Source organism: Hymenobacter rigui (genome assembly GCF_003944715.1).
In the GTDB taxonomy this organism is placed as follows: Bacteria; Bacteroidota; Bacteroidia; order Cytophagales; family Hymenobacteraceae; genus Hymenobacter; species Hymenobacter rigui.
This window is the reverse complement of record NZ_RWIT01000003.1, coordinates 344524-401058: the sequence shown is the minus strand read 5'-3', so window position 1 is coordinate 401058 and position 56535 is coordinate 344524. Positions and strand designations below refer to the sequence as shown.

At 60.7% G+C, this 56535-nt stretch carries 53 protein-coding genes and 1 pseudogene (2 of these 54 cut by a window edge); 17 read left to right on the top strand and 37 right to left on the bottom strand.

Annotated elements, in window-relative coordinates:
- The 3 genes from EI291_RS08745 to EI291_RS08735 all read right to left on the bottom strand — a co-directional run.
- A protein-coding gene (locus EI291_RS08745) for a PAS domain-containing protein (RefSeq protein WP_125419422.1) crosses the window boundary here: on the bottom strand, window positions 1–511 show its start. It extends 1862 nt beyond the left edge of the window; only the first 511 of its 2373 coding nucleotides appear in the window; it begins with the start codon at window positions 509–511; its stop codon lies off the left edge, out of view.
- 230 nt (window positions 512–741) lie between these two features.
- A complete protein-coding gene (locus EI291_RS08740; RefSeq protein ID WP_125419421.1) occupies window positions 742–1191 on the bottom strand; it encodes a hypothetical protein in 450 nt (149 codons plus the stop codon).
- A 207-nt stretch (window positions 1192–1398) separates the two neighbouring features.
- Window positions 1399–2094, bottom strand: a complete 696-nt coding sequence (locus EI291_RS08735) for a hypothetical protein (RefSeq protein ID WP_125419420.1) — start codon at window positions 2092–2094, stop codon at window positions 1399–1401.
- Window positions 2095–2358: 264 nt separating this feature from the next.
- Here EI291_RS08735 and uvrA point away from each other — a divergent pair, with 264 nt between their 5' ends.
- On the top strand, window positions 2359–5508 hold the full coding sequence (uvrA, locus tag EI291_RS08730; RefSeq protein ID WP_240635444.1) for an excinuclease ABC subunit UvrA: 3150 nt from the start codon (window positions 2359–2361) through the stop codon (window positions 5506–5508).
- Between the two features lie 58 nt (window positions 5509–5566).
- Here uvrA and EI291_RS08725 read toward each other — a convergent pair whose 3' ends face one another.
- The gene (locus tag EI291_RS08725; RefSeq protein WP_125419419.1) at window positions 5567–6253 is read right to left on the bottom strand and encodes a TMEM175 family protein; all 687 of its coding nucleotides are present in this window, start codon (window positions 6251–6253) and stop codon (window positions 5567–5569) included.
- A 190-nt stretch (window positions 6254–6443) separates the two neighbouring features.
- On the opposite strand from EI291_RS08725, the gene EI291_RS08720 reads away from it, so the two are divergent.
- A complete protein-coding gene (locus EI291_RS08720; protein WP_125419418.1) occupies window positions 6444–6662 on the top strand; it encodes a hypothetical protein in 219 nt (72 codons plus the stop codon).
- An 83-nt stretch (window positions 6663–6745) separates the two neighbouring features.
- On the opposite strand, the gene EI291_RS08715 is transcribed toward EI291_RS08720, so the two are convergent.
- From EI291_RS08715 to EI291_RS08705, 3 genes are all read right to left on the bottom strand, one after another.
- The gene (locus EI291_RS08715) at window positions 6746–7348 is read right to left on the bottom strand and encodes a DUF4142 domain-containing protein (protein WP_125419417.1); all 603 of its coding nucleotides are present in this window, start codon (window positions 7346–7348) and stop codon (window positions 6746–6748) included.
- A gap of 114 nt (window positions 7349–7462) precedes the next feature.
- A complete protein-coding gene (locus EI291_RS08710) occupies window positions 7463–7705 on the bottom strand; it encodes a hypothetical protein (protein WP_125419416.1) in 243 nt (80 codons plus the stop codon).
- Window positions 7706–7747: 42 nt separating this feature from the next.
- On the bottom strand, window positions 7748–8323 hold the full coding sequence (locus EI291_RS08705) for a DUF4142 domain-containing protein (protein WP_125419415.1): 576 nt from the start codon (window positions 8321–8323) through the stop codon (window positions 7748–7750).
- A 193-nt stretch (window positions 8324–8516) separates the two neighbouring features.
- On the opposite strand from EI291_RS08705, the gene EI291_RS08700 reads away from it, so the two are divergent.
- The gene (locus tag EI291_RS08700) at window positions 8517–9374 is read left to right on the top strand and encodes a hypothetical protein (RefSeq protein ID WP_125419414.1); all 858 of its coding nucleotides are present in this window, start codon (window positions 8517–8519) and stop codon (window positions 9372–9374) included.
- 59 nt (window positions 9375–9433) lie between these two features.
- On the opposite strand, the gene EI291_RS08695 is transcribed toward EI291_RS08700, so the two are convergent.
- Both EI291_RS08695 and queA read right to left on the bottom strand, forming a co-directional pair.
- Window positions 9434–10111 carry a 2-C-methyl-D-erythritol 4-phosphate cytidylyltransferase gene (locus tag EI291_RS08695; RefSeq protein ID WP_125419413.1) on the bottom strand — a complete coding sequence of 226 codons (678 nt, stop codon included), beginning with the start codon at window positions 10109–10111 and terminating at the stop codon, window positions 9434–9436.
- Window positions 10112–10251: 140 nt separating this feature from the next.
- Window positions 10252–11301 carry a tRNA preQ1(34) S-adenosylmethionine ribosyltransferase-isomerase QueA gene (gene queA, locus EI291_RS08690; RefSeq protein ID WP_125419412.1) on the bottom strand — a complete coding sequence of 350 codons (1050 nt, stop codon included), beginning with the start codon at window positions 11299–11301 and terminating at the stop codon, window positions 10252–10254.
- A gap of 142 nt (window positions 11302–11443) precedes the next feature.
- Here queA and EI291_RS08685 point away from each other — a divergent pair, with 142 nt between their 5' ends.
- From EI291_RS08685 to EI291_RS08675, 3 genes are all read left to right on the top strand, one after another.
- The gene (locus EI291_RS08685) at window positions 11444–12706 is read left to right on the top strand and encodes an ABC transporter permease (RefSeq protein WP_125419411.1); all 1263 of its coding nucleotides are present in this window, start codon (window positions 11444–11446) and stop codon (window positions 12704–12706) included.
- Between the two features lie 243 nt (window positions 12707–12949).
- Window positions 12950–13813 carry an LOG family protein gene (locus tag EI291_RS08680; RefSeq protein ID WP_125419410.1) on the top strand — a complete coding sequence of 288 codons (864 nt, stop codon included), beginning with the start codon at window positions 12950–12952 and terminating at the stop codon, window positions 13811–13813.
- 174 nt (window positions 13814–13987) lie between these two features.
- Window positions 13988–15181 (top strand): lycopene cyclase family protein, encoded by a 1194-nt coding sequence (locus EI291_RS08675; RefSeq protein WP_170172571.1) that lies wholly within the window; start codon window positions 13988–13990, stop codon window positions 15179–15181.
- Between the two features lie 19 nt (window positions 15182–15200).
- On the opposite strand, the gene EI291_RS08670 is transcribed toward EI291_RS08675, so the two are convergent.
- The 3 genes from EI291_RS08670 to EI291_RS08660 all read right to left on the bottom strand — a co-directional run bounded on the left by EI291_RS08670 (window position 15201) and on the right by EI291_RS08660 (window position 17692).
- Entirely contained in the window at window positions 15201–15938 is a 738-nt protein-coding gene (locus EI291_RS08670; RefSeq protein ID WP_262697271.1) for an ABC transporter ATP-binding protein, read from the bottom strand.
- A 75-nt stretch (window positions 15939–16013) separates the two neighbouring features.
- Window positions 16014–16235: a DUF2795 domain-containing protein gene (locus EI291_RS08665; protein WP_019948259.1), complete on the bottom strand. Its 222-nt coding sequence runs from the start codon at window positions 16233–16235 to the stop codon at window positions 16014–16016.
- A 143-nt stretch (window positions 16236–16378) separates the two neighbouring features.
- Window positions 16379–17692, bottom strand: coding sequence for a DUF349 domain-containing protein (locus EI291_RS08660; RefSeq protein ID WP_125419408.1), 1314 nt, complete (start codon window positions 17690–17692; stop codon window positions 16379–16381).
- A gap of 341 nt (window positions 17693–18033) precedes the next feature.
- Here EI291_RS08660 and ettA point away from each other — a divergent pair, with 341 nt between their 5' ends.
- Window positions 18034–19701 carry an energy-dependent translational throttle protein EttA gene (gene ettA, locus EI291_RS08655; RefSeq protein ID WP_125419407.1) on the top strand — a complete coding sequence of 556 codons (1668 nt, stop codon included), beginning with the start codon at window positions 18034–18036 and terminating at the stop codon, window positions 19699–19701.
- A 146-nt stretch (window positions 19702–19847) separates the two neighbouring features.
- On the opposite strand, the gene EI291_RS08650 is transcribed toward ettA, so the two are convergent.
- On the bottom strand, window positions 19848–21470 hold the full coding sequence (locus tag EI291_RS08650; RefSeq protein WP_125419406.1) for a Na+/H+ antiporter: 1623 nt from the start codon (window positions 21468–21470) through the stop codon (window positions 19848–19850).
- A 218-nt stretch (window positions 21471–21688) separates the two neighbouring features.
- Here EI291_RS08650 and EI291_RS08645 point away from each other — a divergent pair, with 218 nt between their 5' ends.
- From EI291_RS08645 to EI291_RS08635, 3 genes are read left to right on the top strand one after another with little or no spacing between them, the layout of a single operon-like run.
- Window positions 21689–22168, top strand: a complete 480-nt coding sequence (locus EI291_RS08645) for an RNA polymerase sigma factor (RefSeq protein WP_125419405.1) — start codon at window positions 21689–21691, stop codon at window positions 22166–22168.
- 1 nt (window position 22169) lies between these two features.
- Window positions 22170–22790, top strand: coding sequence for a hypothetical protein (locus EI291_RS08640; RefSeq protein ID WP_125419404.1), 621 nt, complete (start codon window positions 22170–22172; stop codon window positions 22788–22790).
- A 57-nt stretch (window positions 22791–22847) separates the two neighbouring features.
- Window positions 22848–23474, top strand: a complete 627-nt coding sequence (locus EI291_RS08635) for a hypothetical protein (RefSeq protein WP_125419403.1) — start codon at window positions 22848–22850, stop codon at window positions 23472–23474.
- Window positions 23475–23527: 53 nt separating this feature from the next.
- On the opposite strand, the gene EI291_RS22830 is transcribed toward EI291_RS08635, so the two are convergent.
- Together EI291_RS22830 and EI291_RS08630 are read right to left on the bottom strand one after the other, a co-directional pair.
- Complete coding sequence (locus EI291_RS22830; RefSeq protein WP_170172570.1) at window positions 23528–23692, bottom strand: hypothetical protein; 165 nt, start codon at window positions 23690–23692, stop codon at window positions 23528–23530.
- A 333-nt stretch (window positions 23693–24025) separates the two neighbouring features.
- Window positions 24026–24565: a hypothetical protein gene (locus tag EI291_RS08630; protein ID WP_125419402.1), complete on the bottom strand. Its 540-nt coding sequence runs from the start codon at window positions 24563–24565 to the stop codon at window positions 24026–24028.
- A 68-nt stretch (window positions 24566–24633) separates the two neighbouring features.
- On the opposite strand from EI291_RS08630, the gene EI291_RS08625 reads away from it, so the two are divergent.
- On the top strand, window positions 24634–25581 hold the full coding sequence (locus tag EI291_RS08625; RefSeq protein ID WP_125419401.1) for an HNH endonuclease: 948 nt from the start codon (window positions 24634–24636) through the stop codon (window positions 25579–25581).
- Between the two features lie 5 nt (window positions 25582–25586).
- On the opposite strand, the pseudogene EI291_RS08620 reads toward EI291_RS08625, so the two are convergent.
- Window positions 25587–26525, bottom strand: a pseudogene (locus EI291_RS08620) (SMP-30/gluconolactonase/LRE family protein).
- A 127-nt stretch (window positions 26526–26652) separates the two neighbouring features.
- On the opposite strand from EI291_RS08620, the gene EI291_RS08615 reads away from it, so the two are divergent.
- On the top strand, window positions 26653–27612 hold the full coding sequence (locus EI291_RS08615; protein ID WP_125419400.1) for a cation diffusion facilitator family transporter: 960 nt from the start codon (window positions 26653–26655) through the stop codon (window positions 27610–27612).
- A gap of 54 nt (window positions 27613–27666) precedes the next feature.
- Window positions 27667–29247, top strand: coding sequence for an alpha,alpha-trehalase TreF (gene treF, locus EI291_RS08610; RefSeq protein ID WP_125419399.1), 1581 nt, complete (start codon window positions 27667–27669; stop codon window positions 29245–29247).
- Window positions 29248–29252: 5 nt separating this feature from the next.
- Here the strand turns inward: treF and EI291_RS08605 are convergent, their stop codons facing one another.
- The 7 genes from EI291_RS08605 to EI291_RS08575 form a co-directional block, all read right to left on the bottom strand.
- Entirely contained in the window at window positions 29253–29444 is a 192-nt protein-coding gene (locus EI291_RS08605; protein ID WP_125419398.1) for a hypothetical protein, read from the bottom strand.
- A gap of 29 nt (window positions 29445–29473) precedes the next feature.
- Window positions 29474–29671, bottom strand: coding sequence for a hypothetical protein (locus tag EI291_RS08600; protein ID WP_125419397.1), 198 nt, complete (start codon window positions 29669–29671; stop codon window positions 29474–29476).
- Between the two features lie 134 nt (window positions 29672–29805).
- Complete coding sequence (locus EI291_RS08595) at window positions 29806–30060, bottom strand: hypothetical protein (protein ID WP_125419396.1); 255 nt, start codon at window positions 30058–30060, stop codon at window positions 29806–29808.
- Window positions 30061–30197: 137 nt separating this feature from the next.
- A complete protein-coding gene (locus EI291_RS08590; RefSeq protein WP_125419395.1) occupies window positions 30198–31787 on the bottom strand; it encodes a DUF1501 domain-containing protein in 1590 nt (529 codons plus the stop codon).
- A gap of 103 nt (window positions 31788–31890) precedes the next feature.
- Complete coding sequence (locus tag EI291_RS08585) at window positions 31891–33606, bottom strand: DUF1800 domain-containing protein (protein WP_125419394.1); 1716 nt, start codon at window positions 33604–33606, stop codon at window positions 31891–31893.
- A 268-nt stretch (window positions 33607–33874) separates the two neighbouring features.
- A complete protein-coding gene (locus tag EI291_RS08580) occupies window positions 33875–35068 on the bottom strand; it encodes a trypsin-like peptidase domain-containing protein (protein ID WP_125419393.1) in 1194 nt (397 codons plus the stop codon).
- A gap of 96 nt (window positions 35069–35164) precedes the next feature.
- Window positions 35165–35746, bottom strand: coding sequence for an RNA polymerase sigma factor (locus EI291_RS08575; RefSeq protein ID WP_125419392.1), 582 nt, complete (start codon window positions 35744–35746; stop codon window positions 35165–35167).
- Between the two features lie 134 nt (window positions 35747–35880).
- Here EI291_RS08575 and EI291_RS08570 point away from each other — a divergent pair, with 134 nt between their 5' ends.
- Window positions 35881–36120, top strand: a complete 240-nt coding sequence (locus tag EI291_RS08570) for a hypothetical protein (protein WP_125419391.1) — start codon at window positions 35881–35883, stop codon at window positions 36118–36120.
- A 108-nt stretch (window positions 36121–36228) separates the two neighbouring features.
- On the opposite strand, the gene EI291_RS08565 is transcribed toward EI291_RS08570, so the two are convergent.
- The 6 genes from EI291_RS08565 to EI291_RS08540 all read right to left on the bottom strand — a co-directional run bounded on the left by EI291_RS08565 (window position 36229) and on the right by EI291_RS08540 (window position 44613).
- A complete protein-coding gene (locus EI291_RS08565) occupies window positions 36229–38025 on the bottom strand; it encodes a hypothetical protein (protein WP_148103396.1) in 1797 nt (598 codons plus the stop codon).
- Window positions 38026–38029: 4 nt separating this feature from the next.
- On the bottom strand, window positions 38030–40312 hold the full coding sequence (locus EI291_RS08560; RefSeq protein WP_125419389.1) for a hypothetical protein: 2283 nt from the start codon (window positions 40310–40312) through the stop codon (window positions 38030–38032).
- Entirely contained in the window at window positions 40309–41820 is a 1512-nt protein-coding gene (locus EI291_RS08555; RefSeq protein WP_170172569.1) for a BatA domain-containing protein, read from the bottom strand. The genes EI291_RS08560 and EI291_RS08555 overlap by 4 nt, the downstream gene beginning before the upstream one ends.
- A 126-nt stretch (window positions 41821–41946) precedes the next feature.
- A complete protein-coding gene (locus tag EI291_RS08550; protein ID WP_125419387.1) occupies window positions 41947–42627 on the bottom strand; it encodes a DUF4468 domain-containing protein in 681 nt (226 codons plus the stop codon).
- A gap of 57 nt (window positions 42628–42684) precedes the next feature.
- Window positions 42685–43557, bottom strand: a complete 873-nt coding sequence (locus EI291_RS08545; RefSeq protein ID WP_125419386.1) for a DUF58 domain-containing protein — start codon at window positions 43555–43557, stop codon at window positions 42685–42687.
- Between the two features lie 78 nt (window positions 43558–43635).
- Window positions 43636–44613, bottom strand: coding sequence for an AAA family ATPase (locus EI291_RS08540; RefSeq protein WP_125419385.1), 978 nt, complete (start codon window positions 44611–44613; stop codon window positions 43636–43638).
- A gap of 112 nt (window positions 44614–44725) precedes the next feature.
- Here EI291_RS08540 and EI291_RS08535 point away from each other — a divergent pair, with 112 nt between their 5' ends.
- Complete coding sequence (locus EI291_RS08535) at window positions 44726–45445, top strand: hypothetical protein (RefSeq protein WP_148103395.1); 720 nt, start codon at window positions 44726–44728, stop codon at window positions 45443–45445.
- 261 nt (window positions 45446–45706) lie between these two features.
- On the top strand, window positions 45707–46225 hold the full coding sequence (locus EI291_RS08530) for a hypothetical protein (protein WP_125419383.1): 519 nt from the start codon (window positions 45707–45709) through the stop codon (window positions 46223–46225).
- On the opposite strand, the gene EI291_RS08525 is transcribed toward EI291_RS08530, so the two are convergent.
- On the bottom strand, window positions 46222–46929 hold the full coding sequence (locus EI291_RS08525; protein WP_170172568.1) for an outer membrane beta-barrel protein: 708 nt from the start codon (window positions 46927–46929) through the stop codon (window positions 46222–46224). The two genes, EI291_RS08530 and EI291_RS08525, sit on opposite strands and share 4 nt — an antisense overlap.
- Before the next feature lie 147 nt (window positions 46930–47076).
- Window positions 47077–47700 carry a DUF4159 domain-containing protein gene (locus EI291_RS08520; RefSeq protein WP_125419381.1) on the bottom strand — a complete coding sequence of 208 codons (624 nt, stop codon included), beginning with the start codon at window positions 47698–47700 and terminating at the stop codon, window positions 47077–47079.
- Between the two features lie 205 nt (window positions 47701–47905).
- On the opposite strand from EI291_RS08520, the gene EI291_RS08515 reads away from it, so the two are divergent.
- Window positions 47906–48487 carry a porin family protein gene (locus EI291_RS08515; protein ID WP_125419380.1) on the top strand — a complete coding sequence of 194 codons (582 nt, stop codon included), beginning with the start codon at window positions 47906–47908 and terminating at the stop codon, window positions 48485–48487.
- A gap of 84 nt (window positions 48488–48571) precedes the next feature.
- Here EI291_RS08515 and EI291_RS08510 read toward each other — a convergent pair whose 3' ends face one another.
- The 6 genes from EI291_RS08510 to EI291_RS08485 form a co-directional block, all read right to left on the bottom strand.
- Window positions 48572–49897 carry a TldD/PmbA family protein gene (locus tag EI291_RS08510; RefSeq protein WP_125419379.1) on the bottom strand — a complete coding sequence of 442 codons (1326 nt, stop codon included), beginning with the start codon at window positions 49895–49897 and terminating at the stop codon, window positions 48572–48574.
- A 104-nt stretch (window positions 49898–50001) separates the two neighbouring features.
- Window positions 50002–51654, bottom strand: coding sequence for a TldD/PmbA family protein (locus EI291_RS08505; RefSeq protein ID WP_125419378.1), 1653 nt, complete (start codon window positions 51652–51654; stop codon window positions 50002–50004).
- 82 nt (window positions 51655–51736) lie between these two features.
- The gene (locus EI291_RS08500; protein WP_125419377.1) at window positions 51737–53071 is read right to left on the bottom strand and encodes a TldD/PmbA family protein; all 1335 of its coding nucleotides are present in this window, start codon (window positions 53069–53071) and stop codon (window positions 51737–51739) included.
- Window positions 53072–53205: 134 nt separating this feature from the next.
- Window positions 53206–54858: a TldD/PmbA family protein gene (locus tag EI291_RS08495; RefSeq protein ID WP_125419376.1), complete on the bottom strand. Its 1653-nt coding sequence runs from the start codon at window positions 54856–54858 to the stop codon at window positions 53206–53208.
- A gap of 173 nt (window positions 54859–55031) precedes the next feature.
- The gene (locus EI291_RS08490; RefSeq protein WP_125419375.1) at window positions 55032–56063 is read right to left on the bottom strand and encodes a 5-methylcytosine restriction system specificity protein McrC; all 1032 of its coding nucleotides are present in this window, start codon (window positions 56061–56063) and stop codon (window positions 55032–55034) included.
- A gap of 11 nt (window positions 56064–56074) precedes the next feature.
- On the bottom strand, window positions 56075–56535 hold the end of the coding sequence (locus EI291_RS08485) for an AAA family ATPase (RefSeq protein ID WP_125419374.1). 856 nt of this gene lie beyond the right edge of the window; the window shows 461 of its 1317 coding nt (coding positions 857–1317); the start codon falls outside the window, past its right edge; its stop codon occupies window positions 56075–56077.

Genomic DNA, 56535 nt, shown 5'->3' with positions numbered 1-56535 from the left:
GCTCGAATACCTGATAGAAGGTCTCACGAACCTCCGGCTGGTGCTGCGTCCCCACCACTACTTCTGCCGGCAGGGTTTCGGTTTGCTGCCGGGGCCGACTCTCGCGCCGCACCTGCTTCACCTCGTTACGGTCCTGTTCCTCACTGAATGTGAAGCTCACCAGTAGCAGCTCCCCCAGACGGCGGCCATTTACCTGGCAGTAGGTACCACATTTTCCGTTCCGGTAGTGTAGCTCGAAGTGTTGGGGCTGCTCAGAAGCGTAGGCCGCGCAGTGAAACGTGAAAGCCTCGAAGGGCTCCGCTTCCGGAAATACCTGCCGGTACGTAAGCGCAGGTCGGGCCGGCAGGCTAAGCAGGCGCTGGGCGGCGGGGTTCAGATACGCAAAGGCAAAATCCACTACGCTACCTGCTGCATCGAGAATGGGTGCGTAGCACACTACCCCGCTCACCGACAGGTCGAGAAGTGCCGGTAGGAATTCATCGGGGGAAGTGCCGGGTACGGAAAAATTCACGCCTCCAAAATAGCCAGAATTACGCTAGCAGAAGCATCCGGGCAATGGCGTTTCGGGTGCCGGCCAGGTTTTCTTAAGACGCTGCAACCGGACACGTTGTGGTTGCAGGTGCCCGGGTGTACCTCCCCCGAAATAGCCACAGCCCCCGCAGTGTCCGGCTCACTCCTAAAAATACTGGAGGAACCCGACGCTGCGGGGGCTGCGGTTACGTGAGCTACGTGCGGTATCAGCTAGTGCTTGCCTTTGCCGTGGCCCCGGCCATTGCCACCATAGCCGAGCTTCTTGGCTTGGCCGGGGGGCAGCCCCTTACCACTTTCCAGGCGTTTTACCTGGCCAGGGGGCAGGCTGGCCGGATACAGCTGACGGTGGCGGCCAATGAGTACCCAGGGCTGGGCACCTACGTAGTCAATAACCACCGGGTGAAAGTTGGCCGCGTTGTAGCCGCTGATGGAGCCTACGCGCGTCCAGCGGCCGTCGCGCTGCACAATGTACTGCTGGTCGCGCACGTCATAGTAGCCACCGTACTCGGGCACGTAGTAGTATTGCTTACCGGCTGGTACGGCCGGGCCCCAGGAGGGCGGATTCACGTTGATGGTTACCTGCGCCTGGGCCGTTTCGGCCGCGCCGGCCAACGCCAGAGTCAGCAGGCCGGTCAGGGCTATTTTCGGGAGGAGTTGCATAAAGAAGGGAGCGGTTTTGAGTGAAGGGTGGGAGAGGTGCTGAACTGATTGCAAGAACGGGGCCAGGTGCCCACAGGCTTATCGTACAGCTCAGCTACAGAGCCCTTAACGCAGCCGTTAAAAATTTGGTTAAAAGCTTCCCCAGCACCAAAAAAGCGCCCGACTCGAAGCCGTACGCTTTTTGATTCCTGACAGGAAAACGGGCCGCTATTCCTGCACCCGGCCCCGGCGTCCACCGCCGTTGCCCCAGCCTCCTTGGGCCGGCTGGGTCCCATTGCCGGGCGAAACCTGGCCCGGCCGGGGCGAATAGCCGCCACCCTGGCTGTTGCCGCCCTGGTTATCGTAGCGGCCGTTGCGGTTGTCTCGGTCATTGCGCCCGTCCCGGTCGTTGCGGTAGTCCCGGTAGCCGTCCCGGTCCCGGTAGCCGTTTTGCGCGTAGCCGTTCTGGCCGTAGGGACGGTTGCCGTAGTAACCGGGGCCGTAGCCACCGCGTGGGGCCACCACGTAGCCGCGGCCGGGCCAGCTGCTGCCGTAGTAGCGGCCGGGCCGCACGCCCCACTGGTCGCAGTAGCGGCGGTGGTCACGCAGGTAGCCCCAGGGCTGCCGACCTACATATTGAATGGCTACCGGGTGAAAAAAGCGCGGGTCGTAGCCGGCGTACATACGGGGCAGCACCGGCGAGCTGACCCAGGCCCCGTAAGCGGGGTCGAAGAACAGGTACGACTGATTGTAGATATCGTAGTACCCATCAATTTCCGGCACGTAGTAGTACTGCACGTTGGGCGGTACGGCGGGGCCCCAGTACGGGGTATTGATATTCACTTGCACCTGGGCCTGGGCTTTGCCGCTGGTAAGCAGCAACCCGAGGGCCAGTACGAAGCCGGTTTTCAGCAGAGTTTTCATGGAGGCAAAAAGGCAAAAGGCGTTCGGAAGCTACTTGTGCAAAAGCCGCACCATAATTTTGTAAGTACCCGCCGGCTCAGGAAAGAACTTCTGCTTCGGGTGGGACATTTCAGCGGCCGGCGTTGTTACAGGCTATCTGCCCTTATCCTGGTCCAGGAGCATCCCCAGGCCCGTCACGCTAAAATGGCTGGCAATTAAACTAGTAGGGGTAGCCTACCGGGCCCGTTTTACGTACTTTTGCAGACTTATCCGCTCCGCTGCCGCATGGCCAAAAAAACAACTGCTGCCACCTCTTCCTCCACTGCCCAGCCCACGGCTCCGAAAGCTGCCCGTTCGGCCAAGGCACCCAAAGCGGCCACCCCGGTAGTTCCCGAGGCTCCGGTTGCCGCCGCAACTCCCCGCAAACCCGCCAAAGCTCCGAAAGAGGTTAAAGCGCCCAAGTCGGCCGCCGCCGCCGTTGCCGACAATGCCACTGAGCACAGCACCGCCGCCGTGCAGGCCGTGCCGCGCCAGGAGCAGGTGAGCGAGGCCGTGCTGGAAAACCAGGCCCGCATCCAGGGCCAGCTCCTTGGCCCCGCCGACCTGGAAGCGCCCTACATTGAGGTGTACGGGGCCCGGGAGCACAACCTCAAGAACGTGTCCGTGAAGATTCCACGCGGGCGGCTGGTGGTGTTCACCGGTATTTCGGGTTCGGGCAAGTCGTCGTTGGCGTTTGATACCATCTACGCCGAGGGCCAGCGCCGCTACATGGAAACGTTTTCGGCCTACGCCCGCAGCTTCATGGGTGGGCTGGAGCGGCCCGATGTGGACAAGATTGAGGGCCTGTCGCCGGTTATCAGCATCGAGCAGAAAACCACCTCGCGCAACCCCCGCTCCACTGTCGGCACCATCACCGAAATCTACGACTTCCTGCGCCTGCTCTACGCCCGCACCGCCGAGGCGTTCAGCTACGCCACGGGCCAGAAGATGATCCGGCAGAGCGACGACCAGATCATCAACTACATCCTGAAAGAGTACGACGGCCGCAAGCTAGTGGTGCTGGCGCCGGTGGTGAAGGGCCGCAAAGGCCACTACCGCGAGTTGTTTCAGCAGATTGCCAAGCTGGGCTTCACCAAGGTGCGCGTGGATGGCGAGTTGCTCGACCTCACGCCCAAGATGCAGGTGGACCGCTACAAAATCCACGACATCGAAATCGTCATCGACCGGCTGGTGGTGAAGGAGGAAGACCGGTTCCGCCTGTCGGGTTCGGTGCAGAATGCCCTCACCCAGGGCAAAGGCACCATGCTGGTGCTGGATGCCGACAAGAAGAAGGACAACACCCAGTTCTTCTCCCGCTTCCTGATGGACCCGGCCACCGGCATTGCCTACGACGACCCGGCACCTAACACGTTCAGCTTCAACTCGCCATACGGTGCCTGCCCCACCTGCAACGGCCTGGGCGAGGTGCAGGAAATCACCGAAGAAACGGTGATGCCCGACAAGAAGCTCAGCATCAGCCGCGGCGGCATTGCGCCCCTGGGTGAGTACCGGGACATCTGGATTTTCCAGCAGCTGGGCCTCATCCTGAAAAAGCACAAAGCCAGCCTCAGCACGCCCATCGAAAAGCTGCCCGCCGACCTGGTGGAACGGCTGCTGCACGGCGTGCCCGAGGACGAGGACGCCGACCCCAAAAAGGCCAACTACACCGAGCCCTTCGAGGGTATTATCCCGTTCTTGCGCCGCCAGATGGAGTCGGAGTCCGACAACATCCGGGAGTGGATTCAGCAGTACACCCAGGCCAAGGAGTGCCCCGAGTGCCACGGCTACCGCTTGAAAAAGGAGAGCCTGCACTTTAAGATTGCCGACCACCACATCGGGCAGCTTTCGGTTATGGACCTGAGCGAGCTGGCCGCGTGGTTTGAGGGCCTGGAAGACCGCCTCTCGGAGCGTCAGAACCTGATTGCGCGCGAGTTGCTGAAGGAAATCCGCAAGCGCATTGGCTTCCTGCTGGAAGTGGGCCTCGACTACCTAAACCTGCACCGCTCGGTGCGCACGCTCTCGGGCGGCGAGAGCCAGCGCATCCGTCTGGCCACCCAGATTGGTACCCAGCTGGTGGGCGTGCTCTACATCATGGACGAACCCAGCATCGGCCTGCACCAGCGCGACAACGAGCGGCTCATCAAGGCCCTGCAGCACCTGCGCGACCTGGGCAACTCGGTGATTGTGGTGGAGCACGACAAGGACATGATCCTGCACGCCGACCACGTGCTCGACATCGGCCCCGGCGCCGGCATCCACGGCGGCCAGATTGTGGCCTCCGGCACGCCTTCCGAAATCTTTACCAGCGGCTCGCTCACCTCGCAGTACCTCAGCGGGCAGAAACACATTGAGCTGCGCAAGAAAAAGCGGGCCGGCGAAGGCAACGAGCTGGTGCTGCGCGGGGCTAAAGGCCACAACCTCAAAAACGTCACGGCCAAGTTTCCATTGGGCAAGCTCATTGCCGTCACGGGCGTGTCGGGCTCGGGCAAGTCCTCGCTCATCCACGATACGCTGTACCCCATCCTCAACCAGCACTTCTTCAACGCCAAGCGCGAGCCGCTGGCCTATGATAAGATTGAGGGTCTGGAGTTTATCGATAAGGTAATTGAGGTGGACCAGTCGCCGATTGGGCGCACGCCGCGCTCCAACCCAGCCACCTACACCGGCGTGTTCACCGAAATCCGCCAGTTGTTCGCCAACCTGCCCGAGGCCAAAATCCGCGGGTACGGACCGGGGCGCTTCTCCTTCAACGTGAAAGGCGGGCGCTGCGAAACCTGCGAAGGAGCCGGCATGCGCACCATCGAAATGAACTTCCTGCCCGACGTGCACGTGCCCTGCGAAACCTGCAAGGGCCGCCGCTACAACCGCGAAACGCTGGAAGTGCGCTTCAAAGGCAAGAGCATCACCGACGTGCTGGACATGACCGTGGAAAAGGCCGTGGAGTTCTTCGAGTTTCAGCCCCGCATCCTGCGCAAAATCCAGACGCTGAACGAAGTGGGCCTGGGCTACCTCACCCTGGGCCAGCAGGCTACCACGCTGTCGGGTGGCGAAGCCCAGCGCGTGAAACTGGCCACCGAGCTCAGCAAGAAGGACACTGGCAAGACGTTCTACATTCTCGACGAGCCTACCACCGGCCTGCACTTCGAGGACATCAACCACCTCTCCGTCGTCCTGCACAAGCTGGCTGATAAGGGCAACACTGTCCTCATCATCGAGCACAACCTCGACCTGATTAAGGTAGCTGACCACCTCATCGACATCGGGCCGGAAGGTGGTGGAGCCGGCGGCACCATTGTAGCTCAGGGCACGCCCGAGCAGGTGGCCAAAGCCGGCAAGGGCCACACCGGCCGCTTCCTGGCCGAGGAACTGAAGCTCAGTAAGTACGCCGAGGCGTAGCTACTGCCTACCAAAGAAAACGGCCGGCTCCCGCGTGGGAGCCGGCCGTTTGGCGTTTTCAGGCGTGGTGTGGCCGTGGCGAGTGCGCCGCCTCGTAGGCCTGCATCAGCCGCCGGTAGCGACGCTGGTACAGCATAAACACCGGAAACAGCAGCAGCGGCATCAGGCGTAGTAGCGACGGGTGCACCGCCGGCACTAGCGCCAATAGCGCCGAAAACAGAAACACCGCCGGCGACAACAGCGGCCGTACGGGGTCGAGGTCGGGGTGCTGCTGCTCGTGGGGCGCTACCAGGTGGCTGGCCGGGTTGCGCAGGTAGCGCTGCAGCTGGGTTTGCATAATACCTGTGAAGATGATGTTGAGGGCATACGTCACCCACGGCGTGCTGAGCATGCCATATTCGCTCTGGAAAGCCGTGGTGAAGGGCATGAGTACGATGCTGAGTAGGAATAACATGTTCAGCCACAGCAGCTTGGGGGTGGTATGCCGCACAAACCGGAAAATGCGGTGGTGAGCCAGCCAATATACCGCAATGATGAAAAAGCTCAGAAAAAAGCCAATAAACTTGGCTGTCAACTGCGCAAGCCCACTTAGAGCCGCGTGCTCGGTGCGGTGGTGCAGCTCCGGTACCTTTATTTCGATGGCCAGCAGTGTAATGGCAATGGCAAACACGGCATCCGTAAACAGAATTACGCGCTCTAACTGAAACGCGTCGCGGTTGTGTTGGGCCTTTTCGTTGCCGTCCATACAAAGAACAGGGAAGTGGTTAAGGAATAGAAGACGTGGAAAGATAGTGGATTGCTCTGCCGGTTTTGTGACCAGCTCCTGTTGAATTAATGGAATTTCAGGCTTTCATATTTCCTGAATGGTGGTCAGTAGTTGGGAGGAATCCGGATATTTTCTAGTTTAGGCTTTTCCCTCCCACGTTCTCCCGCGCATGAAAGTCCTGGTATTTCCCGCCCTGCTGGCCGTTGCTATAATTACCACGCCTCCCAAACCCTTTGTGCAGGCGCAGGCCGGCAAACCGCTGATGGCCACCAATACCCCCACGGCCAGCACCGCTTCGTTTGCTCCTGCCCATGCGCCGGCCCAGCCAGCCCCAATAAAAGCCGATAAGCCTGCCTTGGTTACTGAAGCCAGCACAGCCCGCCGGTAAGCGCCTTACCTATCAGTAATAAAGCCCGTTCAACAATGCGTTGAACGGGCTTGACCGTTTATACGGAAAGAAGAATCCGGTACTTATTTCCGATTCTCTACGGCGGCACTCATCTTCTGGGCCATTTCCAGGTGGTGCTGTAGCACGGGCACCTGCTTGGTGGCAAAGGCCTTAATGTCGGGGTCAGAGGCTTTCACGGACGCCTCCGTGAATTCCTTCACGTCTTCCTCGTGGTCCTTTACCATTTCCTTCAGGTACTCCTGGTCCATCTTCACCCCCGTTTTGCCCGTCACATCGTCGTACACCTTTTTGTGGTCGTCGCCGAGGGCAGTGGGTAGGGTGATATTCTTTTTGGCGGCCAACTCCTTCAGCTCAGCATTAGCTTTGGTGTGGTCTGCTACCATCGAGCTGGCAAACTGCTTGCCTTCGGGCGTCATGCCTTTCGCGGCTACCGCGGTGCCCAACTCTACTTCCAGCATACCGCCACTAGCGGCTTTGGTCATGAATTCCGTATCAAAATCCATGGCCTCCTTCTTTACCTCGCCTACTTCTGTATCGGAGGTTGAGGCATCGTTTTTGGCTTCATTCTGCTCCTGGGCCTGTTTTACTGAATCGTTGGAATTACAGGCCGTGGCGGTAGTAAAAAGAGCAGCGGCCGTAGCCAACTGCAATAGTGTGCGTTTCATATAAGCGTGTAAGTGGTGGAGGGGAAGTTAGACAGAGGTGAGAGGAGCAGGAACTCAAGGGCCTGAACAGACCTCGCGGCACTGCTCAGGCTCCTGATAGTTTGGTAGGATGCTTTATTTGGCTGGTGCGGCCGCCGAATCAGCAGCAGCTGCCGAATCAGCACTGGCGGTTACCGTGGGCCCGGCATTGTTGTCAATTACAACTGCATCGGCTTTTACGCCGCCCTCATCAGCAGCTTTGTCCATGTCGCTCACGGCTTCGCCAGCAGTGCCATCAGTGCGTTTGTCAGCACCATTGCAGCTCGCCAGCAGCAGGCCGGCACTCAGGGTCAGGAAAGGAAGAAAGCGGAATTTCATACTCAGGGAAATGGAAAAGATGGAAAGAATAGGAGGGGAGAATCAGGGCTTGATCTTGTCACGGAGCGCATCGGCGGCACGGGAGAGGTCCTGGAGCACGGGTAGCTGCTGGCTGGCCAGGGTCCGGATATTGCTGTCGTACGCTTCCTCCTTCATGTCGTCGGAGGCGTCTTCGTCGGTATCCAATACGGCGCTCAGCTGCTCGCTGTATTTCTGGTCGAAAGCTGCTCCATTTAGCGCCGTCAGCTCACCGGCCTGCGTTGCCTGGGGTTTGCCCAAGCCGGTAGGTAGCATGATTTTTTGCTGCTGGGCCAGCGTTTTGAGGCTGCTCAACAGCCCATTGGTCTGAGCAATTACATTCTGGGCGGTGTAGCGGGTATCGGGTGAAGCGGCTTTGCGCACCGCCAGCTGACTGATTTCAACCAGCAGCATTTTGCGGCTTGCGGATTCCACTATAAATTCTGCATCCCGGATCTGATGCTTCGTCACGGCCTCCTCCCCAATACGCTTCTCGTTCTGAAATTTGGCCTCCGAAACCGGATCCTTATTGCTCTCAGCCTGCGAGCATGCCGCCAGCGCCAACAGCAGAACAGCGTACGTACGCACAGGAATCAGCATAAAATCAGGAGTTTGAGAAAGCAGTAAGACTATTGCGGGCTATACGCGTCTGTCCGAGGCAGGTTCGGGAATAGATTTTTAAAAAAAGTTCCCAACCGCATTAAACTCCACGGTAGCTTTTCTCTCCAACCCAGCGAAAGAGCTCTTCACTACTTCCGTTTCACCACGTCTCCACACTTTTTTCTCGCCCCTCATGAAACGCTCCGCATTCCGTTTGCTTGGCTTCGCCGCCCTGGCTTCTTCTTCGCTGCTGCTGGCCGCCTGTGATAAATCCAATGACCCTCAATCCACCGCCGATGCCGCCGTATCTGCCGAAGATCAGAGCCTGGCCGAGGACGAAAACGCCACCGTGGCGGATCTGGTTGACGCGGGTTCCCCCTCCGACGCAGCCGTGAATGGTAGTCCCGCTGCTGAGCCTGCCGACCTGGGCCGCGTGGGTGGCTCCTGCGTAACCCGCACCTACGATGCCGCCACCCGCACCCTCACGCTTGATTTTGGCACTACCAATTGCGTAGGTCCTAACGGCGTAGCCCGGCGCGGGAAAATTGTAGCGGTGTTCAGTGGCCCCTACCGCCAGGCTGGCTCCACCGTCACCATCACGCTGGTCAACTATTTCCGCAACGATAACCAGCACACCGGTACCCGCACGATTACCAACCTGGGTCAGGGCTCCTGGAGTCTGGATGTGCAGAATGCCAGCATCACCACCTCGGCCGGCACGCACTCCTGGGCTTCGCAACGGGTGTACACCCGCACAGCGGGCTTTGGTACCCGTACCATTGCCGATGATGAGTACAGCGTAACGGGCCAGACGTCGGGCACCAACCGCAAAGGCGTCAGCTACACGGCCACGGTGCAGCAGCCTCTCATTAAGAAATTTCAGGCCGGCTGCGCCCGTACGTTTGTAGCCGGCACGGTGAAAGTGCTGACTTCCCGCGAGAAAGAGCTGCTCCTGAACTATGACCCCACCGGCACCCAGGCCTGTGATAATATTGCCACCATCACGGTAAATGGCACCACGCGCACTATCCGGGTTGGCGGGCGGCTGTAAGCTGCTCCGGTTCCCGTACCTAACAAAACAGGCGGCCCCACACGGGGCCGCCTGTTTTGTTAGCGGTGTAACAATGCCTCTGCCAGCAGCAGATCCTCCGGCGTGGTGATTTTGAGGTTCCGATAGTCACCTTCCACCAGATGAATCGGGTGGAGGTCTTCCACTACGCTGGCATCGTCGGTGAAGGTGGTAAGTTCCGGCAGCTTATAAGCCCGTTGCAGCAAATTCAGCTCAAAGCACTGGGGCGTTTGTACCAGGCGCAGGCGGCTTCGGTTCAAGGCGTATGAGCCCTGCTGATTGAGCCCGCGCACCGAATCCTTTGGTACCACGGCGGCCACAGCGGCACCGTGGTTGTACCCGGCCTGGTACGTCGCCTCAATTACGGACTGGGGTGTAAGCGGCCGTACGCCGTCGTGCACCGCCACCGTGCCGCCTTCGTGGGAGGCCAGTTGCGCCAGCCCGTTGCGCACGGAGGCCCAGCGGGTAGCGCCGCCCGCTACTACCGTATGCGGAATAGTCACCTGGTAGTCGGCGCAGATGCGCTGCCAGGTGGTAAACTGCTCGGCCGGTAACACTACTACCAGTTCCTGTACCCGCAGCTCGGGCGCGGCAAACCGCCGGAGCGTGTGCAGCAATACCGGTTCGCCGGCTAACTCCAGAAATTGCTTGGGCCGGTCGGCACCCATGCGGGTGCCGCTGCCGCCGGCAACAAGAATGGCGTATCGGTTCTTCGACATAGGAAGTGGCGCTATGAAGTGTGTAGTAACCACGTGGGCAGAGTGGTCAACAAAAAGCCCGGTCACCAAAGGTAACCGGGCCAGACTTGCGAAACAGAGTGAAACGTCAGACGCTGCTCTCCGAATACGGATTTTCTGCGCTAGAGAATCAGCATGGCGTCGCCGTAGCTGAAGAACTTATACTTCTCCTTAATGGCCGTCTGATATGCTTCGATGAGCAGCTCGTGCCCGGCAAAGGCGGAGGCCATCATCATCAGCGTGCTTTCTGGCGTATGGAAGTTGGTAAGCAGCGAGTTGGCAATTTTGAAGTCGTAAGGCGGGAAGATGAACTTGTCCGTCCAGCCTTCCGTGGGCTTCAGGCGGGAGTTAGCCGAAACCGACGACTCCATGGCCCGCATTGAGGTGGTGCCAATGGCACATACCCGCTTTTTGGTATCCAGCGCCTTATTTACTACCACCGCCGATTCTGCCGGAACGATGAAGTTCTCGGAGTCCATCTTGTGCTTGGTCAGGTCTTCCACGTCAACCGTCCGGAAGGTGCCCAAACCTACGTGCAGCGTTACAGGTACTACTTCTACGCCTTTGATTTCCAGGCGCTTCATTACCTCGCGGGTAAAGTGCAGGCCCGCCGAAGGGGCGGCTACGGCACCCGTGTGCTTGGCGTAAATCGTCTGGTACCGCTCTTTATCGGCCGCTTCGGTTTCCCGGGTAATGAAGTCTTTCGGAATGGGCGTCTCGCCCAAATCGTGCAGCGCCTTATAAAACTCCTCGTCGGAGCCATCAAACAGGAACTTGATGGTACGGCCGCGCGAGGTGGTATTGTCAATTACCTCTGCCACCATGTCCGACTCGCCGAAGTACAGCTTGTTGCCCACCCGGATTTTACGAGCCGGATCCACCAGCACGTCCCACAGATGAATTTCCTTGTTCAGCTCGCGCAGCAGGAACACTTCAATCTGAGCACCGGTCTTTTCCTTGTTGCCATAGAGGCGTGCCGGAAAAACCTTCGTGTCGTTTACTACAAATACGTCGCCCTCGCCAAAATACTCCAGTATATCCTTGAAGGTGCGGTGCTCGATTTTGCCACTGTCGCGGTGCAGCACCATTAAGCGCGACTCGTCGCGGTTTTTGGCGGGATGCTGTGCCAACAGGTTTTCAGGCAGGTCAAACTTGAACTCAGAAAGCTTCATGGGCCAGACAGGGCAATAGGTGGGGAACCTAAGGGAAAAAATTGAGCCGCGAAATTACACAGAATAGTCGGAATAATCGTTACTTTTCGCCCGAAATCTGCTTATTGCCCTTTCCACGCCCTTTGCTGACCCCACTCACCGCATGAAAGCACTGCGCTTAACCCTGGAAAGTTTTCGCTTCGCGTGGGAAGCTCTGAAATCAAACCTGCTCCGTACCATCCTCTCACTGCTGGGGGTTACGGTAGGTATTTTTGCCATTATTGCCGTTTTCACCATCGTCGACTCGCTGGAGAAGAACATCCGCGACAGTATGAGCTTTGTGGGCGACAAGGTGATTTACGTGCAAAAGTGGCCCTGGGCCTTCGGCGGCGACTATCCGTGGTGGAAATACTTCAACCGGCCGGTGCCTACGGTACGGGAGTTCCGAGAGATTCAGCGCACTCTCAATCCGGCCAGTCACAATGGTATAGCCATTTTCGCAGCTACGGGCGGCAATACGCTCAAAGCCGGCTCCAACTCCGTCAGCGACTGTGCCATCCAGGGTATCAGCTTCGATTACCGTCGGGTATCGGATGTGCCGGTTGCGGAGGGTCGCTACTTTACCCAGCAGGAGATGAATGCGGCCCGCAACGTGGCCATTGTGGGCTATGATATTGCGCATAACCTATTTCCCAATGGCTCGGCTCTGGGCCAGGAGTTTAAAGCCAAAGGGCAGCGCTACACCATCATCGGGGTGATGCAGAAGGAAGGAAAGAAGCTGCTGGATACCCCCAGCAACGACACCAACTGCTATATTCCTTTCACCTCCTTCACCAAGATATTCCAGCTGAGTACCAACGGCATGGGAGGTGCGCAGCCAACCATTGCCGTAAAAGGCCGCGACGACGACCCCGGCCTGTTGAATCTGGAGGCCGAAATTCAGGGCAATATGCGCGTTATCCGGGGCCTGAAACCCCGTGAGGACGATTCGTTTGCCCTGAACCGCCCCGAACTGCTGGCCAATGCCATTACGCAGCTGTTTTCCGTGATTGGTATTGCAGGCTGGGTAATTGGGGGCTTTGCTATGCTGGTGGGGGGCTTCGGCATTGCTAACATCATGTTTGTGTCGGTGAAGGAGCGCACCAATATCATCGGGATTCAGAAGTCATTGGGGGCCAAGAACTACTTTGTGCTGTTCCAGTTTCTGTTTGAGGCCGTATTTCTGTGCCTGCTGGGTGGCGGGGCCGGCATTCTGCTGGTGTTCCTGATTACGCTGCTGCCCCAAGATGCCCTGCCGCTGTTTCTGTCGGCCGGCAACATCTCCCTGGGGCTTACCGTTTCGGTGGTGATTGGGGTGCTGGCCGGTATTATTCCGGCTGTGCTGGCTTCCAACCTCGATCCTGTTATTGCTATTCGGGCGCAGTAAGCAATTGTATTCTCAGAGTAGTGGATAGGTAACAGCGTACCCCTCTATTGACACATTTAATTAGCGCAATGTTAACAAATTGTTAACTTGCCGGTCGCTACCTTGGGTCGCCCTCTTCTTCCGTGGGGGCGGCTTTCTTTTTGCCTTTTTTTCATCGTTTACCCCGGTGCGGAGAAATTCCCACAGTAACCGCCTGCGCCCGTGTGCAGGTGTCCTCTGCACCCTATTCCTCCTGTAGCTCCTATGGCGAAGCTCAAAAAAACCAGCCGCACGAAAGTGGCGGATGAAGTACTGAACGCTGGCAGCGGCCAGACGATTGTTCAGCCCAACGTCAACGACAATAAGGTTAAGACCATCAGTGATATCCGTGAGCAGACGCACGGGGAGCGTACCGTGCAGCTTGATGATGAGCAGCGCATCCGCCGCGCGTTCGTGGATAAGGACTGGAACGAAATCAAGATTGCCGACAGCTGGCAGATCTTCAAGGTGATGGCCGAGTTTGTGGAGGGCTTCGAGAAGATGTCCAAGATTGGCCCTTGCGTGTCCATTTTCGGCTCGGCCCGCACCAAGCCCGACAACCCGTACTACAAAATGGCCGAGGAAATTGCAGCCAAGCTGGTGCGTCATGGTTACGGCGTAATCACGGGGGGCGGCCCCGGCATCATGGAAGCCGGTAACAAAGGTGCCCACTCGGAGGGCGGCAAATCGGTGGGTCTGAACATTGAGCTGCCGTTTGAGCAGTTCAACAACATCTACATCGACCCGGACAAAATCATCAACTTCGACTACTTCTTTGTGCGGAAGGTGATGTTTGTGAAGTACGCGCAGGGCTTCATTGGCATGCCCGGCGGCTTCGGCACGCTGGATGAGCTGTTTGAGGCTATTACCCTGATTCAGACCAAGAAAATCGGCCGCTTCCCCATTGTGCTGGTAGGTACCAAGTACTGGCAGGGCATGTTCGACTGGATTCAGAAGGTGATGCTGGAGGACGAGCACAACATCTCGCCCGAAGATATGCACCTGGTGCAGCTGGTGGACGACTCGGAGTCGGCGGTGAAAATCATCGACGATTTCTACAGCAAATACCTGCTGTCGCCGAACTTCTAATCACGAATTTCCGCGGACTCCTGTCGGGTTTCGCGGATTTTGTGGACGGGCCGCGGGTGAATTTCTCGTAGTGCTTTTAAAAGCCGCTTCCAACGAAGCGGCTTTTTCGTTGTTCTTTAGTGCCCTGGTGCCCATCGTGTACTCTAATTGCCTGCTCCTTCCGTGTCTGCATCCGTGAAATCCGACGAATCCGCTTCTGCCCATGAGTTTGATTACCTGATTGTGGGTGGCGGAGCGGCGGGGCTGAGCCTGGCCTACCACATCAGTCAGGAGCCACGGCTGGCAGGCAAGCGGGTACTGCTGCTGGAGCCCGAGGTGAAAAACCAGAATGACCGGACCTGGTCGTTCTGGGCTGATGCGCCGACGCTATTCGACGGTATTGTGGCCAAGGAGTGGACGCAGATAGCTTTCCGCAGCCCCACATTCGAGCGGGTAATTCCGCTGACGCGCCACCGCTACAAGATGATTCGGGGGCTGGATTTCTACCGGTTTGTGCAGCGGGCCTTGGCCGATAAACCGCAGTTTACATGCGTAACCACCACTGTAACTGCCATAAGTAATACTGCCGACGGAGCCGTAGCGCACACCCCGCAAGGTGAGTTTCATGCGCAATACGCCTTCGACAGCCGCCCACCGGAGCTGGCCAGGCTGCAGCGGCCGGAGCGGTACCGCTACCTGCTGCAGCACTTTGTGGGCTGGGAAGTGGAAACGGAGCAGGATGCCTTCGACCCGGAAACGGCAGAATTCATGGACTTTCGGGGCGAGCAGCAGCGGGAGGCGCGGTTCATGTACGTGCTGCCTTTTGATAAGCGCCGGGCGCTGGTGGAGTACACGCTGTTTTCGGCCGAAGTGCTGCCCAAAGAACAATACGAAGAGGAGCTACAGAACTACCTGAGCCGCTTGCTGAACGGGCAGGCCTACCGCATCACGGCCGAGGAAGTAGGTGCTATTCCGATGACTGACCACCCGCTGCCGGCCAACACCGGGGCGCACATCATCAACCTGGGCACCCGGGCCGGGCGGGCCAAAGCCAGCACTGGGTACGCCTTTAAGCGCATTCAGCAGCACTCAGCACGGCTCACGGCAGCCCTGGCGGCTACCGGCCACCCGCCCCAGAACCTCACCGGCGACCAGTGGCAGTTCCGGCTATTCGATACGCTGCTGCTGGATATTATGCAGCGCCAGGGCGAGCAAACCCGGGAAATCTTCACCGACCTGTTCCGGCGCAACCCCATCGAGCGGATTTTTGATTTTCTGGATGAGCGCACCTCCCCGTGGCAAAATTTCCAGATCATGAATTCCGTAGCTCCCTGGCCCTTCCTGCGCTCCATCGGGCACGTACTGCGCGGTCGGCCGGGGCAGCGGTGAGATGGTAGATGACAATAAGTTATGACTTCTCTGCCAGGCTTTCCTCACTTTCCAGAAATGCCCGCTCGGCTTGCACGGTGGCGGCCGAAAGGGGGAGCAGGATGGGAGTGGGGCGGGAAAGATTGAGCAGGTAGCCGGGCAGCTCCGCCAGATTTTCCAGGTCGTGGGTGATGCAGAGAATGGTTTTGCCGTGCTGCTGCACCCAGCTTTCCAGCAGAGCAAACACCCGGCGGCGGTAATATACATCCAGCTGCTGCGTGGGCTCATCCAGCAGATACAGGCTGGCATCCTGCAAGCTCAGCTGGGCCAGCCACACCAGCTGCTGCTCTCCGCCGGAAAGCAGGGTAAAATCCTGTTGGGCCAAGTGAGCGGCACCTACGTTGGCAAGCGCGGCATCGGCCAAGTGGTAATCGTGACTGGTGTAGGCTCCCAGGAAGCGGTGGTGCCGGAAGCGGCCCATCACCACCAGCTCCCGTACAGGTATGGAAAACTCCACGCTGGCGCGCTGGGGTAGGTGAGCCAGCACTCCCGTAGCTGCCGGCCGCGGAATGGCGCGTAGCTCCCGGCCCGCTACCTGCACGCTGCCCTGGTATGGAATGCGGCCGGTAAGCGCCCGGAACAGCGTGGTTTTGCCGCAGCCGTTGTGACCGATAATTGCCACAAACGCTGGCTCTGGTACCATAAAACACAAATTGCGGAGCAGGACGCGCTGTCCATACCCCGCAATCAGGTTGTGTATTGCTAGTGCTTGGTGCATAGTGCTGAGTGCTTAGGCAAAAAAATGCATCGTGATAATGCTATGCGCTAATAACCAGGCACTAGGCACTAACTACTAATACTCGTCTTCGTTGAACATGAAGTCCTCTTTGGTCGGGTAGTCCGGCCATACTTCTTCGATGTTCTCGTAGGGCTGACCGTCGTCTTCCAGAGCCTGCAGGTTTTCTACCACCTCCATGGGTGCGCCCGAGCGGATGGAGTAATCAATGAGTTCATCCTTGGTGGCAGGCCAGGGAGCATCTTCCAGGTACGAAGCAAGTTCCAGAGTCCAGTACATAGTCGTGTGTGCTACTAAAAAAAGTGGTCAAAAGGTGAATCGTCGTTAGCAAAAATCCGGCCGTTATATATGCCTGACACGATTACCGACTTGCGGTTGCTTTTGCATGCTGACGCCAACGTAAAATACGGTGCAGGGTTGGGCTAGCCAACTGTCTGCTGCCGGAACATGGCAATCAGGTCGTTTTTTGTGCGGATTTTTCGGTCGAAGGCCCGGATTTTCCCTTGCAGCATGGTCCGGAAAGCCTCATTGCTGGGAGAGTCGCTGAGCTTACCCAGGTTTTCCTGCAGCACATCCTGTTCCTGCTGGTCGTACTTGATGAATTCCTGCAGTGCCTGAATGCGCAGGGCGGCCTGATTTTGCGGGGTGCTGGCTTCCGTAGCAACCGGACGTTTGCGCATGTAGTGCTCCAGGGCGCTCATCTCAAACACCTTGTCGCAGGCCAGAATAAACTGCTCCCACACCCGGTCCGATTCTTCACCGCGCACCGGACCCACCTTTTTCCAGGCGGCCTGCAACTCTTTGGCGCGGGTTACGGCTTCCTGCATAGGGCGCTGCAGCAGGGCCTGCGCCTCGGCTACCAGGGCCCGCTTGCGGCTGAGGTTGTCCTCGCCGGAATTGCCGCCGGGGGTAAATTGCTGCTCCTGGCGCTTGCTCTCAATGTGCACCTTCAGGCGCTCGAAGAAGTGGTTGTGAGCCGCCCGGAACCGCGTCCAGAGGTCGTTGGCCTGCTTGCGGGGCAGAGTTCCGTCAATTTCCTTCCACTGCTGCTGCAGCACTTTGAGCTTGCGGGTAGTCTCCTCAAACTCATTGGAGCTCTGCAATGCTTCCGATTTATGAATCAGGTCTTTGTACTGGTCGTACACCCGGTTCGTCATCGATTTCTTTTCGGCCAGGAACTCCTTCTTACGAGCGAAGAAAGCATCCACGGCCGCCTGAAAACGAGCTTCCAGCTCATCGACCAGGTGCTTCTCGACGGGGCCGGTTTTAATCCAGCCCTGGCGCAGGTCCTTGAGCTTATCGCTGCCCGCCTGCCAGTCGATGGTATCATGCAGGGCTTCGGCCTCCTGAATCAACCCGATTTTAGTGGCCAGGTTCTTCTCCCGGTTGCGATTGATGGTGACTTTGATAGACTCCTCGGCCTCGGTGAGGCGGTGGTACAGGCTCTCGAAATCACCCAGGGCGTCGTAGCTGCCCACCTGCTCCTTCAGGTGCAGGGCCTTCATCAGATAGGAGCCTTTATTATCAGACTCTTCGATCTTCTGGAGCAGTTCTTCTACCTTGGAGCGGAAGAGCGTGAAGCGCTGGGCAAAATATACCAGCGAGGCGTCGGCGGATTCTTTTACCTGGCCCACCTGACGGGCTGGAAAAGTGAGGAGCGGGCGAAGCCACACCTGGTCGCCCTCGATGTAGCCATAACGGCGGGCTTCGGCCAGCAAGTGGTCTTGTGATTCCATAATCAGATAGCGGGGGAGCGAATAGGTGGAAAGGTCGGAGTGTGGGCCGGAAAGATGTACAAGTTTACGGGTTGTTGGGTAATTCCTTCGCTTAGCCCAAGCTTCGGAATGTTAGCGTAGGCTGCCTACCTTTGGCCCAACGGCCTGTGGCTAACCGCCGCAGAAAGCTACGCGGTAGCCGCCATGGTGGTTATACCCGGCGGCCAGCCCTGCTGCGAAATAGCCCGTAGTGGGCCGCTTGCCCGCACACCGGGCCGGTGCTGCCACCGCAAAATAGAAACCCCCGGCCAACCGGCAAGCCCGGCCCGGTAATATCTGAACTTCTGATACCCGACTGAACCATGTCCGACCAGCCCACCATTATTTTCTCCATGGCGGGGGTAACCAAGGTGTACCCGCCCCAGAAACAGGTTCTCAAAAACATCTACCTCTCGTTTTTCTACGGCGCTAAAATCGGCGTGCTCGGTCTCAACGGCTCGGGTAAGTCCTCGCTGCTGAAAATTATTGCCGGCCAGGACAAGCAGATTCAGGGCGACGTAGTATGGTCACCGGGCTACTCGGTGGGCTACCTGGAGCAGGAGCCCCAGCTGGACGCCACCAAAACCGTGCGTCAGGTAATTGAGGAAGGCGTGGCCGAAACCGTGGCCTTGCTCAAGGAATTCGACGAAATCAACGAAGCCTTCGGGGCCGAGGATGCTGACTTCGATAAGCTGCTGGAGCGCCAGGGCACCGTGCAGGAGCGCCTCGACCAACTCGACGCCTGGAACCTCGACAACAAGCTGGAGCGCGCCATGGATGCCCTGCGCACGCCCCCCGAGGAAGCCATCATCGGCAACCTCTCGGGCGGGGAAAAGCGCCGTGTGGCCCTGTGCCGCCTGCTGCTCCAGGAACCCGACGTACTGCTGCTGGACGAACCCACCAACCACCTGGATGCCGAGAGCGTGCTGTGGCTGGAGCAGCACCTGCAGCAGTACAAAGGCACCGTTATAGCCGTAACCCACGACCGGTATTTCCTCGATAACGTGGCCGGCTGGATTCTGGAGCTGGACCGGGGCGAAGGTATTCCGTGGAAAGGCAACTACTCGTCGTGGCTGGAGCAGAAGTCGAACCGCCTGGCGCAGGAAGAGAAAACCGAGAGCAAGCGCCAGAAAACCCTGCAGCGCGAGCTGGAGTGGGTACGTATGGCCCCGAAAGCGCGCCAGGCCAAGAGCAAGGCCCGCCTGGCCGGCTACGACAAGATGGTGAACGAAGACTCCAAGGAGAAGGAGCAGAAGCTGGAGCTGTTCATCCCCGACGGGCCGCGCCTGGGTTCCCAGGTGATTGAGGCCGAAGGGCTGCGCAAGGCTTTCGGCGACAAGCTGCTGTTCGATAACCTGAGCTTCTCGCTGCCCCAGGGCGGTATTGTGGGCATCATTGGGCCGAACGGCGCCGGTAAAACCACGTTGTTCCGCCTCATCACCGACCAGCTGCAGCCCGATGCGGGCACCTTCGTGGTGGGCCCCACGGTGCAGACGGCCTACGTGGACCAGCAGCACGACACGTTGGACCCCAACAAATCGGTGTTCGAAACCATTTCGGGCGGTACCGAAACCATGCTGCTGGCTGGCCGGCAGGTAAACTCGCGCGCCTTCGTGAGCAACTTCAACTTCCGCGGCGGCGACCAGGAAAAGAAAGTAGGCAGCCTCTCGGGCGGGGAGCGGAACCGGGTGCACCTGGCTACCACCCTCAAGCAGGGTGCCAACCTACTGCTGCTCGACGAACCCACCAACGACCTGGACGTGAATGCCATCCGGGCCCTGGAAGACGCGCTGGAGAACTTTGCCGGCTGCGCCGTTATCATCAGCCACGACCGGTGGTTCCTCGACCGCCTCGCTACCCACATTCTGGCCTTCGAAGGCGACTCGCAGGTGGTGTGGTTTGAGGGTAACTTCTCCGACTACGAGGAAGCCAAGCGCAAGCGCCTCGGCGACGTGGAGCCCAAGCGGGTGCGCTACCGCAGCCTGAACTAAGCTGCTCGATTAACTGATTGCAAACGTCCTCTCCTGGCTTTGGCCGGGAGAGGACGTTTGCGTTTTGGGGGAGGATATTTAAGAAGAAAAGAACGTCATGCTTCGGCTGCGCTCAGCATGACGTTCTGCTTCTCGACCATCCAGCCTCAGTGCGGCATGTGGCTGATTTTGGCTTCGTCGAGGTCGAGCTGGGCTTCCTGATGGCGGAGCATTTCTTCCTCGAACACGTCTTCGCGGCGCAGTACAAACAGCTCCTCCCGCTGCACCTGCAGCACGTCCAGCAGCACCTGGTGGTAGCGTTGCAGGGCCAGGCGCTTAGATTCGTCGTAGTCGAGGGCTTCCAGCAGGTTGCCGGTACGCTGGGCCTCGGCCTGCATGCGGTGCTGCAGGGCATTAATCATCTCGTTGGTCCGGATGTCCTCGGGGTAGTGCCGGGCCAGGTGGGCCAGGGCCACATGACGCAGCCGCAGCCGGATGCCAGCTTCCTGGGCATCGGTGGGCATGCGCTCCTCTTGATCAGCCACGCCGGTGAGGCGAATAACGGCTGGCAGCGTGAGGCCCTGAAACACCAGCGTAACCAGGATTACCACGAAGGTGATGAACAGAATCAGGTTGCGCTGGGGGAAAGACTGGCCGGTGTCGAGCAGCAACGGTACCGATAGGGCCGAAGCCAACGACACCACGCCCCGCATACCGGCCCAGCCAATGATAAGCGGCCCCTGCCAGCCGGGACTGGTTTCCTGGGTGCGGATGCTGCGAAACAGCCAGCGCGGCACAAACGCCGCCGGATACATCCAGAGCAGCCGAATCAGAATAACGATGGCGCTGATAATGAGCCCGTAGGTAATGGCCTGCTGCAAAGAGTAGTTGCCCAGACCCTGCACCGCCACCGGCAGCTCCAGCCCAATCAGGATAAACACCAGGCCGTTGAGGGCAAACCCCACGCTGCTCCACACGCTGGTAGCCTGCAGGCGGGTATCGGCATCGAACACCCGGTGGGAGTGGTAGGACAGCATCAGCCCGCCGCTGACCACGGCCAGCACGCCCGAATAGTGAAATTCCTCGGCCAGCAGGTACATCACGTAGGGAGCCAGGAAGGTGAGTACCGTGTTGATACTGGGCGTGGTAGGTAGGTATTTATGAATCAGATAGAAGCCGTAGCCCACTGCCAGCCCAATGGCCAGCCCCATGCCGCTCACTATCAGAAAGCTGGTAATGGCCTGGTGCCAGGAAAACGTGCCCGATACCACTGCCGCCAGTGCAAACCGGAACACAATCAGGCTGCTGGCGTCATTAATCAGGCTTTCTCCTTCCAGAATGCTGACGACCCGGCGCGGCACCTTAATGCCCTTGAGCACGGAAGTAGCGGCCACGGCATCGGGCGGGGAAATAATGCCGCCCAGCAGAAACCCCAGCGCCAGCGTGAAGCCCGGAATCATGGCCTGGCTGACGTAGGCTACGATAGTGGCAGTAAAGAACACCAGCCCGAAGGCCAGCAGCGTAATGGGCCGCTTCCAGCGCCAGAAATCCTGCCACGACGTATCCCAGGCGGCCTGGTACAGCAGCGGGGGCAGGAAAATCAGGAAAATCAGGTTCGGGTCGATGACGATGGTGGGCAGCCCCGGCACCAGGCTGAGCGCCAGCCCCGCCAGCACCAGAAAAATGGGGTAGGAGATGCGCAGCTTCTGGCTCAGCATCACCAGCAGCAACATGGCAAATAACAGCCCCAGCACCAGCAGAATGGTTCCGTGTAAGTCAGTGTGGGGCATAGGCGGGAGTGCAAGCAGAAGGGACGAGCTTGCCGGCGGAAGGTAGCGGCTGCCGGGCAAAAACGCTACCCGCAGCGGGGAGGGCGAGTGCGCGGCCCCGGCAGATAGGAAAAACAAGTAATTTTTTCCTTCTGTGCATCAGGTAGTTATTACTATAAATTCAGGTCGGACCTAAGGATTCTCCACTTTCCCCGACTAATGGGCAAACACCGAGCATCTTGAAAGAGCAGTTTCTTCTTCTTATTGAAAGCCACCCGGGCCTGATCCAGAAGGTCTGTAATATGTACTGCTACTCCAGGGAGGATCAGGAAGACCTCTTTCAGGACATCGTGCTGCAACTCTGGCGGGCCTACCCCTCGTTCCGGAGCGGCTCCAAGGCCACCACCTGGCTGTACCGCGTCGCCCTCAACACCGCCATTACCCGGCTCCGGCAGCAGCCCAAGGCCGGGCGGTTTGCCGAGCTGGGGCCCGAAGCCTTGCAGGTACCGGCCGCCGAGGAAAGCCCCAGCGAGGAAATGGCGGCCATGTACCGGGCAATCCGGCAGCTCTCCCAGGTAGACCAGGCCCTGACTTTGCTTTACCTGGAGGATTGCAGCTACCGGGAAATGGCCGAGGTATTGGGCATCTCGGAAACCAACGTGGGCTACAAGCTCAACCGCATTAAGGCCCAACTACGCACACTCATCAGCCTAGCCTAGCATGGAACTGGACGAATTCAAAAAAAACTGGGGCGCCGCCCGCCGCGAAGGGCCTGACCAGGGCAGCCTCACCCGGGAGGCCGTCGGGCGGATCATCGAGCGCAACGCCCGCTCTCTGGGGGAGCTGCGGGCGAAGAGTGCGTTCTGGAACCGGATTGGCGGGTGGAATGCCGCTTTGCTGGTGGTGCTGGCAGTCGGCTACCTGGGGTGGCAGTACCACCGGGGCCTGGCTGGGGCTGCGCTGGCCGTCAAGCTGCCGCTGGTGGCCGTACTGGTGGGGTTTGCGCTGTTCTCCGGGTGGAGCTACCGCCGCCAGGAGGAAATCTTCTCGCAGAATACCGACGCCAGCTCCCGGGAAGCACTCCGCCTGACCCTGGCGGCGTTCAGACACTACTACCGGTTCACCAACGCCGTGTTTTTGGTGGTCTCCCCGGTGGCGTTCTACGCGGTGTTTGAGGTGCCGGGCCTCGGCCTGTCGTTTGCCGCCGGCAGCCTGGCGGCCGTGGTCCTCACGGGGTTCTCCTTGCTGCTCCGGTATGGGTACTACCGGGTGGTTTTTTTCCCCCGCATCCGGGAAATGGAAGCCAACCTGCGCGAGCTGGAAGATACCCCCGGCCGCTGAGCTGCCTGTTGCCGTCTTTTCACCAATCACTCCTTTTTAACCCCTTTCCCTTTTTACATGAAACAGCTGTTACTCACCCTGGCCCTGCTTGTTAGCGGCCTGGCCGCCGCCCAGAACTTCGAGGGCAAAATCGTGTACCACAACACCTACACGAGCAAAACCCCGGGTCTTTCCGACGGGCAACTCAGTGACCTGATGGGCGACGTGCAAACCTGGTACCTGAAAGGCGGGGACTACCGCTCAGAGCTCAACGGGACGCAGATGGTCTGGCAGCTGTACCGCCACAGCGACAACAAACTGTACAGTAAGTTTGCCGGCTCCGAAACGCTCCTCTGGCAGGCGGGCACCTCGAACCCCGACAGCGTACTGAGCACCACGCTCCGCAAAGGCGCCACCGAGATTCTGGGCTACCAATGCGACGAGCTGACCCTGGTTTGCAGAAGCGGCATTCAGAAATACTACTTCAGCTCGCGCCTGCCCGTGCAGCCGGAGCTGTACAAAGGCCACCGGTATGCCAACTGGTACACCTACCTTTCGAAAGCCGGGGCGGTACCACTGAAAATTATAATCGAAACCGCGCAGTTTAGCATGCAGAGCGTGGCTACCGGCGTGCATCCATTCCCGCTCAGCGCCACGTCCTTCGCGCTTCCCGCAAATGCGCAGACCGCAAAGAGTCCTTACTAAAACTACCAGCGCTTCCCGCAGTCAATCGGGCTGGCAAGCATAAAACCTGCCGGCTAGTCCGGTTGACGGGAGGGAAATGAACTTTGGTACTGGTGGTACGACATAGTCCAGGCGGCCTGGTACAACAGTGAGGGCAGGAAAATCAGGAAGATGAGGTCGGGGCTGATGACGATGCGCGGCAGCCCCGATACCAAGCTAAGCGCCAGCCCCGCCAACACCAGAAAAATGGGGGTAGAAGATGCGCAGCTTCTGGCTCAGCATCACCGCAGCATGGCAAACAGCAGCCCCCAGCCCCAGCAGAATCGTTCAGTATAAGTCAGTGTGGGGGATGGGCAGGAGGTGGGGTTGGTGGTGACAATAGGTCGGAAGGTAGCCGGGTGGGGCCAGAAACACCACCGCAGGTGCGGTATGGTGGCAGATTATGGTTCAGGGGCGTAGTCGGTCAGGCGGCGCAGGGACACGGGCGTCCGGCGGCCTTTGCGGTGTAGCAGTACCTGACAGGTTTCGGAAATTTTGTGGATTTCGTACTCGCCCGTCACAAAGTTGGTATCCTAGTAGTCGCCGCCTGGGGAGCCATCAAGGCTTTCACAATCACCGGTGGCACGAGTTAGGGACAGGGATTCACCAATCAGAAAAAAGTTACCCTGCTGATACCGGAATTTGCTGATGACGCTCCAGCGCCAACTGCTCCCGCCGTAGTGGTTCACTGTCAACACTCCTCTTCTAATATTGAGGCCGGCAAATGGGTCACCGTATTGGCCCCCACCGTTTCTGGCAATCATGGCTCGGTTGGCTTGAGCGGCCAATTTATAGCCTTGTGCAGTGCTAAACAGAACGATCAGCACCCGGCCGGGCATTGTTTCGTCATCATAATCAGGCCGACTTTCGCTTTTTGGGTACAATACCAGCGCCACATCAGGTCGGCCATCCTGATTTAAGTCGCCGATGGCGCAGCCTCCGGATAGGGTATCGTAGCGAGCAGGTATAAAAGCAGAAAGTGTATGACCTTGAACCGGAATTTTGGGCGTTGGACCCGGCTGAATTGTGGTAACGAAGGACGCCAGAAGTAAGGCAATAAAAACAGCTTGCATATAGGGCTGAAAGTACGGTTTAGAACGACAGTGCGCTACTGTATCAGGTTATCTACCTTGCACCCCGCATGACCTCCCCCCTAGCGCAGTACCTCACCCGTTTCCGTAAGCTCCGGACCAGCCGCCTGGCGGGGGAGGAGGCCCCCTACAAGCCGGCGCTGCTGCTGGCCGTGCTGGAAGGCATCGAGCAGGGCAGCATCCGGGACAACGAAATCAACATCACCCCCGAACTGCTGGCCGCTTTCCAGAGCAACTGCCGCGACCTGAGCGTATCGGGCAGGTTTCGGGCCAACAACTTTGCCCTGCCATTCTACCACCTCACTGGGGAAGGGTTCTGGCACCTGCACACGTATTCGGGCCAGCCGCTGCTGCTCACCTCCTCCGGCTCGCCGCGCAGCCTGGGGCACCTGCAGGCCGCCGTGGCCTATGCCGCCCTCGATGCGCCGCTGTGGGAGATGCTGCAGGATGCGGCTACCCGCCAACTGTTCCGGGAGGCACTGCTGGACCGATATTTTCCGCAGACGCGCTTCCGTTACCGGCCCTGCGCCGGCCCCGAAACCCTGCAAACCCTGGGCCGGCAAATGCTGGAGGAACCCGCCGCCGTGTATCAAACTCACCTTGACTTGGCTGATGAGGTAGAAACGATGGTGCGTAGCGCCGTTTTCAAGCGGGAGGTGCTACAAGCCTATAACTACACCTGCGCCATTTCGGGTCTGCAGCTTATCAGCACGGGGACCAGCGCCGTGGCGCCGCTGCTCGATGCCTGTCACATCATTCCCTGGGCCCTCACGCACGACGATACCATCGGCAATGGCCTGGCTCTCACGCCCACCCTGCATCGGGCCTTCGACCGACACCTGCTCCGCATCGACCAGGAGTACCGGGTGCGGGTGGCTAGCAGTTTTCGGGAACTGCGCGGTCCGGAGCACGGCTTATTACAGTTTGAGGGCGAAAAGCTGCGGTTACCTGAGCGGCCGGAGTGGTGGCCCAGGCGGGAGGCACTGGCAGCTAGATAACGCCTTTACCGCACACCGCGCACCCGCATGGACAGCACGTACACAGCCTCGGAGGCGGTGATGAACAACGTGTCGCGCTTTTTGCCTCCGAAGCATACGTTGGCGGTCCACTTCTCGGGAATGGCAATCTGCTCGATCTGCTGGCCGGCAGGAGTATATACAGTTACGCCGTTACCGGTGAGGTACACGTTGCCCTGGCTGTCGATGGTCATGCCGTCGGAGCCCTGATTCACGAATAGCTACCGGTTCCGCAGTTGCCCGTCGGGGGCAATATCGTAGCGGTAGGTTTTGTTGGCCCCAATGTCGGCCACGTACAGCCGCTTGCCATCGGGCGTGCCGATTAGGCCGTTGGGCTGCTGCAGCTTGTCATCGGCCACTACGGGCTGGGCCGCGCCGGCGGGCAAGTAGTACACGTGCTGGCCGCCCAGGGCCGGGTCGGGTTGCTGGCGCGCCCAGTAAGGGCGCTGGTAGTAAGGATCAGTGAAGTAGAGGCCGCCGGTTTTGGGCTGCACCCACAGGTCGTTGGGGCCATTGAGGGTGCGGCCCTGCACGTCTTTCAGCAGCACGGTTACTTTGCCGTCAGGAGCAACGGACCAGAGCTGGTTATGCTCGTCGGCGCAAACCAGCAGGTTGCCTTTCTGGTCGAAGTAAGTCCCATTGGCGCGGCCGGCCGATTCCAGAAAAACCGTGAGTTTTCCCTCGGTGCTGTATTTCCAGATTTTGTTGTTAGGCTGATCGGTGAAAAACACGTTGCCGGCCTTATCCACGGCGGGCCCTTCGGTGAAGCTGAACTGCCGGGATACCAGTCGGGGCGTGGCACCAGAGGCTACCACGGTGCGCCTGGCCGGTGCAGACGGCGTCTGCGCCACCGCCGAGGCGAAAGCGCCACCCGTCAGCACAGTCAGGGAAAGAAGGCCGGAATACAGAGTGCTACAAGCAGGCATGGCGGTAGAAAATAGACGAACGATGTAACTCACCGCGAAGCGGATATACCCAAGACGAAAAGTGGCCGTATTAGCTGCACGGCCGTAACCGGGCCGCCACTGTTTCTCGCTGCTTTTCCGTTGCCTAGTGCCTTCTACTTCCTCTGCTGCCGCCCCCGAAGCTTCTTCCAAAGTAGCCATTGTGGCGGCCCTGGCTGCTAATCTGGCCATTGCCATCATCAAGTTTGTGGCCGCGGCCTTCACGGGCAGCTCGGCCATGGTGGCCGAGGGTATTCACTCGTTGGTAGATACCATTAATGAGTGGCTGCTGCTGCTGGGGCTGCGGCGCAGTCAGAGGCCTGCCACCGAAAACCGGCCGTTCGGGTACGGCAAGGAGCTGTACTTCTGGTCGTTTGTGGTGTCCATCTGCATCTTCGGAATCGGGGGCGGAATTTCTATTTACGAAGGCGTGGAGCACCTGCGCCACCCGGCTCCGCTGCGTAACCCCACCTGGAATTACGTGGTGCTGGGCTGCGCGCTGGTGTTCGATGGGGCCTCGTTTCTGCTGGCCCGGCGGGCGTTCAATGCCCAGCGGGGGCGGCAGTCGTTCTGGCGGGCGTTCCGGGGCAGCAAGGACCCCTCCACGTTCGTGGTGCTGTTCGAGGACGCCGCTGATGTAATGGGCCTGCTGGTGGCGTTTTTGGGCGTGTTTCTCAGCCATCAGCTCCACAACCCCTACCTGGATGGAGCGGCTTCCCTGGTCATCGGACTGATTTTGCTGGTGGTAGCGGGGCTGCTGCTGCGCGAAAACCGTAGCTTGCTGCTGGGGGAACCCGCCGAGCCGAAGCTGCTGCATCAGTTAACCGAGCTGGTCTGCGCCGATGCCGCCGTCGTAGCCATAGAGCCGCCCCTGTCTTCCTACCTGAGCCCGCATGAGCTACTGGTTCTGATCCGGACCGAGTTTGCCCCGCATCTTTCGGGGCCGGATGTTGCCGATGCCGTGGCCCGGCTCCGCACGATTATTCAGGCTGCGCACCCCGATATTCAGCAGCTGTTTATCGAGCCGGTTCGTAAGGTGCCGCTTTCATCAACTAAGCCCATGTTGTAAGCGTATGATACCGTGCGGGATACTCGTTTTTTCGCTAACTCAGAACTGTGTATTATGAAAAAACTGCTGCTCATCCTGCTCTGTTGCTGTTCACTGGGTCTGCAGGCCCAATCAACCCGGCCGGCGTCGCCCCGAAAGCTGTTTCCGGGCCTGTTCGAGGCGGTGCAGCTGGGCCGCGTGTTTCCTGATAACAAAACCTTCGTGGATGCGGAGCCGCTGGAGCGCCCGGCCGTGATTCTGGCCGCCTATGAGCAGATGCGTCAGCAGCCCGCTTTCAACCTGAAGCAGTTCGTGGAAGCCTATTTCCGGCTGCCGGCCACCACGGGGCCAGCCTATCGGACGAATGTGCAGGCTGGTTTGCAGCATCACCTCGATACGCTCTGGACGGTGCTGAGCCGGCCGGGGCAGACTGCCGTGGAGCCGTACTCGTCGTTGCTGCCGCTGCCCCGGACCTACGTGGTGCCGGGTGGCCGTTTCCGGGAGGTGTACTACTGGGACTCCTATTTTACCATGCAGGGGTTGCGCATCAGCCGCCGTACCGACCTGATCCGGGGTATGGTCGATAATTTTGCCGATCTGGTGACGCGCTACGGCTTTATTCCGAACGGCAACCGCACGTATTACCTCACCCGTTCCCAGCCGCCGTTTTTCGGCCGGATGGTGGAACTGCTGGCCGATACGCAGGGCTCTGCCGATTCGGTACGCCTGCGCTACTACCCGGCGCTGCTGCGCGAATATCAATTCTGGATGGCCGCTGCCGACTCGGTGGCTCCCGGCCAGGCCCGCCGGAGCGTGATACGCCTGCCCGACGGTACCCTGCTGAACCGCTACTGGGACCTGAGTGCGGAGCCCCGCGAGGAGTCTTACCGGGAAGACGTAGCTGCCGCCGCCCGGACCACCCGTCCTGCCGCAGAGTTTTACCGTGACATTCGGGCCGCTGCCGCTTCGGGCTGGGATTTCAGCAGCCGCTGGTTTGTGCCGGGGCAGGGGCTGGAATCCATCCGGACTACGCAGCTGGTGCCGGTTGATCTGAACTGCCTGCTGTACGAAAACGAGCTGCAGCTGGCCCGCCTCAGTCGGCTGCGCGGCGACGCGACCCTGGCCGCAACACTTGAAAAGCGCGCCGCTGCCCGTCGCAAAGCCCTGTTGCGCTATTGCTGGAACAAGGACGTCAACTGGTTTGTGGATTACGACTGGGTACGCCGTCAGCCCTCGGCAGTGCGCACACTGGCCGGTGTGTTTCCGCTTACCGTGGGTATTGCCACCGAGGCGCAGGCCCGGCAGGTGGCCGAGGGCCTGCAGCGGGATTTTCTGAAACCCGGCGGTTTGGTTACTACGCTGGGTAGCACCGGTCAGCAGTGGGATGCCCCCAACGCCTGGGCGCCGCTACAGTGGATGGCCGTGGAGGGTTTGAAAAAATACAACCAGCCACAACTGGCGCGCACCATTGCCACGCGCTGGATTACGCTCAATGAGCAGGTGTTTCAGCAAACCGGCAAGCTGATGGAGAAATACAACGTGCAGAATCCCAGTGCGCTGGGTGGCGGTGGTGAGTACCCGCTGCAGGATGGTTTCGGGTGGACCAACGGCGTACTGCTGGATTTTATGGTGTACGTCGGGGCCCGTAAGAGTTGAGTTGGTTACCGGAACAGCTCGTTGCGGCGCATAGCCTTGGCGTAAGCCGATTCCGGTGCCCGTTTGCCGAACAGCTTGCCGGCTTTCTTTTTCGAAGCTTTGGTTTCTGATTTGGTCGGGCCGGGGCCGGCAGTGGAGTGGGAAGGATACGTGTTGGCCACAACGGCCAATAGCAGGAGAGTAGCCAGCGTTTTCATCGTGACGGAACAAAGAGTGGATAACTGAATTAGCGCCGTGCGCGAAGCCGCCGGTATGCCGGGGTGTGGTGCCGCTTTTTGCGCTTGAACCAGCCGGGCAGCTCAGCGGCACCGGTTTTGCCGGCGGCAGCAACCGTGGTGGTATGCAGATTGACGGGAGAGGTAGCGGAAGCCTCAGTAGTGGATAGTAAGGGCACAGCGAAGAAGGCCAGGAAAATTGTTTTCATGGGTTTAAAGAATGTTTTAGTTGTGTTTGTGCAAGTATAAGTCAAAATATTTATTGTTAAAATTATAATATAAAAAGCGGTCAAAAAAAAGCCCCTCCCGGAAAGGGAGAGGCTTACGTAAGTGCGTGGTGCTCTTAGTTTTCGTCGGAGGCAGCTTCGGCAATCTTAGCTGTGGCGAATACCGCTACACTGGCCAGCACCGCAATACCAATAATCAACTGGGTAGTGGTGAAGCGCTGGGAGGCTTTACGCAACAGGGCGCTGCCGTTCTTCAGCAAATCATCTATCTGGTCCTGCTCGCCTTTAAATACGTGGTAGGCGCTTTGCAGCGTGTTGATAACGTCTTCAGGAAGGATCTTTTCGACTTCTTTGGGGAGTTGGCTGCTCATATTCGGGAAAGACAGAGGGGGTGAAGGATAGTGGCAGACCGCCGGGAAGCGGTGCCGAGGGTTCTGTACGGAGGTTGGCAACATTTTGATACCTCCGTTTTTCACCTTTTCCTTCAGGCCCCTGCTTACGGTTGGCCTTACTCCACCGCAACCGGCTGCGAGCTAACCCGACCGCCTTCCTGAATGTGGCAGTGGTAGAAACCCGGCGCGAGGCCCGCCACCGTCAGCGGTACCTGCTGCGGCCCGGCGGGCAGCCGCCGGTCAAGTACCCGCGCCACTTCCCGGCCCACGGTGTCAAACACCAGAATCTGCACGTGGCCGCCCTGGGCCTCAAACGCCACGGTAGCCCGGCCTTCCCGAATCGGGTTGGGGAAAACCTGAAACCCCGCCACGTTCAGGCTGGCGGCGGGTGTGGTGCCATTGACAACGCCGGGCCGGATAACCGGCACATACGGAAACGCCCCGCCCGCCGAGGGCAGCAGTGCGTTCAGCGTAGCCTGAGGAACCTGGAACCAGTCTTTCAGAATACTGGCGTAAATGGCCCGGAAATCATACTGCATGGGCACGTTATCATTCACGCCGGCATTGGCGGGCAGCTGAGGGTTGGTGCCGTGGATGCGCGGGTTCACGCTGGTGCCAAACACGAACAGCGGAGCCGCCGCGCCGTGGTCGGTGCCGCGGCCGGAGTTGGCCTTAATGCGCCGCCCAAACTCCGAAAACGTCATGCCCACCACCCGGTCCTGCACGCCCAGCCGCCGCACATCGTCCTGAAACGCCGCCACGGCTTCCGATATCTTGCCCAGCAGCGTGGCGTGGGTGCCGGTGGTGGTGCTGCCGGTGGTAGGCACCTGGTTTACGTGGGTATCGAAGCCGCCGAGGTTGCACACGTACACGCGGGTTTGCAGGCCCCCGGCAACCAGCTGAGCCACAATCTTGAGTTGGTCGGCCAGGGAGTTCTGGCCGGCGGCGGGGTACAAAGGCGAGAGGTTGCGGGCCCGGGCGGCGGCGGCCTGCAGGGTAGTAGTGTATACCTGCGTCTGCTGCACCACCTGCCGGATAAACGTCAGCTCGTGGCCGGCCGGGGTGTTGGGGGCCGTGTCCACCACCCCGCTCAGCAGCTGGTAGAAGGATGAGGTGCTGGCAATGGCCATGCCCATATTCACGCTGGGGCCCTGCACGCAGTTGCTCACCACCGAGCCGATACTGATGGCCAATGGGTCGGGATTCTGGGTGCTGGGGTAGCCGGTGGGGTAACCCGGGTACTCGCCGTTGAGGTAGCGCCCGGCCCAACCCGAGGTGATGGTCACGTTGGAGTCGGAGGCGGAGGTCCAGATGTCGGTGGCGCGGAAGTGGCTGAAGTTGGGGTTGGGGTAGCCCACGCTCTGCACCACGCCCAGCTGGGCATTATCGTAGAGGTTTTTGAGGCCCGTCATGGCCGGGTGCAGGCCAGTGAGGCTGGTCAGGCGCAGGGCCTGGGCCTCGGGAATGGCAATATCGGCCCGGGCATTCATCAGAGCCGGATACTGATCGAGGGGCAGCACCATGTTCAGGCCGTCGTTGCCGCCGTTCAGCTGAATCAGCACCAGCACGTGGTCGGTTTGGGTGGCCCCGCCCGTCAGCTCGTACAGCTCCGGCGAAAACCCGTAAGCCCCGATGGGCAGGCCGCCCAGCAATGTGGGAAGCACAGTGGCGGCGGCCGTCGTCTGGAGGAAATGTCTGCGGTTCATTGACTCAATGGATGAATGAGTGAATGGGTGAGTAAGTGAATGATTGGGTTCTGGCAGGCTAAACAGTCTGCTCATTCACCCATTTATTCATTCGTTCATTGATTTAACTGAGGTGGTATTCAGCCAGGCCCATCATGGTGCGCAGTAGCGCCTGCAGCTTGGTTTGCACGGCGGTTTTCTTGGCCGTGTTGGTGGGGTTGGCCAAGTAATCCTGCCACTCCACCGTCCACTCAAAATCGGGCAGGCCGGGCAGCAGCACGTCGTTGAGGTAGCTGAGCTGGTTGGTAGTCAGCTCAATCGGGAACAGCAGGCGCGCCAGCTCGGCAATGAGCAGGTTGGCATCGGCGGCCGTGGCGGCGGGCAGCGTCTGAACCAATGCCACGGCATCAATACGCAGCACGAAGCCGTTGCGCGAAATGCCATTGGTGCTGATGAGCGTATCGGTCACCTGGTTGCGGCGGGGCAGGGTTACGGCGTTTATCCACAGCTCGTAATACTGCGGGGTTTGCCAGTACGCGGGCCAGCCAGCCACGTTGGGCGGGTCGCCGAGGAGCTGCTGCTGCACGTTGGTGATGGAGTTGATGTAGTCCCACACGCTGTACTGGGTGGTGAGGGCCGCACTAGTGGGGTAAGCCATCTGCAGCTGCCGGCCCACGGTCAGCGTGAAATCAAGCGGACTTTTAATCAGGCAGCCCTGGTTTACTGCATCAAAGAAATGCTCACTGCCAAGCAGGGTGCGCAACACCGGAGCTACCTCGTAGTTGCTGCGGATGAGCAGCTGGGCCAGGGGCTCGATGACGTTCTGCTCGGTGGTGGCATCAATCACATAGTACACAAACCAGCGGTACAGCTTGCGGCACAGAAACCGGGCCGTATCAGCCTGCCCGAAAATCATGTCGATAAGCGTGGCGTACTCCTGGTCGGCCCCGTTGCTGATAACGCGGCTGCCAAAGGCGCTGCTGAACTGCTTGCTGCCGGTATCATGCCGGCTGGCCGTGAAATAGCCCTGCAGCGTGGTAGTATTATCGCGCCAGCCGGTAAGCACCCGGGCGGCGGCTTTCACGTCGTCCTCGGTGTAGGTGGTGTAGTTGCCGGGGCCAATCAGCGGGCCTTTCCCGATGGTGAACAGTTCCAGCAGCTCCCGACCGTAGTTCTCATTGGGGGCCCCGGCCGTACTCTGGTTGCCGTTGAGGTAGCGCAGCATAGCCGGCGTAATGGTCACCTCCTTGGCCAGCTGCCGCACGTTGCCCAGCGCGTGCCGGCGTAGCAAACGGCAGTACTCATAGCCGTAGCGGGCGTCGTTAATGTCGCCCAGTTCCACCACGAAGTGGTTGTGCCAGAACAGAGTCATCTTCTCCGCCAACGACATGCCCTGCTGCTGGAGCTGGCCCAGCCACCACGCCCGCAGCGAGGCGCGCCGCACGCCCTCCACGTTCTGGTCGAAGGGCTGCGTTACCCAGGTCTGCCCAATCGGTACGCTCGTGTCTGTGGCCGAGACATTCAGGGGCGGGGCCGGGGCCGCGGGAACCGTAAGTAGTCCATTCAACGCCTGCATCAACGACTGGCCTGCCACCGCTAAAATTTCCTGTCGGGTGGGGCCAAACAGGCAGCGCCGCAGCAAATGGGCCGCCTGCGCGTAGCCCCAGGGGCCGGTGTAGGGACTGAGTCCCGCCGTGGTGCGGGCCGTGCGGGGCAGTTGTTTATTGGCGAACCGGCTAATCGTTTCGTCGTCGCTGGCAGCCACGGCTACCTCCTGAGATATGGCTGGGGCAAGAGGCAACCCGACAGCGGGCTTGCGCAGAAAGGCTCGGCGGTTCATCAGGCAGAATGTAGGTGTGGAGCGAAGGCAGATCGGTAAAAAAACGAGGAGAGTGTACTGTCAATGACTTTCCAAGATAGTGAAGGTTTAATGAGTGTCTTTCAAGAAGTTGGTAGCAATGCGTGAAAACTACTGTAGAGCTTGTGTCTGGCGCATCTGCTGACTTCCGAAATCGGGCACATGGAAAGGCCCTCCGCTGGAAAGACCACAAAAAAAGCCCCGCCGGTAAGGGCGAGGCTTTCGGCATTAAACCGGTTGTAGCACTGACTTATTCGTAGACTTTCACCACAAACACGTAGTCCTGAAGCTTGCGGATTTGCTGGGGCCGGGAGGTGCCGGTGAGCTGGTTGGTGCGCGGCATATTGTATGGCTTGCCAGCCCCGGCCGTACCCAAAGAGTCCACCAAACGCATCAGGTACGACGACTTGGTGGCGAAAGCGGCGCTCTGCACGTCCATCTGCCGGCCGCTGATGATGCCGATGAGGTTGCCCCGATCATCCAGCAGCGGGCCGCCCGAGTTGCCGGGGTTTACCGGAATGCTGATCTGGTAGAAGCCCGTATCGCCCTCGAAGCCCGAGCGGGCACTCAGCGAGCCGTCGTTGAACACGAGGTCTTCACGCGGGTAGCCCAGCGTGTACACCCGCTCCCCCAGGTCCGACTGGCCACGCTTGAACGAGTAGGGCAGGCGGCCGAAGCCTTTGAAGTTCTTGTCCTTGATCTGCAGAATAGCCAAGTCGTGAGCCACATCGGTAAAGACCGGCTCGGCACGGTAGCGCTGCCGCTCACGGCTCTCAATCAGCAAGGAGTCAGCGCCCTGAATCACATGGTAGCTGGTTACCAGGTAGCCATCGGCCGTGAGGGCGAAGCCTGTGCCACTGAATTTACCGGGGTTTACCTTCTCCGGAGTTGCGGTGGCATCAATCTGGTTGAGGGTGCGGTTCATGCTGCGCTGGTTGCGCTTGATGCGCTCCACCTCCCGCCGCAGCACGGTGTAGCCGTACAGGGAGGGTTTCTGCGAGGCCCGGTACATTTCCATGCCCAGCAGCGTGGTGAATACGGCCAGCACCGCCACGGAGGCGGCTACCATCATGGTAGCACGATGACCATGCCAGAACTGGCGCAGCTTCTCCTCAGTGCGCGAAATGCGCAGAGCCGGCCGCGGGGCGCGGCCAGTGGCAAACTGCTCGTGGCGCTCATCCTCCTCGGCGGCTTTGGCCAGGGGAGTAAGGCGCACGGCCCGTTCGGCGTCCATATCTGCGTGGATGGCGTGGAGCTTGCGGCGCAGGGCCAGCCGGCGGCCGTAGGCCGTGAGCGTACCCGTGAGTTCCTCAAACTCCTGCAGGCGCCGGGCCAGCTCAGGGTCGGCAGCGAGGCGGTGCTCCAGCGTGGCACGTTCCTCCTCGGCCAGCCCGCCGGAGCGGTAGGCGTCAAATAAAGCGTAATAGTCGGCTTCGGTTTTCATGCTTTGGTAGTGCCTAGTGCTTAGTGTCGGGTGCTTAGTGCTTAGTCTGTTAAACCAAACACCAGGCACCAAGCACTAGGCACTATCAACTAAACTCTATATCTGCTCCTGGTACTGATTGAAAAAGAGCTTTTTCAGGCGTACCAGGCACTTGTATTTCTGGTTCTTGGCATTGTCGGCGTTGGTGTAGCCAAACTCCGCTGTAAGCTGCTGCATCGACTTGTCGAGCAGGTAAAATCCTTCTAAAAGCGAGCGGCACGGCTCCCCGATGCGGTCCAGGGCCTGAGCCATGGTGCCCAGTCGCCGGTCCCGTTCCTCGGCCTCCTCCAGATCAGCCTCGGCCCCGGTTTCGAGATAAGGCTCGTGGTCATCGAGGCGGCCGCCGAAGCGGGTTTTGTCGGTGAGCCGTTTGAGCCACAGGCGGCGGCACACGGCGTAGAGGTAGGTTTTGATCTGGCAGCTGAGCTCCAGAGAGCCGTCGCGCACCTTTTCATAGAATACCATCACGCCCTCCTGGTACACGTCCTTGGCTTCGTCCTCGGTGCCGCTGTTCTGCAGCACATAGTGCGAAATCATGGGGAAGTGCAGCCGGTAGAGCTGCGCCAGCGCCCGGTCGTCGTCGCGGCGGATGGCCGCCACAAACTCCTCATCGGTGTAGGAAGGTTGTCCCTTACCCATTCGCTTTGTTGATTAATACGTTGTGAGCGGCCGGGTAACCCGCCGAAAAAATATTTTTAGAAACTGGGTTACCATTTCCGGATACCGGTATGAAGGGCGTTTTTGGACAAAAAAATTTCAAACCTACTAGTACAATGAAGAACCTCATCAAGGTATCCGCTCTGGCCGTTGTTTTCGCTGCTACCCTCGCTTCTTGCGGCGAGAAGAAAGTAGAAGAAACCACCACGACCACTGAAGCTACGACCACCGAAGCTACTACGGCTACCACCGACACCACGGTTGCTGCTCCCGCTACGGCTGACACCGCTGCTGCTGCTACGGCTGCTCCCGCTACTACGGAAGCTACCACCACTACCACCACCGAAGTTAAGTAATTACGCGCCGGCCCAGCCGGCTTGTAATGGCTGATAACCCGGACTCTGCCAAGGCGGAGTCCGGGTTATTTTTTTGCCGGTAGCCAGCCCGAAGATACAGCTATTCGGTTAGAGCTTTTCCTCCAGCCAGAGCAGGCCAGCACCCAGCAGAAACACAACAAAGCCTACCCAGCGGGGCCAAGCAGTGGTTTGCGTAACGGGAGCCCGGGCCAGCGAAGCCGGTGCTGTGCCCGTCTGCCGGCGGCCGGCAGACAGGTACCGGGCCTGCTGCCGCGGTAACCGCCAGGCCACGGAGTCGAAGACATACAGCCACTGGCGGGCCGGGCCCAGGCGGGCTTCGTGCCAGCCCGCCACCGAGGGCCAGTAGGTAGCGGCCGCCCACTCTGGCACAAGGGCATCCTGCCGAAGCACGACTTGAGTAGCCGTGCCGGCAGGGGCGTTTACCGTAAGTATGCCCGATGATGCACCTTCTGCCTGCAGCTGAACCGGCTCATCGGGCTGGGGCCAGGGCGTCAGAAGCCGAAGTGCCGGCCCCGCAGCCCGGGCCGGACGGATAGCCGACAGAATCTGACTCCAATAGGCGCCATACACTGCGGGCTGCTGCTGCAGAAGCCACGGAAACGTTTCGGTGGCGGTAGTAACGGCCACCTGCCCCAGTCCCACGCGCCGGGTGGCCGCTACCAGCTGCTGCCCGGGGCCGGTAATGAGGGGCCGGAGCTGAGCGGTTGCCTGCAGAAAAGAAAGTAGCGTAGCAGTTGCCCGGGGCGCATTCGGCCACTGCAGGGGGCTGGGCGTAGTAGTGGCGGCGGCTGGGCGGGGCAGTAGCCGGAAAGCCGCAGAGCCGGGCAGCTGCCGGGGAATGGCCGCCGCATCTGCCAGCAGCAGTGCACCACAGCTGCCGCGTTGTACGGCCCGGTTCAGCGCCTGAGCCTCATCGGGAGAAAGGCTGGTCAGCGTGCCGGCATCCGCTACTACCACCTCAAAGCGGGACAGCAGCTCCGGGGAAAGCCGGCTCAGGTTAAGCGGTGTCGGCAGGTTCAGGAACTCGGTTTGGGTGAGGCCCCGACTCAGGCCGGTACGCAGGGCCACGGTATGGTGCTGCGCGGCCAGCTCATTTTTCAGGAAGCGGATTTCAAACGAGGGCGCAGCCGCCAGTATCAGCACGTGCAGGAGGCGGGTAGGCAGCACTTCCAACGGCACCAGCTCCTGCGCCACCCGCTTGCCCTGGTGGTGGGCTTCCAGCCGGTACACGGCCCGGCCTTCGGCTTTGGGGGTGAAGCGCAACCGGAACACCCCACTGCCGGCCCGCAGCTGCACAGAGTCGCGGAGGGCACCGGCGGCGTACAGGCAGATCCACACCGGAGTTGCGGCATGGTGCTGAAAGCGGCCCTCAATAGCCCAGGGCTGCCCCAACTCAGACTGACGGGGCCAGTTGGCTGCCTGAAAACCGGTTGACGGAGCATCCTGATGGGGCTGCAGCTGAATACCGGCCAGCTCAGGTAAATCGGAGGCCGGGAGGCCCTGGCCCAGCACATGCAGCGTACGAAGCTGTGGCAACTGTTGCCGTAGGGCCGTCAGGTTGCTGACGGCCAGGGTGTCCGGGGCAGATGGAAGGCCGTAGTGCCGCACCGGCGTAGCAGAACCCAGCTGGCGGAGCAGCGCACGGAGGGTGTCGGGGGAGTACGAGGAGGTGAGCAGCACGGTCGCCGTGGGAGCCGTCGTGGTAGTAGTGCCGGTGGGCGGAAACGCCAGCAGCCCCAGACCCAGCGCCGCCAGCAGTCCGGCCGCCACTCGCCACGTCCGGCGCCGGGTATCGGGCCGGCGCAGGGCCAGTACCGTCAGAAGGGTTGCCAGCAGCAGGCAGAGGGCAAACGCGTAGAGCATGAAGTCGGGAAAGGAAAACACAGAATCAGCGGCTTAGCTCCTGCAGATACCGGCGGCTAAGCTGCGTGCCGGGCACCGCACGGGCCGTTGGAGCCGGGGCGGCGACGGGCAGCCGGCTGGTCAGGGCACGCTCCAGCAGGCTATACTTCACGGATGAAACCGGCTGCCGGGCGCGGATACCAGCCGCGAGTCGGCGCAGCTCCCGCAATGCCTCCAGGTATGCGCCGGGTTGCTGCAGTGCCGCCCGCGCCAACTCCTGCCCGGCCTGCTCCAGTACTACGGCACTGCCGGCCGGCGCTTTACCGCTTTGCTGATGCTGCAGTAGCACGGCCAGCGCCGCCCTCACAACCGGCTGCCGGGCCGGGGCCGGCAACTGCCGGCGGCGAGAAGTGGCGGCAGCGCCGGTGAGGTCACCAGTGAGGCGGGTAGTGGCTTCGGGCATGGGCGGGGGCGTGAAGCCGGCCTTTTTCACGTACGCCCGGGTTTGCTGCTGCACCTCTTTCAGCAGACGCAGGGCGCGGTACTCGTACGGCAGCGCCTCACGGGGGCGGCCGGTACGCAGACGCAGCTCCGCTTCCCACATTTCACTCAGCACGGCCCGCAGCTTGGCTTTCACGGCTGGTTCCAGAAAATCGGCCGTTTCGGCATCGTCGTGGTGGTGAATGTACGGGTCCATCAGCTCCGCCGTCAGCGCCTCATGGTCGGAGGTGCCGCCGGCGGGGGGCTGATGGCTGTGGTCGTGGCCATCATCGGCGGTGTGCTGCTCGGTAGCAGCGGCCGGTTCGGCTTCGGTGCGGTCTTCGGCCACTACCGAGCCCAGGCCCGGCTCTTCAGCGGGGGTGTCGGCAGTGGGCGGGCGGGTAGCCCCCCCAATGGTTTCGTCGGCCTCTTCCCCCAAAAACTTGCCGTAGCGCATACGCAGCACTTTCTGGTCGAAGCCGATGCCGTTGGAGCGGTCCAGCAGCACGGCCGCTGCCAGCTGTTTCTGTTCGGCCAGCAGCTTTTCCGTGTCAATGATAATCTGGCGCTGACTGCGGAAGTAGGCAGGAGCCGTATTCACGCCTAAAGAAACATCCAGCGCGCTTTCCTGCACGGTGGTGTCTTCCCATTGCACCAGGTAGGTGTCGGAGCGGGTGAGGTGCTGGTGGTTGTCCCAGGTTTGCAGGTAGAAATACACCTCGTCGCCGTACGTGAGGCCGAGGGCCGGCAGGCGCAGTACCGGCCGCAGGGTAGCCGTGGTGGGCTGCCCTGCCAGGCCGGCGCTCAACTCCGTCACCACCTCCCGGAACTTCACGGCCTCGCCCTGGCCCTGGGCCACGGTGGCTACCAGCCGGGCGCGGGTCAGGCCGTAGTCGTCGTGCAGCTGCGCCTGAATGTTCACCTGAGGCGGGCGGCCAAACTCCACCAGCGTGTACGCCTTGGGCGAGATAATCCGGATGGTGGGTGCCTGATCAGGCAGCGCTTCAATGGCGTAATCGTCGGAAGTTTGCTTGCCCAGCCGCAGCCGGTAAAGGGTGGTGGCTGTCAGAACCTGACTGGCAACAAACTCGGTTGGGTGGTTGGGCACCGGCTGCATCGGTATCCAGCGGCCTCCCAGGTCGAGAACCGGAGCGGTTGCGGTTGGCCGGCTCACGGTCACCAGCCACTGCACCTGGCTTTCCTGCGGACAGCGGAAGGAAGGCGTGGCAGGGGAGAAAACGGGTTTGCGGGTATAGGAGGGCGGAATCACGCGGAGGCGCGTTTGCAGGATGCGGGGTGCGGCAGCCGGCTGCGTCGGAGCCTCCGAGAAGCGCATGGGCACGGGCGGCCCCGCCCGCAAGGCCCTGGCCGCCGGCGTTGCCGGCCACCACCAGATGCCGGCCGCCAGTGCAAGCAGCCCTGCCAGTGCCAGCGAAGAAGCGCGCCACTGCACCGGCAGCAGCGGGCCGTGGGCCGCCAGCTCCGGCAGACGGGCCAGAAGCCGTTGCTGCTGCAGCTGCTCCAGTAAGTTCAGTTCCTCCTCCGGGCGTAGCAGCAGGGCCGTACTATCTTCCAGCTCAGGGTGCTGCCGGTTGAGGCGGCGCGCAATGGTGGACAGCGGCTCCCGCCAGATGCGCCAGAGCAGCCATCCGCTCACCAGAAGGAGGAGGCCCATAAGTCCGGCAGTAGCCATACGGGCCTCGGGCCACACGGCCGCCGCCACCCCCAGCACAACACCCGCGCCCAGCACCGGCAGCAGCAGGGCAGCCGTGCGGCGGCCGGCCCAGGCACGGGCAGCCGCCTGTACCGGCCCGGCCGACGAAACGGAAGAAGCAAGCAAGGGGCTCATGACAGCGGGGTTACAGGTGAAGTGCCCGGCCGACGGGCTGCCAGCAGCCGCTCGGCCGCAAACAGTAGTCCGGCGGCCAGTACCAGCCACGGAGTGAGTGGGCGGTGCGGGGCCAGCGGCTCAACCGCTCCGGAAGTGGCCGGGCGGGCACTTTGCAGCTGCGTAATGGCCAGTGGGCGCGTATCAACGGGAATAGTGAGGCCGACGGGCTGCAACAGGGGCAGTAGCAGATTCGGTAGCTCCGGACTATCGGCCAGGCCGCTCCAGGCAGGGTCGAGGCGAGTATGCAGCAGCAGGTGCCCCGCCGGTTGCTCACTGAGCAGCGCATGCCTCGAGGCAGTTTGCCAGACCACCGTACCGGCCGGTGCGGCCGTATCCAGCCGCTGCACCGCTATGGGCTGGCTTGCCCCAACAGGCTGAAATTGCGTGGGCAGCACAGATGCTTTTTGACTGGCTTCCTGCCAGATGTGGCGGCTCCTCGCCGCCGGGGCCGGCGCATCCCGAAGCCAGAAAAGCCAATCCAGCGAGTCAGATGGCAGCTCAGCGGCTACCGTCAGGCGAGGTGCCAGCGGCAGCACCGGCCCGATGGCCCGCAACGCTGCCATAACTACCCGGCCCGAAGCTGCATGGGCGGCATCGTAGCTTACGTGCCAGCGCGGCTGGCGGCGTATTACCGGTAGTGGCTGCTGCCGGCTTCCGTGCAGTACGTACACATGGCGCTGCGCATCGGTCCTGATTTCCACTCCGGGCAACAGCCGTAGTCTGCTGCCGGCAGCAGGCCAGCGCCGCCGGATTTTCTGAACCCGCAGGCTCGTCTCCGAGCCACTGGCCACCAGCACCGTCAGGCTGTCGGGGTGGGGCTGCCAGGCGGCTACGGCCTGCGTGCTGGAATCTGGCTGGGGCAGGGGCAGCCACTGTACCTGCGCCGGTAAAGCCGCCCGGGTACCGGTAAAACCGGCCAGCGTAAGCGGTGCCACCACCACCAGCGGCCGCCCCGGCAATGAGTCGGCGGCCTGTACGGTATGCCAGAGGTTGATGCTGCGCGCGGAATCCAGGGGCAGCCGCGCTGCTGTCGTCGTGTCGCCGAGGCCTGCACTGGCCCATGGCAGCGGGGCGCTTACCGGCCGCTCTGTGTGCAGCTGCCGCAACTGGTAGCCACGCTGCCGCAGGGAGTCCAGCGCTGGTTGCACGAGTTTCACATCTGCTTTCGTTACGCCCGGAGCCAGCAGTACCTGCCCCCGAAGCGGCGGGGCCGGCAGGAGCTGTGCCGGCTCTGCTACCGCCAGCGCCAACAACGCCACCAGGGCTGCCCGCAACAGAAACAACAGCAGCTGCTCGGGGCGCAGGCTGCGGAGGCGGCGGTTAGCGGCAGCTTCCAGCCATCGTATGCTGCCCACCCGCACTACGTGGCCCGGTCGTCGGTTCCAGAGGTAAATGGCCAGAGGCACCGCCAGGCCCAACAGGGCCAGCCAGCCGGCAGTGACGTGCGAAAAAATCAGGGGCAGCAAACGGAGCGCGGATTGAAAGTGCAGACTGGTTGAAACCCCAACGTAGTGAAGCCAACCCACAGACACAACTTTACCGCCCGGCGTTGCGGCGACTCAGGCGCAACACCGGCTGCCGAGCCACCGCCGTTACGGTAGCGGCTGCCGCAACTCCTGGTTCAGGGAAGCCACCAAGCCGGTCATGGCGTCCTGAATACCCAGGCACACCTGCAGCATGCGGGGTTTAGGCTTGCCTTCGGAAGTGTACTCGTCATAGTCGCGCAGCCGAGGCTCCACCGGTGCCCGGCGGGTTTGGGCGGCGGTGGTGCTGATGCGGGAGTAGTCGTCGGCCCGCTGCCACTGCGCCAGGCCATCGGCGGCGTGACCGGGAATATCGGTGTTGCTGTAGCTGGTTCCCGAATACAGCGGGTAGCTGATGTCCGTCAGCTCGTAGTGCAAGGCTCCCGGCTGGGCCCGCAGCCGAAACCGGAATACCAGCTCAATGCGGCGGGCGTCCTGGTTTTTCTGGGCGGGGGCCACCGCCTGCAGCATGGCCTGCCCGATGAGCACACCCCGGCCCGCATCGGCTAGCTGCACTACCGCCGAGTAATCCTCAAACTGCCGGGCCACCCACTCCTGGGCCCGGCCATACACTTCGGCCTGGGGCAGGCCGGCTGCGGGCAGCACGCCCCGGTACACAATCTGGTGCGTAACGGAATCGATGGGCACTACGGGCAGGGCCCGGTGGTAAGAAGAAGGCGGGATAGTTTGGGCACGGCCCGCTAAGGGGGCAGCCGCCAACAGGGCCGCGGCAAGTAGAGCGTAACGCATAGCAAAACTAGGAATAAGTACAGCTCCCGGCTCGCGCAAGTATCGGGCCCAATTCCCTCAGCCCCGGGCCCGCCGCCGCAGAAACTCGCGCAGGGCCTGGGTCAGTGGCTCGGCGGTGCTCAGCTGCTGGTAGTCGAAGCCGTGGGTACGGGCGCGGTGGGCCGTTTCGCGGAGCCACTGCTGCTGCTGCTGCTGCCAGGCGCGGCGTTGCTGGCCGGCATCCAACTGCAACTGCTGGCCGGTTTCCAGGTCCTCGAACGTCACGGCTCCCCGGTAGCTGAATTCCAGCTCGTTGCGGGCCATCAGGTGCAGTAGTAGTACCTCGCCAGTGGCGGCGCGCAGGCGCGTGAGCAGCTGCTCAATCTCCCCATTTTCCTCGTACAGGTCACTCACGCAGATGGTGAGGGCCGGCTGGCGGCGCGCCGTGAGCGGGGCCAGCGTGGCGGCATCGGGAAAGCGGCCGGCCGCTTCCAGATTTTCCAGCGTGTGATACAGGCGGGGCAGCTGCCGGGAGTCGGTGCGGGGGGGCAGATGCTGCAGGCCCCGTGGCTGCAGCACCGTAAGCGCCACGGCGTCGCCCTGCTGAGTGGCCACGTAGGCCAGGGCCGCGCACAACAGCTTGCCATATTGCAGCTTGCTCAGGCCATTATCGTCCTGGTGGTTCATGCTGGCCGTGGCATCCAGCACCAGGTGCACCACCAAGCTGGTGTCCACCTCCGATTCGCGCAGATAGTACCGGTCGGAGCGGGCCGCCAGCCGCCAATCGAGACGGCGCAGGTCGTCGCCGGGCTGGTAGGGCCGGTACTGGCTGAACTCCATGCCCGCGCCTTTACGCCGACTGGCGTGTGCACCGTGCAACACTCCCTCAGCCGCCCGGCGGGCCGCCAAAGGCAGGTTGTGCAGCGCATGCAGGTATTCGGGGGTAAGCATGGGAATAAGTTTCTGGTTGCGAGTTCCTGATTTCTGGTTATCGGCAACTAAGAGCTAGCAACTAGAAACCAGCAACTTTTAAATCCGAACGGCTTTCAGCAGCTCCCGCACGGCATCGTCGGGGGTGAGGTTTTCGGCGTCGGCGCTGAAGTTCAGCAGCACCCGGTGGCGCAGTACGGCGGGGGCCAGGGCCTGTACGTCTTCCAGCGTAGCGGCGAAGCGGCCGTGCAGCAACGCCCGGGCTTTGGCGCACAGAATCAGGGCCTGCCCGGCGCGGGGGCCAGCTCCCCAGCGGCCGTATTCCCGGATAAACGGTACTTCCGACGTGGCCGGCCGCGTGGCCCGCACCAGCCGGTTTACCAGACTCAGCAGCTCCTCACTGATGCTGACCTGCCGCGTGAGCAGCTGCAGCTGGCGTACTTCCTCACCGCCCAGCACGGGCTGCACCTGCTGGCGGCCGGTGCCGGTGGTGCCGCTCAGCACGGCCAGCTCTTCCTGCTCGGTGGGGTAGCCGATGCGCACGTACAGCAGAAACCGGTCGAGCTGGGCTTCGGGCAGCGGGTAGGTGCCGCTCTGCTCGATGGGGTTCTGCGTAGCCAGCAGAAAAAACGGCTTCGGCAGCGGGTGCTCCTGGCCGGCGTAGGTAACGTGGCCTTCCTGCATGGCTTCCAGCAGGGCCGCCTGGGTTTTGGGCGGCGTGCGGTTGATTTCGTCGGCCAGTACCAGGCTGGCGAAGATGGGGCCGGGGTTGAACTTGAAGGAGCGGTGCCCCGTGCCGTGGTCTTCCTCCAGAATTTCGGTGCCCAGAATATCGGTGGGCATCAGGTCGGGGGTGAACTGGATGCGGCGGAAGGGCAGGTCGGTAGCCTGGGCCAGCGTGCGCACCAGCAGGGTTTTGGCCAGGCCGGGCACCCCTTCCAGCAGCGCGTGGCCGCCGGCCAGCAGGGCCACCAGCACTTCTTCCAGCACTTCCTGCTGGCCCACAATTACCTTCCCAATTTCCTGTTTAAGCTGCGGTATCTTCTGGAGCAGGCGGGTTACGTCTTGTTCGGTCACGAAAAACGGTGTTGAAAAGTCGGAGGTAAGGCGGGCAGAGCTACTACAACAAAGTCAGCTGAAACGCGCCGGGGCTGCGTACGGTGGGCTGATTGTGGTAAATTTTTCCGGAATGGTAAAGTCTGATGCGGGTAGTAACTGGTTTGCGCCTCGCGCCGGCAAGCTGCTACTTCAGGCCATGATACGCAACTCCTCCCGCATTCTTCGCCGCCTGCTTGCTACCGCCCTGCTCAGCGCCGGCGTTACCGCCGCCCAGGCCCAAACCGCCCCCGATACTACGGCTCCCGTCCGGGTGGGATTTCGCCATGCCCTGCGGCTGGATGTGGGCGGGATTCTGCTCCGCAACTTTGCCTACAATGCCCTCAACTCCGACGCCCGCCTGCTGCTGCCGGTGCTGGTGGGCTACGAGCATCAATTGGGGCAGCGCAGCAGTGCCAACCTGGAGGTGCTGTTGAATGGCGGTCAGCCCACCGAGCGGCTGTCCGGCGCAGCCCTGCAGGGGCGGTACTATGTATACCAGGGGCGACAGTCAGGCCTGGCGGGAGTATATGCCGCGCCTACGCTGGGCTACCGCAGTGTGCGCCAAAATGCTTTCTATAACCACTACAACGAAAACCGCAAGCTGGGTGGCGCGGGCGTACTGCTGGGCGCGCAGCTGCCGCTGGGGCACCAAAGCCGCTTGCTGCTTGACATAGCGGGTGGAATAATGGCCTGGAAGCGGCTGGATAAAAATCCGTATGCCAGCACGCCCGGATACTACGATAACAAAACGTACTATGAGGAAGGCGGCGCTATTTTCGATGGTCGTCTCAGCCTGGGGTATCGGTTTTAACGTCCCGCAAGAGGGCAAAGCGTAGCTATAGGTAATAGTGAAGTATCTGTAAAAAGGCTTTGGCAGGGTTGAAAAAGAAGTTGTGCGATAATTAAAGGTAGCCACACTTATACACCCATGTTGCGCACCAAGTGTAATACTGCCTGCCGGGGCCGCCACCTGATTTTGGCCTTGTTTTTATGTTCGGGTGAGTACCAAGCCGTTGCGCAGGACGACCTCAATGTGCCATCGGATGCTGGTCGGCAACCAGGCCACCCCCACATGCTTACAGTTGATCTGCTGGCTCCGCTTGCCTGGAGCCTGGTAGGAGCACTCAATGATGATTTACAGCATCCTCCTATTGTTATTGCCTATAACCAGTTTTTGCGTGACCGGATTGCGGTAGGCTTGGAAGGACAGGTAGGTGGTATTGCTACCAATGAACGGCGCACGGGGCTGGCTGCGCAAAGCCATTTTTATCTTACCGACCCCGACAATTTTGGGCTGTTGGATGGATTGTATGCTGCCCCGCGCCTGCGTTATCTGCGCACACAGTATATGTCCGACTACGCCAGTGTAGCTTCCCTGGTCAGTAAGTGGGCCGGCGCTGAACTGCTGCTGGGCCAACAGCGCCCCGCGGCTCCGTGGTTGGTGCCAGGACTAGTAACCAACGCGGCAATGGGCGTGGGCTATTGGTGTAAGATAGTGCCCGATTCCCGTGTCGCCCGGCCCGATGATGACTTGCTGATGCGGCCAGGATGGCAGCTGACTATCCGCCTCAGCCTGGGCTACCGGTTCTAGCGCCCCTGTGCTACCGGCCCGAAGAAGTGCGTCAGGTTTAGTTGGGCACTCCAGTTCTTGCTCTGGTAACCGTAGCCGGTATAGCGGATGCCGCGGGTGTAGGTGGGCTGCACCTGCCAGCCGTTGTACCGGTAACCTACGCCCACGTTGAAGCCGGCATCCAACCGCCTGACCACAATATCGTCGTAGTTCCGGTCTTTTTTGGAAAAGTACACCTTCTCATCCCGAATAATCTGATAGGTGGTGAAGTCGTGGGAAGTTTCGGAGCCAATCGGAAGCGGCATGGTCCATTCATCGTGGTAGCGGCCACTGAGGGCTAGGCTTACATACGGGCCGGCCAGCAGCTGAAAGCCGTGTACCGTAGCAATCAGATTCACCGGTACTTCCAGCGAGTTGAGGCGCAGCCGCGTAAGACTATTCAGAGCCAGCGGCTTGCCATAGTAAGTTTCCGTCCAGGAGTTATGCATGTAAAATCCCTTCTGGGTAAACAGTACTGCCGGCTGCACGGTCAGCCAACCGAATACTGCTTCGGCTGCTAACCCAGCATTGCCGCCCCACAGGCCGGTTTGAGGAACTTCGTGGGAGCTGTTGGTCTGTAGTGGGGTCATGCCCATCACCTGGCCGCCCACCCGCACGCCGTAGCGGAAAGTAGGCGCGTGAAGCGGATCAAACTTCACCTGTACCTGGGCCTGGGCAGAGTGCATGAGGCCAGTGAGAAGCAGAGTGGCGGAAAGTACTAGTTTCAACATCGGATAGAGCTTAGAGCGTGTTTGGGAATTTATGATAACACCTTTTCTGTCATGCTTCGCCAAACTCAGTATAACGGTTTTTTGAATTTTTTACATACGCTCTTAAGCCGTAAGGGCGTAAAGAATGATATTGACCCCAAATTTAGTGTTGTCTTCGGCTAAAAAACGCTTGTTGCGGAAGTCGTAGTCCCACTCGCAACCATAGTCCTTGTTGGAGTAGAGCACCGCCAGCCGGCCGTTGATTTCGATGCCTTTGAGATAATCGTGCACCAGGTCGTCGCCCCAGCCATTCAGTTCGAAGCCGGTGTTGGGCGGGCCGTCCGGAAACTTGAAAAACTGCGAATAGATAGGGTGGGTTTTGGGCAGCTTCTTCAGCGCTCCGGCCCCGAAGCACACGCGCATCTGCTCCTCAAACGAGCGGGCAAACAGCCCGTCGATGTCGTGGTTGCAGTCGTCCACGAACACGAAGCCGCCGCCGCGCACGTACTGCTCGAAGTTTTTGCGCTCCTGGGCCGAAAACTGCACCAGCCGGTGCCCCGAGAGGTAGCAGAACGGATACCGGAACAGCTCCGGCGAATCGAGGGCCACCACCTTCTCTTTGGGGTTTACCGATACCTTGGTGTACTGTACCAGGGAGTGCAGCAGGTTAGCCGGCATCCGTTCATCCACCGCATCCCAGTCGCCGGAGTGGTATTGCAGGCGCACGAAGGTGAAGGGAGCGGGCATAGGCAACAGCGGATAAACGGGAAAAGACGGGGCAAAGACACTGGCAATGCGCGAAAGGTGGCTTGCCTGGCAGCCACGAAGAAACAGGAATTTTGCCCTTCGGCACGAAAACGGCAAAGTTTATGCGTCTGGCACATACCCCGGCCCGCCGGTCGGGCGTTGAAAGAACAGTGTTCTAATTGCCAACCTACTGACGTTCTGTGTTATGAAACGAATTCTGCTTCTACTGCCGGCGCTGTTGCTGGCCGCCGCCGCCCACGCCCAGTTTGGGGTGAAGGCCGGTATCAACGCCGCCGTGCTCGATGGTGAAAACCTGGGCTCCACCTCTACCCGGTACAAAACTTATTACCACGGCGGGCTGCTGTATGAAATGAAGGTGCTGGGCCCAGTATCTATCCAACCGGAGCTGCTGTACTCGTTGCAGGGCAGCTCCATCCGTACGGCCATCGGCAACTACGACGCCAGGCTGCACTACCTCAACCTGCCGGTGCTGGCCAAGCTCACGGTGGGGCCCGTGTTTGTGGAAGCCGGCCCGCAGCTGGGGTTCATGGTAGCCCGGCAGGACGACAACGTGGCGGGCGGCACCAGCAGCTACAACTTCAAGCGTACCGATTTCACGCTGGCAGCCGGCGGCGGCCTCAAGCTCGGCAACCTGCTGCTGGGAGCCCGCTTCAATGCCGGCCTCAACGACATCAACAACCCCCGCGACATTAGCGGCCTCAACGACCCGCGCTTCAAAAACCGTGTAATCCAGGGGTACGTGGCCTATCAGTTCGGGGATGACTGAGGCATGAAGCCACGCAACTGATACACTAACGAAAGGCCCCCGTTTTCTAAAAACGGGGGCCTTTCAGCGTTAACCTATCCTGCCTTACACCGCGTCGGAAAGCGAGGTGAAGGTGAAGTCCCGAATTTTGAGTGGGGGCACCAGGTTGCCACCCAGCCGCACAGGCTTGCCAATGGCCTCCACGTTGTTGAGCATAATCACGGGACTTTCATTGAAGCGGAAGTTCTTGATGGGGAACTTGATTTTGCCGTTCTCGATGTAGAACGTGCCGTCCCGGGTGAGGCCCGTGTAGAGCAGGGTTTGGGGGTCCACGTCGCGGATATACCACAGGCGCGTGACCAGAATACCCTTCTCGGTGCTCTTAATCAGGTCCTGCACGCTTTGGGTGCCGCCTTCCATGATGAAGTTGCCGGGGAACGGGGTAGCCTGCTTACCGGTTTTTTGGGCCCAGTAGCGCGAATAGTACATGTTCTTGACCACTCCTTTCTCTACCCAGTTTATGCGCTTCACGGGCATGCCTTCCCCATCAAACACGCCGCCGGGAGCCTGGGCATTCAAGGGGTCGGAGTAAATGGTAATGCGCGGGTCGAACAGCTTTTCGCCCAGCTTATTGCCGCCGCCTTTCTTGCTCAGGAACGAGCGGCCCTCGTCGGCTTCCCGGGCCCCGAGGTTGTACATCAGGTTGTTGAGCAGGCCTTCGTCGGACACCAGCGCGGCCGGCTCCAGGATAACCGTGTACTTACCGGGTTCCAGGGCCTTGGCGTTGCGCGAGCCGGCCGCTTTGTCGGCGGCAGCCTGCGTAAGGGCCTTGGCGTTGAACTTGCTCACGTCGGTGTAATCGGCCACGGCGTAGCCCGAGCCGGTACCGTCGGGCGTGCGCACCGTTACCGAGAAGTCGATGCTGGTGCTTTGCTGGTAGGCCTCCAGCCCTTTGTTGTTCCGCAGGGCCTGGAAGTAGGCCCCGTCCTCGAGGTAGCCGGCCGCCGTGAGGCCCTTGGCCGAGCACAGGGCAATACTGTCGCCGGCGGCCTGGGCCCGGTAATCGGGCGTAATGGCGGCGGTGCTGGAAGCGTAGCTCACGGGCGTGAGGTATTGCTGGGGGCCCAGCAGGGGCATGTACTCAGGGTCTTCGGGAGCGAGACGGGCAATTTCCTCGGCCCGTTGCACGCAGCGGCGCAGGGTCGCGTCGTCGAACTCGTTGCAGGTAGCCACGCCCGAGCGTTTGCCGAAGCGCGACTCCACCACCAGGCGCACGTTGTCGGAGGCGCCGGCGGTGCTCACCGAGTTGCGGGCGTAACGCACGTTGCCCACGGTGCGCCCGTCCAGGCTGGCCTGGCACTCATCGGCGGTGCTGAACCCGATTACCTTCTTCAGGATAGCCTGGGACTCGTCTTTGGAGAGAATAGCCATGTGTGTTGAGCTGTTAGCTACTGGCTGTTAGCTCTTAGCTGCTCGGCTGACGACTTCCTGCGCGGAAGCTAACAGCCAACAGCTAAGAGCTAACAGCTCAATAATTAGCCGATTTTGCGGGCGGTGTTGATGACGTTTACCGAGTTGAAGCGGGTGGTACTGGAGCCGTGGCTCACGGCCGACGACTGGGAGGGCTGACCCTTGCCGTCGTTGAAGAAGCCCGCAAACCGGTAGTCCGACTGGTCGCACACGGCCGCACACGAGTTCCAGAACTCGAGCGTGTTGGTCTGGTAGGCCACGTCTTCCAGCATGCCCGTGATTTTGCCCTTCTCGATGGCGTAGAACACCTGCCCGCCAAACTGGGAGTTGTAGCGCTGCTGGTCGATGCTGAACGAGCCGTTGCCGGCAATGTAGATGCCTTTCTCCACGTTCTTCACCATGTCGTCTACGCTCAGCTTGGCCGCGCCGGGCTTCAGGCTCACGTTGGGCATGCGCTGGAACTGCACATCCTGCCACGACTGGGAGTAGCAGCACCCGTCCGATTCCGTCTGGCCCACAATGTGCGCCTGGTCCCGAATTTTCTCATAGTCCACCAGAATACCGTCTTTGATGAGGTTCCACTCCTTGGTTTTCACGCCCTCGTCGTCGTAGCCCACAGCGCCCAGGGAGCCGGGCTGGAGCTTGTCGGCCACAATGTTCACCTGCTTCGAGCCGTAGGGCTGACCCTTGGCTTTCCACTCCAAGGTGGCGAAGCTGGTGCCCGCGTAGTTGGCCTCGTAGCCCAGCACGCGGTCCAGCTCCAGCGGGTGACCCACCGATTCGTGAATGGTGAGGCCCAGGTGGTGGGGGTCCAGCACCAGGTCGTATTTGCCCGGGACTACGCTTTTGCAGGTGAGCTTCTCTTTAGCCTGCCGGGCCGCCAGGGCGGCATCCTCCAGCATATCGTAGCTGTACTTGTAGCCGATAACGCCCGAGCCCTGGGGGCCGGCCACTTTATCCTCGGCCTTGGGCGTGAGGTACTCGTAGCCCATGCCCATGGGCGAGCTGAGGGCCTGGCGGCTGCGGAACTTGCCCGAAGCCCGGTCCACCACCGTTACCCCGAACGTGGGGAAAATGCGGTGAATGTCCTGGTCGATGTAGGAGCCGTCGGTGCTGGCGAAATACTTCTGCTCGTTCACCTGGAACAGTACCGAATTCACGAACGACGCCCCGTTTTCCAGGGCCTTGGCGTTGGTGGCCAGCAGCAGGTCCACCTTATCCTTAATGGGTACCTCGAAGGCGTTCTGCTTGATGGGCGCTTTCCACGATACCTCGCCGTGGCCTTTCTGCGGGGCCAGCTTCACCTGCTCCTTCTGCACTTTGGAGTTGGCCTTGGCAATCTGCACGGCCAGCTGGGCGGCTTTGGCCATGCCCGCCTCGGTTACCTGATTGGTGGAGGCAAAGCCCCAGGTGCCGTTGGCAATTACCCGGATGCCGGCCCCGAAGCTTTCGGAGCTGACGATGTTCTGCACCTGCTTTTCACGGGTGAACACGCCCTGGTTGAGGTAGCGGCCAATGCGTACGTCGGCGTAGGTAGCGCCGGCCGCTTTGGCGGCGTTCAGGGCCGCGTCGGCCAGGCGTTTTTTCACGGCCACATCCAGGCCGGGCTCCAGCAGCCGCATTGGGTCCACGGCCTCGCCGGCAAAGCTGGGCAGGGAGGGCAGCCACAGGGCCCCGGCAGCCAGGCCGGTAATGCCCACAAAATCACGTCTATTCACAGGGGTAGCAGTTTGAAGTCAGGAGAGAAAAACCAGAAGTAAAAAAAGCGTAGCGCAGGGCCATAAGGCCCCGCGCTACCAGTTACACGGCGTCGGAAAGGGAGGTGAAGGTGAAGTCCCGAATTTTGAGTGGCGGCACTAGGTTACCGTTCACGCGCACGGGCTTGCCAATGGCTTCCAGGTTGTTGAGCATGATAATCGGCGACTCATTGAAGCGGAAGTTCTTCACCGGAAACTTGATTTTGCCGTTTTCGATGTAGAACGTGCCGTCGCGGGTGAGGCCCGTGTACAGCAGCGTCTGCGGGTCAACGGGGCGGATGTACCACAGGCGCGTCACCAGAATGCCTTTGGCCGTGCCTTTGATGAGGTCGGCAGTGCTTTGGGTGCCGCCTTCCATAATCCAGCCGCCGGGGCGGGGTACATCCGGAATACCGGCTTTCTGGGCCCAGTAGCGCGAGGTGTACAGGTTTTTCACCACCCCCTTCTCAATCCAGGTGATTTTCTGCTGGGGACGGCCGTCACCGGAGAAGGTGAGGTCGGCAATTTCGGGGTTCAACGGGTCGGAGTAGATGGTTACCCGCTCATCGAACAGCTTTTCGCCTTTGCGGTTGCCGCCGCCTTTTTTGCTCAGGAAGGAGCGGCCTTCGTCGGCCGAGCGGGCATCGAGGGCACTCATCAGCGCCTGCATCAGGGAGGCATCGGAGTTGGCTACCAGGGCAGCCGGCTCCAGGATAACGGTGTACTTGCCGGGCTCCAGGGCTTGGGCGTTGCGCGAGCCGGCGGCTTTATCAGCGGCAATCTGGGTGAGGCGGCGGGCGTCAAACTTACCAGCGTCGTTGTAGTCGGCGGTGGCGTAGCCCGAGCCGGTACCGTCGGGCGTGCGCACCGTGATGCTGAACTCCAGGCCGGACGTCTGCTGGTAGGCTTCGAGGCCCTTGCTGTTGCGCTTGGCTACAAAGCCGGCCCCATCGTTGAGGAAAGCGGCCGAGGTCAGCTTCTTCTCGTCGCAGAGCTTCATGCTGGCCCCCACCTGGTTGGCGCGGTAGTCGGGTGTGATGTCGGCGGTGGTTTTCGAAAAGCTATTCGGCGACGTCAGATACTTCTGCGGACCCAGCAGGGGCATGTACTCGGGGCTTTCCGGGGCGAGACGGGCAATTTCTTCGGCCCGTTGCACGCAGCTGCGCAGCGTGGCATCGTCGAACTGGTTGCACGTTGCCACACCCGAGCGTTTGCCGAAGCGGGCTTCCACCGTCAGGTTCACGTTATCTACCGCGCCGCTGGTGCTGATGGCGTTGCGGGCCGAGCGTACGTTGCCGCCCGTCTGGCCGCTGAGCGTGGCTTCACACTCGTCGGCTTTGCTGAAGCTCATCACCTTTTGCAGGATGCCCTGAGCTTCGGATTGGGAAAGTATTGCCATGTTTTTTGAATGTGCAGAATGTGACCCCTCCCCAACCCCTCCGGGAGAGGAGCTCTAACTCTGGTTGTCTAGCTAAATCTAGAACTAGAGCCCCTCTCCCGAGGGGAGGGGTTGGGGAGGGGTTCAAGTGGGATTTATCCGATTTTGCGGGCCGTGTTGATGACGTTCACCGAGTTGAAGCGGGTGTGCGCCGAGCCGTGGCTTACGGCCGATACCTGGCTGGGCTGGCCTTTGCCATCGAAGAAGGAGCCGAACAGGCGGTAGTCCGACTGGTCACAGATGGCCGCGCAGGAGTTCCAGAACTCCACCGTGTTAGTCTGGTAGGCTACGTCTTCGAGGATGCCGGCAATTTTGCCCTTCTCGATGGAGTAGAACACCGTGCCGCCGAACTGGGAGTTGTAGCGCTGCTGGTCGATGCTGAACGAGCCGCGGCCGGCAATGTAAATGCCCTTGTCCACGCCCGCAATCATCTGGTCCACGCTCAGCTTTTCCTTGCCGGGCTGCAGGCTGATGTTGGCCATGCGCTGGAACTGCACATCCTGCCACGACTGCGAGTAGCAGCACCCGTCCGACTTGTTCTGGCCCACAATGTGCGCCTGGTCCCGGATTTTCTGGTAGTCCACCAGCTTGCCATCTTTGATGATGTCCCACTGGCCGGTTTTTACGCCTTCATCATCGAAGCCCACCGCGCCCAGGGAACCGGGCTGGGTTTTATCGGCCACAATGTTTACCAGCTTCGAGCCGTAGGGCTGGTTCTTGGCTTTCCACTCCAGCGTGGCGAAGCTGGTACCGGCGTAGTTGGCCTCGTAGCCCAGCACACGGTCCAGCTCGGTGGCGTGGCCGATGCTTTCGTGAATAGTCAGGCCCAGGTGGTTGGGGTCGAGTACCAGGTCGTATTTGCCGGGCACTACGCTCTTGGCTGTCAGCTTCTCCTTGGCCTGCTTGGCGGCCAGGGCGGCGTCTTCCAGGATGTCGTAGCTGTACTTATAGCCCGTGAGGCCGGTGCCGGCGGGGCCGGCGATTTTATCCTGGGCTTTGGGTTGCAGGTACTCGTAGCCCATGCCCATGGGCGAGCTGAGCGCCTCTCGGGTCCGGAACTTGCCCGAAGCCCGGTCAATAGCCGTTACCGAGAAGTTGGGCCAGATGCGGTGAATATCCTGGTCGATGTAGGAGCCGTCGGTGCTGGCGAAGTACTTCTGCTCGTTGATCTGGAACAGGGCCGAATTCACGAAGGACGCCCCGTTTTCTAGCGCCTTGGCGTTGGCGGCCAGCAGCAGGTCCACCTTGTCTTTTACGGGCACCTCGAAGGCGTTTACCTGAATGGGCGTCTTCCAGGAAACTTCGCCGTAGCCCTGCTGAGGGGCGAGCTTCACAGGTTCCTTTTGCACTTTGGCGTTGGCCTTGGCAATCTGCACGGCCAGCTGGGCGGCTTTGGCCATCCCGGCCTCGGTTACCTGATTGGTGGAGGCAAAGCCCCAGGTACCGTTGGCAATTACCCGGATGCCCGCCCCGAAACTCTCCCCGCTGGCAATGTTCTGCACCTGCTTTTCGCGGGTGAACACGCTCTGGTTGAGGTAGCGGCCAATGCGCACATCGGCGTAGGTAGCCCCCGCCGATTTGGCGGCGTTCAGGGCCGCGTCGGCCAGGCGTTTTTTTACGGCGGGGTCGAGGCCGGGCTCCAGCAGGCGGGCGGGGTCAACCAGCGTGCCGCCCAGGGCCGGCACCGAGGGCAGCCAGATGGCACCGGCAGCCAGACCGGTCAGGCCTACAAAGTCGCGTCTGTTCAAGAAAGTACGGGTTTGGGTGAGTGGAGGAGTAATTTGCAGGAATGTTAGCTACAAGCCGCTGCAATTGCAACCTACGGACAAAAAACCCGTACCGGGGCTGCATATCCGCATAGCAAGCCCCGTAATTATTGCAAATTTTGTAATGCCGGTCGGTGGCGCAAAGCGGAGCTTCGCTACTGCACCAGCGCCAGCAAAGCGGCGGCAATCTGCGGCCACGGCTGACTCAGGTCGAGTGTAACGATACGAACCGGGTGGCCGCCAAGTGAATAGCGCACATCCAGCGCCTGCGTCGCAGCAGGATACAGCAGTACACCTTCCAGCTGCTGGCCCGCTGGAGCATTCTGGTTTTGCAGATAGGCATACAACTGGTACAGGTGGGGCGCAATCAGCTTTTGCTGGTTGTAGCGCTGGCGCAGTGCCGAGGCATAGTACTTGGTATCCAGGATAATTTTTCGCTCCGGACTTTCCAGGGTGGTATCCGTAATCATGGCGGGCAGCAGTTCCAGGCCGGCCTCATCCTCGGCCGCGGCCTGCCACTGAATTGTTTCGCTGAGCACCCGGTAGCGGCGCTGCTCCAGCCGGTAGAAGTTGCGCACGAACTGCTCAAACAGCCGGGCCATCAATGCCTCGTCGCGGCGAAAGTCGCGGAAACGGCTGGTGCCGGTTGCATCGGGAGTAGGCAGGGTGCTTTGCTGAATCAACTCGCATACGTTCAGCAGAAAAGCAGCCAGGCCGCTCACGCGTTGTCGCCGCACCACCCGCAGGCCAGCCGCAGTGAGTGGTTCCGGTACCACATCAGCCGGAAACCGCCGCAGCACAGCGCGCACTTCCTGGCGCAGCGCCGCCGGCAGACTACGGGTGCGACTAAGGTGTTGCAGCGTACCCAGCAGCAGGCGGGCCAGTGAAGTATCAGGACCTAACTCATCAAATGCGCAAATAGCTCGTCCCTGGCGCAACAGGTCGCGGCTGAGTGTAGGAGCCAGCTGGATGCGGCCCCGTATTTCCGTCAGCTCTTCTACCCGCTCAGTGTAGGCTATGGGCAAGCCTTGGCGCAACAGTCGGCGCGTAGCCGTGAGCAGCACATGGGTGAGAAGCTCCAGGGGCCGATGAAAGGTCTGCCGGCTTATGGCCTGTAGCTCATGCTGGTCTGGTAGCCGGTTCCAGGCGTAGCAGAGCAGGTAGTACAGGTTCTGGATGGGAATCATGCGGCAGTAGCTCAGGCCAGCAGCTTTTTCTTCTGCTGGGCCGCTTTGGCCGGCTGGTCAAGCCAGTAGTCATCCAGCAGCGGCGCTATTTCCTGTTCCAGTACCAATTGCAGCCACATTCCGGCGGCTGCAGCATCAGCGGGAGGCTGGCAGAAGTAGCTGTGGCCGATACAGAAGTCCGGTCCCAGCTCCGGGTCATCGGCAATGGTGCGGTTGAGGTCGGTGAGGCGGGCCGCCAGCCGGGTAATAACGGCAGCCGGTACGCCCTGTGCGGCCAGAAACTGCTGCAGGGGAGGGCCAAATTCCGGCTCCAACGATACGTAGGCAAACCGCCGACGCAGGGCATAGTCCAGCGGGGCTAGGCTCCGGTCGGCCAGGTTCATGGTGCCAATGAAGTACACATTCTCCGGCACGAAGAAAGGGGCACTACCGGCCGGGGAGTAGGGCAGGCGCACGCCATAGGCCGGACCGC

Bases quoted from the DNA above. Each gene is read 5' to 3' on its own strand.
- EI291_RS08530 (WP_125419383.1), top strand. From the start codon at position 45,707: ATGCTTACAGTTGATCTGCTGGCTCCGCTTGCCTGGAGCCTGGTAGGA.
- EI291_RS08700 (WP_125419414.1), top strand. From the start codon at position 8,517: ATGAAACGCTCCGCATTCCGTTTGCTTGGCTTCGCCGCCCTGGCTTCT.
- EI291_RS08560 (WP_125419389.1), bottom strand. From the start codon at position 40,312: ATGAGCCCCTTGCTTGCTTCTTCCGTTTCGTCGGCCGGGCCGGTACAG.
- EI291_RS08600 (WP_125419397.1), bottom strand. From the start codon at position 29,671: ATGAAAACAATTTTCCTGGCCTTCTTCGCTGTGCCCTTACTATCCACT.
- EI291_RS08595 (WP_125419396.1), bottom strand. From the start codon at position 30,060: ATGAGCAGCCAACTCCCCAAAGAAGTCGAAAAGATCCTTCCTGAAGAC.
- EI291_RS08550 (WP_125419387.1), bottom strand. From the start codon at position 42,627: ATGCGTTACGCTCTACTTGCCGCGGCCCTGTTGGCGGCTGCCCCCTTA.
- EI291_RS08545 (WP_125419386.1), bottom strand. From the start codon at position 43,557: ATGCTTACCCCCGAATACCTGCATGCGCTGCACAACCTGCCTTTGGCG.
- EI291_RS08585 (WP_125419394.1), bottom strand. From the start codon at position 33,606: ATGAACCGCCGAGCCTTTCTGCGCAAGCCCGCTGTCGGGTTGCCTCTT.
- EI291_RS08650 (WP_125419406.1), bottom strand. From the start codon at position 21,470: ATGCCCCACACTGACTTACACGGAACCATTCTGCTGGTGCTGGGGCTG.
- EI291_RS08520 (WP_125419381.1), bottom strand. From the start codon at position 47,700: ATGCCCGCTCCCTTCACCTTCGTGCGCCTGCAATACCACTCCGGCGAC.
- EI291_RS08630 (WP_125419402.1), bottom strand. From the start codon at position 24,565: ATGCAAGCTGTTTTTATTGCCTTACTTCTGGCGTCCTTCGTTACCACA.
- treF (WP_125419399.1), top strand. From the start codon at position 27,667: ATGAAAAAACTGCTGCTCATCCTGCTCTGTTGCTGTTCACTGGGTCTG.
- EI291_RS08685 (WP_125419411.1), top strand. From the start codon at position 11,444: ATGAAAGCACTGCGCTTAACCCTGGAAAGTTTTCGCTTCGCGTGGGAA.
- EI291_RS08575 (WP_125419392.1), bottom strand. From the start codon at position 35,746: ATGGGTAAGGGACAACCTTCCTACACCGATGAGGAGTTTGTGGCGGCC.
- EI291_RS08720 (WP_125419418.1), top strand. From the start codon at position 6,444: ATGAAAGTCCTGGTATTTCCCGCCCTGCTGGCCGTTGCTATAATTACC.
- EI291_RS08635 (WP_125419403.1), top strand. From the start codon at position 22,848: ATGAAACAGCTGTTACTCACCCTGGCCCTGCTTGTTAGCGGCCTGGCC.
- EI291_RS08640 (WP_125419404.1), top strand. From the start codon at position 22,170: ATGGAACTGGACGAATTCAAAAAAAACTGGGGCGCCGCCCGCCGCGAA.
- EI291_RS08490 (WP_125419375.1), bottom strand. From the start codon at position 56,063: ATGATTCCCATCCAGAACCTGTACTACCTGCTCTGCTACGCCTGGAAC.
- EI291_RS08740 (WP_125419421.1), bottom strand. From the start codon at position 1,191: ATGCAACTCCTCCCGAAAATAGCCCTGACCGGCCTGCTGACTCTGGCG.
- EI291_RS08515 (WP_125419380.1), top strand. From the start codon at position 47,906: ATGAAACGAATTCTGCTTCTACTGCCGGCGCTGTTGCTGGCCGCCGCC.
- EI291_RS08510 (WP_125419379.1), bottom strand. From the start codon at position 49,897: ATGGCTATTCTCTCCAAAGACGAGTCCCAGGCTATCCTGAAGAAGGTA.
- EI291_RS08525 (WP_170172568.1), bottom strand. From the start codon at position 46,929: ATGCACTCTGCCCAGGCCCAGGTACAGGTGAAGTTTGATCCGCTTCAC.
- EI291_RS08500 (WP_125419377.1), bottom strand. From the start codon at position 53,071: ATGGCAATACTTTCCCAATCCGAAGCTCAGGGCATCCTGCAAAAGGTG.
- EI291_RS08570 (WP_125419391.1), top strand. From the start codon at position 35,881: ATGAAGAACCTCATCAAGGTATCCGCTCTGGCCGTTGTTTTCGCTGCT.
- EI291_RS08590 (WP_125419395.1), bottom strand. From the start codon at position 31,787: ATGAACCGCAGACATTTCCTCCAGACGACGGCCGCCGCCACTGTGCTT.
- EI291_RS08680 (WP_125419410.1), top strand. From the start codon at position 12,950: ATGGCGAAGCTCAAAAAAACCAGCCGCACGAAAGTGGCGGATGAAGTA.
- uvrA (WP_240635444.1), top strand. From the start codon at position 2,359: ATGGCCAAAAAAACAACTGCTGCCACCTCTTCCTCCACTGCCCAGCCC.
- ettA (WP_125419407.1), top strand. From the start codon at position 18,034: ATGTCCGACCAGCCCACCATTATTTTCTCCATGGCGGGGGTAACCAAG.
- EI291_RS08625 (WP_125419401.1), top strand. From the start codon at position 24,634: ATGACCTCCCCCCTAGCGCAGTACCTCACCCGTTTCCGTAAGCTCCGG.
- EI291_RS08660 (WP_125419408.1), bottom strand. From the start codon at position 17,692: ATGGAATCACAAGACCACTTGCTGGCCGAAGCCCGCCGTTATGGCTAC.
- EI291_RS08605 (WP_125419398.1), bottom strand. From the start codon at position 29,444: ATGAAAACGCTGGCTACTCTCCTGCTATTGGCCGTTGTGGCCAACACG.
- EI291_RS08695 (WP_125419413.1), bottom strand. From the start codon at position 10,111: ATGTCGAAGAACCGATACGCCATTCTTGTTGCCGGCGGCAGCGGCACC.
- EI291_RS08715 (WP_125419417.1), bottom strand. From the start codon at position 7,348: ATGAAACGCACACTATTGCAGTTGGCTACGGCCGCTGCTCTTTTTACT.
- EI291_RS08705 (WP_125419415.1), bottom strand. From the start codon at position 8,323: ATGCTGATTCCTGTGCGTACGTACGCTGTTCTGCTGTTGGCGCTGGCG.
- EI291_RS08735 (WP_125419420.1), bottom strand. From the start codon at position 2,094: ATGAAAACTCTGCTGAAAACCGGCTTCGTACTGGCCCTCGGGTTGCTG.
- EI291_RS08535 (WP_148103395.1), top strand. From the start codon at position 44,726: ATGGTAAAGTCTGATGCGGGTAGTAACTGGTTTGCGCCTCGCGCCGGC.
- EI291_RS08670 (WP_262697271.1), bottom strand. From the start codon at position 15,938: ATGCACCAAGCACTAGCAATACACAACCTGATTGCGGGGTATGGACAG.
- EI291_RS08725 (WP_125419419.1), bottom strand. From the start codon at position 6,253: ATGGACGGCAACGAAAAGGCCCAACACAACCGCGACGCGTTTCAGTTA.
- EI291_RS08710 (WP_125419416.1), bottom strand. From the start codon at position 7,705: ATGAAATTCCGCTTTCTTCCTTTCCTGACCCTGAGTGCCGGCCTGCTG.
- EI291_RS08665 (WP_019948259.1), bottom strand. From the start codon at position 16,235: ATGTACTGGACTCTGGAACTTGCTTCGTACCTGGAAGATGCTCCCTGG.
- queA (WP_125419412.1), bottom strand. From the start codon at position 11,301: ATGAAGCTTTCTGAGTTCAAGTTTGACCTGCCTGAAAACCTGTTGGCA.
- EI291_RS08580 (WP_125419393.1), bottom strand. From the start codon at position 35,068: ATGAAAACCGAAGCCGACTATTACGCTTTATTTGACGCCTACCGCTCC.